54 protein-coding genes (1 of these 54 running past the window's edge) are annotated in these 57,671 nt (G+C 52.1%); 25 read left to right on the forward strand and 29 right to left on the reverse strand.

From position 1 onward, the window contains the following. Positions 1 to 163: 163 nt before the first annotated feature. From N0B36_RS15975 to N0B36_RS16005, 7 genes are all read right to left on the reverse strand, one after another. Positions 164 to 922 (reverse strand): amino acid ABC transporter ATP-binding protein, encoded by a 759-nt coding sequence (locus tag N0B36_RS15975; protein WP_016154732.1) that lies wholly within the window; start codon positions 920 to 922, stop codon positions 164 to 166. Positions 923 to 929: 7 nt separating this feature from the next. After that, entirely contained in the window at positions 930 to 2,033 is a 1,104-nt protein-coding gene (locus N0B36_RS15980; protein WP_259688672.1) for an amino acid ABC transporter permease, read from the reverse strand. A gap of 9 nt (positions 2,034 to 2,042) precedes the next feature. Continuing rightward, positions 2,043 to 3,224, reverse strand: coding sequence for an amino acid ABC transporter permease (locus N0B36_RS15985; RefSeq protein WP_200047092.1), 1,182 nt, complete (start codon positions 3,222 to 3,224; stop codon positions 2,043 to 2,045). 69 nt (positions 3,225 to 3,293) lie between these two features. Continuing rightward, positions 3,294 to 4,319: an amino acid ABC transporter substrate-binding protein gene (locus tag N0B36_RS15990; protein WP_003025295.1), complete on the reverse strand. Its 1,026-nt coding sequence runs from the start codon at positions 4,317 to 4,319 to the stop codon at positions 3,294 to 3,296. A gap of 460 nt (positions 4,320 to 4,779) precedes the next feature. Further along, complete coding sequence (locus N0B36_RS15995; protein WP_003025292.1) at positions 4,780 to 5,001, reverse strand: lipoprotein; 222 nt, start codon at positions 4,999 to 5,001, stop codon at positions 4,780 to 4,782. Positions 5,002 to 5,273: 272 nt separating this feature from the next. Continuing rightward, a complete protein-coding gene (locus N0B36_RS16000) occupies positions 5,274 to 8,387 on the reverse strand; it encodes an efflux RND transporter permease subunit (RefSeq protein ID WP_016157598.1) in 3,114 nt (1,037 codons plus the stop codon). Positions 8,388 to 8,398: 11 nt separating this feature from the next. Further along, a complete protein-coding gene (locus tag N0B36_RS16005; RefSeq protein ID WP_103767055.1) occupies positions 8,399 to 9,562 on the reverse strand; it encodes an efflux RND transporter periplasmic adaptor subunit in 1,164 nt (387 codons plus the stop codon). A gap of 413 nt (positions 9,563 to 9,975) precedes the next feature. On the opposite strand from N0B36_RS16005, the gene envR reads away from it, so the two are divergent. Next, complete coding sequence (gene envR / locus N0B36_RS16010) at positions 9,976 to 10,632, forward strand: acrEF/envCD operon transcriptional regulator (protein WP_047359095.1); 657 nt, start codon at positions 9,976 to 9,978, stop codon at positions 10,630 to 10,632. Between the two features lie 46 nt (positions 10,633 to 10,678). Here the strand turns inward: envR and N0B36_RS16015 are convergent, their stop codons facing one another. From N0B36_RS16015 to N0B36_RS16075, 13 genes are all read right to left on the reverse strand, one after another. Beyond that, positions 10,679 to 10,843, reverse strand: a complete 165-nt coding sequence (locus tag N0B36_RS16015) for a DUF2556 family protein (RefSeq protein WP_141875717.1) — start codon at positions 10,841 to 10,843, stop codon at positions 10,679 to 10,681. An 82-nt stretch (positions 10,844 to 10,925) separates the two neighbouring features. Then, entirely contained in the window at positions 10,926 to 11,810 is an 885-nt protein-coding gene (gene yhdJ, locus N0B36_RS16020; RefSeq protein WP_047499792.1) for an adenine-specific DNA-methyltransferase, read from the reverse strand. Positions 11,811 to 11,898: 88 nt separating this feature from the next. Next, on the reverse strand, positions 11,899 to 12,195 hold the full coding sequence (gene fis, locus N0B36_RS16025; RefSeq protein WP_000462905.1) for a DNA-binding transcriptional regulator Fis: 297 nt from the start codon (positions 12,193 to 12,195) through the stop codon (positions 11,899 to 11,901). A gap of 25 nt (positions 12,196 to 12,220) precedes the next feature. Next, positions 12,221 to 13,186: a tRNA dihydrouridine synthase DusB gene (gene dusB / locus N0B36_RS16030; protein ID WP_003025224.1), complete on the reverse strand. Its 966-nt coding sequence runs from the start codon at positions 13,184 to 13,186 to the stop codon at positions 12,221 to 12,223. Between the two features lie 298 nt (positions 13,187 to 13,484). Beyond that, positions 13,485 to 14,261 carry a carbonic anhydrase gene (locus N0B36_RS16035; RefSeq protein WP_049283193.1) on the reverse strand — a complete coding sequence of 259 codons (777 nt, stop codon included), beginning with the start codon at positions 14,259 to 14,261 and terminating at the stop codon, positions 13,485 to 13,487. A gap of 128 nt (positions 14,262 to 14,389) precedes the next feature. After that, entirely contained in the window at positions 14,390 to 15,271 is an 882-nt protein-coding gene (prmA, locus tag N0B36_RS16040) for a 50S ribosomal protein L11 methyltransferase (protein ID WP_047499780.1), read from the reverse strand. Between the two features lie 12 nt (positions 15,272 to 15,283). Further along, complete coding sequence (gene panF, locus N0B36_RS16045; protein WP_016157593.1) at positions 15,284 to 16,735, reverse strand: sodium/pantothenate symporter; 1,452 nt, start codon at positions 16,733 to 16,735, stop codon at positions 15,284 to 15,286. Further along, on the reverse strand, positions 16,725 to 16,967 hold the full coding sequence (locus tag N0B36_RS16050) for a YhdT family protein (RefSeq protein WP_016154721.1): 243 nt from the start codon (positions 16,965 to 16,967) through the stop codon (positions 16,725 to 16,727). Before N0B36_RS16050 ends, panF begins: the two co-directional genes overlap by 11 nt. A 107-nt stretch (positions 16,968 to 17,074) precedes the next feature. Further along, positions 17,075 to 18,424 carry an acetyl-CoA carboxylase biotin carboxylase subunit gene (accC, locus tag N0B36_RS16055; protein ID WP_003828838.1) on the reverse strand — a complete coding sequence of 450 codons (1,350 nt, stop codon included), beginning with the start codon at positions 18,422 to 18,424 and terminating at the stop codon, positions 17,075 to 17,077. Between the two features lie 10 nt (positions 18,425 to 18,434). After that, entirely contained in the window at positions 18,435 to 18,905 is a 471-nt protein-coding gene (gene accB, locus N0B36_RS16060) for an acetyl-CoA carboxylase biotin carboxyl carrier protein (protein ID WP_003025210.1), read from the reverse strand. A 392-nt stretch (positions 18,906 to 19,297) separates the two neighbouring features. After that, complete coding sequence (gene msrQ, locus N0B36_RS16065; protein WP_016157592.1) at positions 19,298 to 19,897, reverse strand: protein-methionine-sulfoxide reductase heme-binding subunit MsrQ; 600 nt, start codon at positions 19,895 to 19,897, stop codon at positions 19,298 to 19,300. Further along, complete coding sequence (gene msrP / locus N0B36_RS16070; RefSeq protein WP_016157591.1) at positions 19,898 to 20,902, reverse strand: protein-methionine-sulfoxide reductase catalytic subunit MsrP; 1,005 nt, start codon at positions 20,900 to 20,902, stop codon at positions 19,898 to 19,900. Between the two features lie 119 nt (positions 20,903 to 21,021). Beyond that, positions 21,022 to 21,996 carry an MDR family oxidoreductase gene (locus N0B36_RS16075; RefSeq protein ID WP_016154718.1) on the reverse strand — a complete coding sequence of 325 codons (975 nt, stop codon included), beginning with the start codon at positions 21,994 to 21,996 and terminating at the stop codon, positions 21,022 to 21,024. A gap of 225 nt (positions 21,997 to 22,221) precedes the next feature. On the opposite strand from N0B36_RS16075, the gene csrD reads away from it, so the two are divergent. The 8 genes from csrD (at position 22,222) to tldD (ending at position 34,656) form a co-directional block, all read left to right on the forward strand. After that, entirely contained in the window at positions 22,222 to 24,162 is a 1,941-nt protein-coding gene (gene csrD / locus N0B36_RS16080; protein ID WP_016154717.1) for an RNase E specificity factor CsrD, read from the forward strand. A 306-nt stretch (positions 24,163 to 24,468) separates the two neighbouring features. Further along, the gene (mreB, locus tag N0B36_RS16085) at positions 24,469 to 25,512 is read left to right on the forward strand and encodes a rod shape-determining protein MreB (protein WP_000913396.1); all 1,044 of its coding nucleotides are present in this window, start codon (positions 24,469 to 24,471) and stop codon (positions 25,510 to 25,512) included. Between the two features lie 64 nt (positions 25,513 to 25,576). Next, the gene (mreC, locus tag N0B36_RS16090; protein ID WP_047499766.1) at positions 25,577 to 26,599 is read left to right on the forward strand and encodes a rod shape-determining protein MreC; all 1,023 of its coding nucleotides are present in this window, start codon (positions 25,577 to 25,579) and stop codon (positions 26,597 to 26,599) included. After that, positions 26,600 to 27,088 carry a rod shape-determining protein MreD gene (gene mreD, locus N0B36_RS16095; protein WP_047499764.1) on the forward strand — a complete coding sequence of 163 codons (489 nt, stop codon included), beginning with the start codon at positions 26,600 to 26,602 and terminating at the stop codon, positions 27,086 to 27,088. Between the two features lie 7 nt (positions 27,089 to 27,095). Next, entirely contained in the window at positions 27,096 to 27,689 is a 594-nt protein-coding gene (locus N0B36_RS16100; protein ID WP_016157589.1) for a nucleoside triphosphate pyrophosphatase, read from the forward strand. Next, complete coding sequence (gene rng, locus N0B36_RS16105) at positions 27,679 to 29,148, forward strand: ribonuclease G (RefSeq protein WP_003828822.1); 1,470 nt, start codon at positions 27,679 to 27,681, stop codon at positions 29,146 to 29,148. Before N0B36_RS16100 ends, rng begins: the two co-directional genes overlap by 11 nt. 114 nt (positions 29,149 to 29,262) lie before the next feature. Further along, positions 29,263 to 33,063, forward strand: coding sequence for an AsmA2 domain-containing protein YhdP (gene yhdP / locus N0B36_RS16110; protein ID WP_259688631.1), 3,801 nt, complete (start codon positions 29,263 to 29,265; stop codon positions 33,061 to 33,063). A gap of 147 nt (positions 33,064 to 33,210) precedes the next feature. Next, a complete protein-coding gene (gene tldD / locus N0B36_RS16115; RefSeq protein ID WP_016154713.1) occupies positions 33,211 to 34,656 on the forward strand; it encodes a metalloprotease TldD in 1,446 nt (481 codons plus the stop codon). 94 nt (positions 34,657 to 34,750) lie between these two features. Here tldD and aaeR read toward each other — a convergent pair whose 3' ends face one another. Then, the gene (gene aaeR / locus N0B36_RS16120; protein ID WP_016157586.1) at positions 34,751 to 35,680 is read right to left on the reverse strand and encodes an HTH-type transcriptional activator AaeR; all 930 of its coding nucleotides are present in this window, start codon (positions 35,678 to 35,680) and stop codon (positions 34,751 to 34,753) included. Between the two features lie 184 nt (positions 35,681 to 35,864). On the opposite strand from aaeR, the gene aaeX reads away from it, so the two are divergent. The 4 genes from aaeX to N0B36_RS16140 all read left to right on the forward strand — a co-directional run bounded on the left by aaeX (position 35,865) and on the right by N0B36_RS16140 (position 39,379). Beyond that, positions 35,865 to 36,068, forward strand: a complete 204-nt coding sequence (aaeX, locus tag N0B36_RS16125; protein ID WP_003025177.1) for a p-hydroxybenzoic acid efflux pump operon protein AaeX — start codon at positions 35,865 to 35,867, stop codon at positions 36,066 to 36,068. Positions 36,069 to 36,075: 7 nt separating this feature from the next. Further along, positions 36,076 to 37,008, forward strand: coding sequence for a p-hydroxybenzoic acid efflux pump subunit AaeA (aaeA, locus tag N0B36_RS16130; protein WP_016154711.1), 933 nt, complete (start codon positions 36,076 to 36,078; stop codon positions 37,006 to 37,008). A 5-nt stretch (positions 37,009 to 37,013) separates the two neighbouring features. After that, positions 37,014 to 38,981, forward strand: a complete 1,968-nt coding sequence (gene aaeB / locus N0B36_RS16135; protein WP_259688632.1) for a p-hydroxybenzoic acid efflux pump subunit AaeB — start codon at positions 37,014 to 37,016, stop codon at positions 38,979 to 38,981. Between the two features lie 119 nt (positions 38,982 to 39,100). Beyond that, positions 39,101 to 39,379, forward strand: coding sequence for a barnase inhibitor (locus tag N0B36_RS16140; protein ID WP_016154709.1), 279 nt, complete (start codon positions 39,101 to 39,103; stop codon positions 39,377 to 39,379). Positions 39,380 to 39,435: 56 nt separating this feature from the next. On the opposite strand, the gene yhcN is transcribed toward N0B36_RS16140, so the two are convergent. Together yhcN and argR are read right to left on the reverse strand one after the other, a co-directional pair. After that, entirely contained in the window at positions 39,436 to 39,702 is a 267-nt protein-coding gene (gene yhcN, locus N0B36_RS16145; RefSeq protein WP_003025165.1) for a peroxide/acid stress response protein YhcN, read from the reverse strand. Between the two features lie 376 nt (positions 39,703 to 40,078). After that, the gene (argR, locus tag N0B36_RS16150) at positions 40,079 to 40,549 is read right to left on the reverse strand and encodes a transcriptional regulator ArgR (protein WP_003025162.1); all 471 of its coding nucleotides are present in this window, start codon (positions 40,547 to 40,549) and stop codon (positions 40,079 to 40,081) included. A gap of 436 nt (positions 40,550 to 40,985) precedes the next feature. On the opposite strand from argR, the gene mdh reads away from it, so the two are divergent. Next, positions 40,986 to 41,921 (forward strand): malate dehydrogenase, encoded by a 936-nt coding sequence (gene mdh / locus N0B36_RS16155; RefSeq protein WP_259688633.1) that lies wholly within the window; start codon positions 40,986 to 40,988, stop codon positions 41,919 to 41,921. A 120-nt stretch (positions 41,922 to 42,041) separates the two neighbouring features. Here the strand turns inward: mdh and degS are convergent, their stop codons facing one another. From degS to zapG, 3 genes are all read right to left on the reverse strand, one after another. After that, positions 42,042 to 43,109, reverse strand: a complete 1,068-nt coding sequence (gene degS, locus N0B36_RS16160; RefSeq protein ID WP_003025154.1) for an outer membrane-stress sensor serine endopeptidase DegS — start codon at positions 43,107 to 43,109, stop codon at positions 42,042 to 42,044. Between the two features lie 89 nt (positions 43,110 to 43,198). Beyond that, positions 43,199 to 44,566 (reverse strand): serine endoprotease DegQ, encoded by a 1,368-nt coding sequence (gene degQ, locus N0B36_RS16165; RefSeq protein WP_016154708.1) that lies wholly within the window; start codon positions 44,564 to 44,566, stop codon positions 43,199 to 43,201. A gap of 168 nt (positions 44,567 to 44,734) precedes the next feature. Continuing rightward, positions 44,735 to 45,133 (reverse strand): Z-ring associated protein ZapG, encoded by a 399-nt coding sequence (gene zapG / locus N0B36_RS16170; protein WP_003025147.1) that lies wholly within the window; start codon positions 45,131 to 45,133, stop codon positions 44,735 to 44,737. A 192-nt stretch (positions 45,134 to 45,325) separates the two neighbouring features. Between zapG and zapE the strand changes: the two genes are divergently transcribed. The 5 genes from zapE (at position 45,326) to sspB (ending at position 48,972) form a co-directional block, all read left to right on the forward strand. Beyond that, a complete protein-coding gene (gene zapE, locus N0B36_RS16175) occupies positions 45,326 to 46,453 on the forward strand; it encodes a cell division protein ZapE (protein ID WP_259688634.1) in 1,128 nt (375 codons plus the stop codon). 218 nt (positions 46,454 to 46,671) lie between these two features. Further along, positions 46,672 to 47,100, forward strand: a complete 429-nt coding sequence (rplM, locus tag N0B36_RS16180; RefSeq protein WP_003025141.1) for a 50S ribosomal protein L13 — start codon at positions 46,672 to 46,674, stop codon at positions 47,098 to 47,100. A gap of 15 nt (positions 47,101 to 47,115) precedes the next feature. Next, complete coding sequence (rpsI, locus tag N0B36_RS16185; protein ID WP_003025138.1) at positions 47,116 to 47,508, forward strand: 30S ribosomal protein S9; 393 nt, start codon at positions 47,116 to 47,118, stop codon at positions 47,506 to 47,508. A 316-nt stretch (positions 47,509 to 47,824) separates the two neighbouring features. Then, positions 47,825 to 48,463: a stringent starvation protein SspA gene (gene sspA, locus N0B36_RS16190; RefSeq protein WP_003025132.1), complete on the forward strand. Its 639-nt coding sequence runs from the start codon at positions 47,825 to 47,827 to the stop codon at positions 48,461 to 48,463. Positions 48,464 to 48,468: 5 nt separating this feature from the next. Next, positions 48,469 to 48,972: a ClpXP protease specificity-enhancing factor gene (gene sspB, locus N0B36_RS16195; protein WP_016154706.1), complete on the forward strand. Its 504-nt coding sequence runs from the start codon at positions 48,469 to 48,471 to the stop codon at positions 48,970 to 48,972. A gap of 43 nt (positions 48,973 to 49,015) precedes the next feature. Here sspB and dcuC read toward each other — a convergent pair whose 3' ends face one another. Beyond that, positions 49,016 to 50,383, reverse strand: a complete 1,368-nt coding sequence (dcuC, locus tag N0B36_RS16200; RefSeq protein WP_153689973.1) for an anaerobic C4-dicarboxylate transporter DcuC — start codon at positions 50,381 to 50,383, stop codon at positions 49,016 to 49,018. Between the two features lie 359 nt (positions 50,384 to 50,742). Between dcuC and nanR the strand changes: the two genes are divergently transcribed. From nanR to nanQ, 6 genes are all read left to right on the forward strand, one after another. Further along, entirely contained in the window at positions 50,743 to 51,534 is a 792-nt protein-coding gene (gene nanR / locus N0B36_RS16205) for a transcriptional regulator NanR (protein ID WP_016154704.1), read from the forward strand. 134 nt (positions 51,535 to 51,668) lie between these two features. Next, on the forward strand, positions 51,669 to 52,562 hold the full coding sequence (nanA, locus tag N0B36_RS16210) for an N-acetylneuraminate lyase (RefSeq protein WP_016154703.1): 894 nt from the start codon (positions 51,669 to 51,671) through the stop codon (positions 52,560 to 52,562). 116 nt (positions 52,563 to 52,678) lie between these two features. Next, positions 52,679 to 54,169, forward strand: coding sequence for a sialic acid transporter NanT (gene nanT / locus N0B36_RS16215; protein WP_016154702.1), 1,491 nt, complete (start codon positions 52,679 to 52,681; stop codon positions 54,167 to 54,169). Positions 54,170 to 54,216: 47 nt separating this feature from the next. Further along, positions 54,217 to 54,906 (forward strand): N-acetylmannosamine-6-phosphate 2-epimerase, encoded by a 690-nt coding sequence (locus N0B36_RS16220; RefSeq protein ID WP_259688635.1) that lies wholly within the window; start codon positions 54,217 to 54,219, stop codon positions 54,904 to 54,906. Then, on the forward strand, positions 54,903 to 55,772 hold the full coding sequence (gene nanK / locus N0B36_RS16225) for an N-acetylmannosamine kinase (protein WP_259688636.1): 870 nt from the start codon (positions 54,903 to 54,905) through the stop codon (positions 55,770 to 55,772). Before N0B36_RS16220 ends, nanK begins: the two co-directional genes overlap by 4 nt. Positions 55,773 to 55,774: 2 nt before the next feature. Beyond that, positions 55,775 to 56,242 (forward strand): N-acetylneuraminate anomerase, encoded by a 468-nt coding sequence (gene nanQ / locus N0B36_RS16230; RefSeq protein ID WP_259688637.1) that lies wholly within the window; start codon positions 55,775 to 55,777, stop codon positions 56,240 to 56,242. A gap of 60 nt (positions 56,243 to 56,302) precedes the next feature. Here the strand turns inward: nanQ and N0B36_RS16235 are convergent, their stop codons facing one another. After that, positions 56,303 to 57,583, reverse strand: a complete 1,281-nt coding sequence (locus N0B36_RS16235) for a cytosine deaminase (protein ID WP_016157577.1) — start codon at positions 57,581 to 57,583, stop codon at positions 56,303 to 56,305. After that, positions 57,573 to 57,671 carry the final stretch of a cytosine permease gene (codB, locus tag N0B36_RS16240; protein ID WP_047358527.1) on the reverse strand. It continues 1,152 nt past the right edge of the window, so the window shows 99 of its 1,251 coding nt (coding positions 1,153-1,251); its start codon lies off the right edge, out of view; its stop codon occupies positions 57,573 to 57,575. Before codB ends, N0B36_RS16235 begins: the two co-directional genes overlap by 11 nt.

Below are 57,671 nucleotides of genomic sequence, written 5' to 3' on the forward strand. Positions count from 1 at the left end.
TGCCGAACTCAGAAGTGAAACGCCGTAGCGCCGATGGTAGTGTGGGGTCTCCCCATGCGAGAGTAGGGAACTGCCAGACATCAAATAAAAACAAAAGGCCCAGTCGAAAGACCGGGCCTTTTGTTTTATCTGTTAAACGCCGGGCTGTATCCGGCGCATGACTTTAATGAATAACCTGCGACAAAAACGCACGAGTGCGTTCAGATTTGGGGTGAGCAAAAAACTCATCCGGTGCTGCCTGTTCAACAATCTCGCCAAGATCCATAAAGATCACCCGGTCGGCCACTGTACGGGCAAAGCCCATTTCATGGGTAACACACAGCATGGTCATGCCTGATTGTGCCAGACCTATCATGGTATCAAGCACTTCTTTTACCATTTCAGGATCCAACGCTGATGTGGGTTCATCGAATAACATGATTTTGGGTTTCATGCACAGTGAGCGTGCAATGGCTACGCGCTGTTGCTGCCCACCAGAGATTTGCCCAGGATATTTATGCGCATGTTCAGCAATGCGAACTCGCTCAAGGTAGTGCATTGCCAGAGCTTCAGCCTCTTTTTTTGGCATCTTTTGCACCCAGATCGGTGCCAGCGTGCAGTTTTGCAGGACCGTCAAATGAGGAAAGAGATTAAAGTGCTGAAAAACCATGCCAACTTCTTGTCTGACGCGCTCAATATTGCGGATATCTTCATTGAGTTCGATCCCATCCACCACAATACGTCCTTGCTGATGCTCTTCAAGATGGTTGATACAGCGGATAGTTGTCGATTTACCCGAACCGGAAGGTCCGCATAATACGATGCGTTCTCCCTGCTTTACCTTCAGGTTGATGTTTTTCAGGACGTGAAACTGTCCGTACCATTTGTTGACGTTTTCCAGCGTAATCATCGCGTCGGTAGACGGCATTAATAATTGGCTCATAAATTCCTCAGTGCGGTGTACGCCCGGTGTTAAAACGTTTTTCCAGATGTTGGCTGTAACGCGACATGCTAAAACAGAAGATCCAGTAAATCAGTGCAGCGAAAACATATCCTTCCGTCGACATACCCAACCATGCAGGGTCCACAGTTGCCTGCTGCACGCTACTGAAGAGATCAAACAGGCCGATGATGATGACCAGACTGGTATCCTTAAACAGGGCGATAATCGTGTTAACCAGACCCGGAATAACCAGCTTGAGGGCTTGCGGAAGAATGACCAGCCCTTGCGTTTTCCAGTAGCCTAACGCCAGTGATTCAGCGGCTTCATACTGACCTTTTGGTAGGGCCTGTAACCCTCCGCGAACCACTTCTGCGACATAGGCCGACTGGAAAAGAATCACGCCGACCAGCGCCCGGATAAGTTTGTCGATACTGGTCCCTTCGGACATAAACAGAGGAAGCATGACCGAGGACATAAAAAGGACGGTAATCAACGGCACACCGCGCCAGAACTCAATGAAAATGACGGATAAAATCCGCACGACTGGCATATGAGACCGACGTCCAAGCGCCAGTAAAATACCCCACGGAAGCGCGCCCGCAATCCCCACGGATGCAATGATAAGCGTCAGTGTTAATCCGCCCCACTGTCGGGTTTCTACGCGCTCCAGTCCGAAAAAACCACCGTACATCAACCACCAGACCACCACGGGATAAACGACGGCCCAGACGGTGATATAGCGGCCACGGTGAGGAATAGATTTCCAGAACATAGGGACGATAGAGGCCAGGCCAATGATCAGGGCCAGATTTACGCGCCAGCGCTGATCGTGGGGATAAAGTCCATACATGAATTGCCCAAATCGTTCATGAATGAACACCCAGCAAGCCCCTGCTTTGGTGCAGTCTGCGCGGGTTGAACCGACCCAGTTGGCCTGAAAGAATGCCCAGTTCAGCAGTGGCGGAAGAAATGACCAAATCAGCCAAACGCACAGCAGCGTGAGCAGGCTATTTGACCAACTGGAGAACAGGTTTTTACGCACCCAGAGTAGACTGCGGTTTGCCGGGTTACTGTTCTGACGCGAGGGGTGAGACAGCAGTGCTTTTGTCATCATGGCTCCTTAGCGCTCAATCAGTGCAATACGGCGATTATAAATATTCATCAGCAGAGAAATGCTCAGGCTGATGATCAGGTACACCGACATCGTGATAGCAATAGTTTCAATGGCTTGCCCTGTTTGATTGAGTACCGTGCCGGCAAACAGTGAAACCATATCCGGGTAGCCAATAGCGGCCGCAAGTGAGGAGTTTTTGACGATATTCAGATACTGGCTGGTTAATGGGGGAATGATGACGCGCAGCGCCTGTGGGATGATCACCTGGCGCAGTGTCACCGGATTTGGCAGACCCAGCGAGCGTGCTGCTTCATGTTGGCCATAAGGAACGGCCTGTATTCCCGCTCGAATAATTTCTGCTATAAACGCCGAGGTATACACTGAAAGCGCCAGCGTCAGGGCAGCCAGTTCGGGAATAAGCACCATACCGCCACGGAAGTTAAAACCGCGAAGGGCGGGGATATCCCAGTGAAGCGCTGCGCCAAACAGCCACTGTGAGATCATCGGTAAAAGCACGATCAGCGCCAGAGTCGTGGGCCAGGTCCGGCGTAGCTGACCGGTTTTAGTCTGGTGCATTCTGTTGTAGCGAAATAGCCCGATAGCGACGACGATTGTGATAATTACAGCGCAGCAAAAGGCAAAAAATCCTTCTCCTATTTGCGGTGCCGGAATATAGAGTCCCCGGTTACTCAGAAACATCAAGTCCAGCGCGTTAACGGCCTGACGTGGGCCGGGCAGGTTACGTAATACGGCGAAATACCAAAAGAAGATCTGCAGCAGCGGCGGTATATTGCGGAACGTTTCGATGTAGATCGTCGAGAGCTTTCGTAATAACCAGTTATCTGACAGGCGTGCCAGTCCGAGAAAGAAACCGAGAATTGATGCGAAAACAATGCACAGTGCAGAAACTAATAGCGTATTGAGCAGGCCAACGATAAAGACACGGCCATACGTATCGCCTTGCTCGTAATCGATCAGATGCTGGACAATACCAAATCCGGCGCTGCGATCGAGAAAAGAGAATCCCGAGGTAATACCGCTATTATTCAGGTTATTTATCGTGTTATGGATGAGATAGACCGCAATGCTGATGACTGCAATGACGGCAAGTATTTGAAATAACCAGGCGCGGACCGCAGGGTTAGAAAAGGATAACGATCCTTTTACGATTGAGCGGCGATGGAACATAAGAAAACCTCGGTAACTATGGCTCTGGACTGAGCGCCGCAGTCGCGGCGCCCGTTACATCACTACGCATTAGCGCACCGGTGGCGCATATTGAATGCCACCGTTATTCCAGAGGTTGTTCTGTCCACGTTTGATCTTCAGTGGGCTTTCCGATCCCACGTTACGCTCAAAGATCTCCGAGTAGTTACCTACCTGCTTGATAATGTTGTAAGCCCATTTGTTATCAAGCTTCAGATCCTTGCCATAATCCCCTTCTTTGCCTAACAGGTGTGCCATATCCGGCGTTGCAGGATTAGCCGCTTTTTCATCGACGTTTTTCGAGTTAACGCCCATTTCTTCCGCATTCAGCATGGCGAACAGCGTCCAGCGAACAATGGAGAACCACTCATCGTCTCCACGACGTACAACAGGTCCCAGCGGTTCTTTAGAAATAACTTCTGGCAGGACAATCCACTCCGCAGGATTACTCAGCTTGATTCGCAGGGCGTACAACTGAGACTGGTCGGAAGCCAGCGTGTCGCAGCGTCCAGATTCCAGAGCTTTAGCTGATTCATCCGAGCGGTCAAAGGTGACAGGGGTGTACTTCATGTTGTTGGCTTTAAAGTAGTCAGCCACGTTCAGTTCGGTATCTGTTCCTGCCTGGATACAAACCGTTGCGCCATCCAGCTCTTTAGCACTCTTAAGACCCGCTTTATTGTGGGTAAGAAAACCAATGCCGTCGTAATACGTTACGCCAGTGAAAGACATTCCCATTCCTGCGTCACGAGAGGAGGTCCAGGTGGTATTACGAGAGAGCATGTCGACTTCACCTGATTGTAGTGCGGTAAAGCGTTCCTTGGCGGTGAGCGGGGTATATTTTACTTTGCTATCATCGCCAAATACGGCGGAGGCAACGCCACGACATACGTCGACATCAATACCTGAGAACTTACCGCTTGCATCGGCATAAGAAAAGCCAGGCAACCCGTCACTGATCCCACACTGCACAAAACCTTTTTTCTTTACGGCATCAAGAGTTGCGCCGGCATGTGCCTGATTTGCAACCGCAAGCAGCACGCCGGCCGCTGCCAGGCTGGCTATTATCATCTTTTTCATAGAGCATCCTGTGTGGAGGAATTATTGTTATGGAAACGTTCTGAAAACGTCTTTTACCTGTCTGTGGCTATGGCCATACTCTTTTAAGCAAAGGTAGTGCCAGGTTTTTGCGCACGATTATTCGACGCAATATCCAGAGTGTAGACAGGAAAAAATAAATGCAGCGCCCTGAAGTGGTGCAAAATTGAAACGTAAGCCACATTTCGGCGCAAAAAATTTAAAAATCAAACCGGACGCGTGATAACGATTTCGTACGTTAATATTGATGACGTGAGAATAATGAAAAGAAAGCGCGCTGTTACGAAGAACTGAAAAAATGCTAATTTCAAATCGTGGATATGTGAGGAAAATCTATAATAATTTTATTATACGTTGAGTGCTATATACCAACGTTTTGTCTTATATGAAGATTTAATTCTTATTGCAAAAAGCGCGGTACCCACCGCGCTTTTAAGAAGATTTATTTGGTCAGGGCGACTATCCCAAGCGTCAGCCCGGCAACGGCTGCTGCGCCACCGGCGATGGCACCGGCTGTTTCCCAGTTATCCTGCGTGGTGCCTTTCATACAGGTATTGGTATGAACCAGGCGCCCCTGATCGTCGTATACAGGTACGCAAGGAGAATCGTGTGCACAGCCGGCCAGGAATGCGGTAAGCAATGCAACGGATATTAATCTTTTCATGGTGTTACCTCAAAAATAAGCGTTTCGCTAATTGAGCAAAGACAAACGCTAAGCCATCTGCGAACTCGGCGATTATTTTACCACTTCTTAAAAAAATACTGACATGAGGAATAATCTCAATTCATGTGGATTGTAAAAATAATGGATAAAAAGAAAGGTGATTCGCGATTTTTTCAGGAAGGGTTTATTAGAAATAAATGGCTATCTTATTAATAAATAAAGAGGGGCATCTTAGGTGAAAAAGGCGTCCGAAGACGCCTTTATTTTACAAATTAAACGTTGCGCCGACTAAAACGCCGTCTGACGACAACGAAGAAGACGGGGACGAAGAAGATTGCCAACAATGTCGCGGTCAGCATGCCTCCCATTACGCCTGTACCGACCGCATTCTGTGCCCCGCTACCCGCTCCGTGGCTGATAACCAGAGGCATAACCCCCAGAATAAACGCCAGGGACGTCATCAGGATTGGACGAAGACGCATGCGTGACGCCTCCAGTGTGGCTTCAATCAACCCCTTGCCTTCTTTATCCATCAGATCTTTGGCAAACTCCACGATAAGGATAGCGTTTTTGGCGGAAAGACCGATGGTAGTCAGCAGACCTACCTGGAAGTAAACATCATTATTCAGACCACGTATGGACGCCGCCAGAAGCGCACCGACCACGCCGAGCGGTACAACCAACATGACTGAAAATGGAATAGACCAGCTCTCATACAATGCGGCGAGACACAGGAAGACGACGATTAACGAAATAGCGTATAACGCAGGTGCCTGATTGCCGGAGAGCCGTTCCTGATATGACATTCCCGTCCAGTCATAGCCGATACCGGTTGGCAGCTGTGCTGCCAGGTTTTCCATGAGCGCCATGGCTTCACCGGTGCTTCGACCCGGCGCGGCCTCTCCCAGTATTTCCATTGATGGCATACCGTTGTAACGCTCCAGGCGGGGTGAACCATAAATCCAATGCGACGAACTGAACGCAGAGAATGGCACCATTTCACCATTCCCACTACGTACGTAGAGATTGTTGATGTCGTTGGGTAACATACGGAACGGCGCGTCAGCCTGAACGTATACCTTTTTCACTCGGCCATGATCGATAAAATCGTTCACATAGGTGCCGCCAAGGGCCGTGGAAATCGTTTGGTTTATATCCGACAGACTTACGCCTAACGCCTGGGCTTTTTCCTGATCAATATCCAGCTTAAATTGCGGGGTATCTTCCAGACCGTTAGGGCGCACGCGCACCAGCAAATCTGGATGTTCTCTCACCATACCCAGCAACTGGTTCCGGGCTTTCGTCAGTTCTGTATGACCGAGGTTAGCCTGATCAATTAACTGAAAATCAAAGCCGGTCGCGGTACCCAGTTCAAGAATGGCAGGCATGTTGAACGGGAACACCAGTCCATCTTTAATCTGGCTGAACGCCCTGGTCGCACGTTCGACGATAGCCGTCACGCCGTTTTCATCGCCCGAACGCTCTTCCCATGGTTTGAGGCTAATAAAGACGATACCGGAGTTCTGTCCCTGGCCGCTAAAGCTGAAGCCATTAACGGTGAACACCGATTTTACGTTCGCTTTTTCCTGGTTCAGGTAGTAATTCTGAATCTGATCCAGCACCTGCTGTGTGCGCGTCTGTGTCGCACCAGCAGGAAGTTGCACCATTGTCATAAAGACCCCCTGATCCTCTTCGGGCAAGAAGGAGGTAGGGAGGCGTAAAAACAGAACAGCCATTCCGCCGACGATAAGAACATATAGCAACAAGTAGCGTCCGGTTTTGCGCAGAATACCGCTGATACTATTGCTGTAATGCCCGACGCTTTTATCGAACAGGGCGTTAAACCATCCGAAAAAACCGCCTTTCTTTTCAACATGTCCGGCGGAAACGGGTTTTAGCAGCGTTGCGCAAAGCGCTGGCGTAAGAATGAGGGCGACCAGAACAGAAAGCGCCATCGCTGAAACAATGGTCAGAGAGAACTGGCGGTAAATGGCGCCGGTCGAGCCGCCAAAGAACGCCATGGGGATAAATACCGCCGAGAGCACCATCGCGATCCCGACCAGTGCGCCCTGGATCTGGACCATGGATTTCTGCGTCGCCTCTTTGGGCGGCAGTTTCTCTTCCGCCATGACGCGTTCGACGTTTTCTACTACCACGATGGCGTCATCGACCAGCAGGCCGATGGCCAGCACCATTCCGAACATCGTTAGCGTGTTGATGGAGAATCCGAATGCTGCGAGGATCGCGAATGTTCCCAACAGCACGACAGGCACTGCGATAGTTGGAATCAGCGTGGCGCGCAGATTTTGCAGGAACAGGTACATCACCAGGAAGACGAGGATGATGGCTTCAAACAGCGTTTTCACCACCTCGTTAATCGAGATTTTTACAAATGGTGTAGTGTCATAGGGGTAAACCACTTGCAAACCTTGCGGGAAGAAAGGTTGTAACTCAGCCAGCTTTGCTTTGACGCCTGCAGCAGTATCCAGCGCGTTTGCACCGGTCGCCAGCTTAATGCCCAGACCTGTTGCGGGCTGACCATTAATTTTCGTCACCATGTTATAGTTTTCGCCGCCGAGTTCGATGCGGGCTACATCTCTGAGGTGAACCATTGAGCCATCCTGGCCCACCTTCAGCGTTATGCGGCCAAACTCTTCCGGCGTTTTCAGGCGTGTCTGAGCAATAATGGAGGCATTAAGTTGTTGACCCTGGACGGATGGCGCGCCTCCCAGTTGGCCTGCGGCAATTTGATTATTTTGCGTTCTCAGTTGATTGATAACGTCCAGCGGAGTCAACTGATATTTGTTCATTGCGTTGCTGTCGAGCCAGATGCGCATTGCGTACTGTGCACCAAACATCTGGACATCGCCGACACCGGCTGTTCGGCTTATTGCGTCTTTAACGTTAGACGCCACATAGTCGGAAATATCATCCTGCGTCAGATTGTTATTATCGGAGACAAAACCCGCCACCATCAGGAAACCGCTGCTGGATTTCTCGACGCTGATTCCCTGCTGCTGTACTTCCTGAGGCAGTAAGGGCATCGCTAACTGTAATTTGTTTTGCACCTGGACCTGTGCGATATCCGGGTCAGTACCCGACTCGAAAGTCAGAGTAATGGTGACGCTCCCGGAGGAATCGCTGGTGGAGGACATATACATCAGGTTATCGATACCGTTCATATTCTGTTCGATAACCTGCGTAACCGTGTCTTGTACTGTCTGCGCATCCGCACCTGGGTAGGTGGCAGAAATAGCGACCGCAGGAGGTGCAATGGTCGGATACTGTGCAACGGGCAGTTGCATGATTGCCAGAGCCCCTGCCATCATCAGAATGATGGCCAGAACCCAGGCAAAAATAGGGCGATTGATAAAAAAGTTAGCCATGTCCGGTTACCTTATTGCGCAGTTTTTGCGGCTGGAGTTTCGGTATCGGTGGTTGCTTTAACCTTTACGCCGGGACGCGCTTTCTGCAATCCGCTGACGATAACCTTATCGCCAGGCTGTAAGCCCTCGCTGATTAACCACTTATCACCTATCGCCTGTGTAGCAACGACGGTGCGAGCCTCGACCTGACTCTTGTCATTGACAACCATCACCGTTGCATCGCCGCGTGGCGTACGCGTTACCCCTTGTTGGGGAACGAGAATGGCATTCGGCTGGACGCCTTCATCAATACGAGCACGCACAAACATGCCCGGCAGCAGCGTGTGCTGTGGGTTAGGGAATACGGCCCTGAGGGTGATGGATCCGGTACTTTCATCAACGGTGACATCAGAGAACTGCAACGCACCTTTCAGCGGGTACGACTGACCATTTTCCATCACCAGTTCGACGGTACTGCTGGCGCTGTCTTTATGCAGGCTCCCTTGCTCAACGGACTGTTTGAGGCGCATAAAGTCATTACTGGACTGTGTTACGTCGACGTAAATAGGATCAAGTTGTTGCACGGTAGCAAGCTCAGTTGCCTGGCCATTCGTGACTAATGCGCCTTCGGTGACGTTAGATTTACCGATACGTCCGCTAATGGGCGATGTCACTTTGGTGTAGGCCAGGTTGATACGAGCGCTTTCGACCGCCGCTTTTGCCGCGATAACGGAGGCATTGGCCTGGCGAGCATCAGCAATGGCCTGATCGTACTCTTGCTGGCTGATGTACTTAGTGCCAACCAGCGGGACATAACGTTTTACCGTTAAATGTGCGATAGCTGCTGCCGCTTCACTCTTTGCCAGTTCGCCTTTGGCGCTGTCGTAGTCGGCCTGGTAAGTCGCGGGATCGATCTGATAAAGCGACTGACCGGCTTCAACATCGCTTCCCTCGGTGAAATTCCGTTTAAGTACAATCCCGCTGACCTGAGGACGGACTTCAGCAATACGAAATGCTGTTGTGCGCCCTGGTAATTCGGTCGTCACGGCTAAAGGCGCCTTTTCGACGACATGGACAGTCACCTGCGGCTCTGCGGGGTGAGCTTGTGTTTCTCCCTGATCGTTACAACCGGCGAGTAATACAGCGGACATGATGATGAATGAGGGCAGGAGTGAAAACCTGGCATTTTTCGTCATTTCTATTCCTTAAAAAACCGAACGCTCGTTATTAACCGGGTAACGCAGAGGCGATAACGCGCACAAGTGAAAATAATGGTTGGCTATCCTACAAATTATTAGCTTGCGATGTAAGCAATACTTATTTATGGGCGCGATACACGGCACGTAAAAACAAAAAAGGATTAATCTTCGGTTGTTTCATTATGGTTTTAATAGTAATGCTATGATGCGCATAAACACATATTGAAATAAGTATTTGGTTGGTGAATATATTGGTGGTTGTTATTTGTTTTGTTTATTCGTGTGCAATGTCCATAATTAACTGTTTTAGAACTCGTCTAAATAAACGCTAAGTGATACATTTGTTCCGTTTAGCAAATATTAGATAAGAAAGTTAATCATTCTCTACCTTACCTCAGACAGTCGAAACCATGGCCAGAAAAACGAAAGCTGATGCCCTCAAAACACGACAGCACCTGATAGAAACAGCGATTATGCAGTTTGCCGTGCGTGGTGTTAGCAATACGACGTTAAACGATATTGCGGATGCCGCCAGCGTGACGCGGGGGGCGCTCTATTGGCATTTTGAAAATAAGACGCAATTGTTCAATGCGCTATGGTTACAACAACCTTCATTACGCGATCTTATTCAGGATAAGCTTATTGGTCGTTGGGGTGATAATCCTTTACAGCGACTGCGTGAAAAGTTTGTGGTGGGATTGCAATATATTGCACAGAATCCTCGCCAGCAGGCATTAATGCAAATTTTATATCATAAATGTGAATTTCATAACGATATGATATCAGAACAGACCATTCGCGATAAAATAGGTCTCAGTCATCAAAGCATTCGTGATTCACTGCAAAAGTGCGTGGATGAAAATCTGATTGCTACCAGTCTGGATTTAGATGTCATCATCATTATCCTGCACGGTAGCTTTAGCGGAATAATAAAAAACTGGTTAATGAATCCAGTGAGTTATGATTTGTATGGGCAAGCGCCAGTATTAGTTGATAACGTATTAAAAATGTTAAGCCCAGACGGCTGTGTAATGCAATTAATGCAGAGTGAAAATCAGCCAGGATAGTTTTAGCCGCCAGGGCCTGACGGCTGTCGATGTATTTTTCGTCGTGCTATTCGAGGTCGACGCAGTTGACCAGCTTGAGGGGGTTCACTGAATTCATATTCCGGCACTTATCGTGCTCCGTTGTCATCAGCTCTATCCACTGAATGAGCAGCGCATCAAAGAGAAAAACGAAGATCGCAAAAACAACCAGCCACCAATACTTGCGAATCATTACCAAACCCTGTGTATTCATGCCCAAGCGTGCAGGGAATATACACGAAATCTGCAAGCTGAAAAGCAGACTTACAATGCCTTTACTTTGCTGAAAGATCGCCGCTCTTTGCTGTTAATCGACTCTTTTTAGACAGATTTTTTGTCTTCCGCTTTTTCACCTTTGCAAGTTCATTCTCTGAAAAATGCGAACCAATGCTCATTCTTCTGAGCCCCATTTTTACGTACTCGGCATTGATTTCAATCCCGACAAACTTGCGACCTAATTCCACGGCAGTGGCACCGGTCGTGAAGCTACCGGCAAACGGATCCAGCACGCTGTCATCTGGACTGGAGGAAGCCAGAATGATGCGTTCAAGGAGGGCTTTGGGTTTTTGAGTGGGGTGATTTTCGTATTCGTCCATCAGATAACGAACGCGTGGAAACTCCCAGACATTGCCTGGTACTTTTTTCTGGTTGTAAGGTTGGGGCGGGTTCTTTCTGTAGTCTATCAGTGCACGTTTAGCGCCCGTTTTGGCTTCAACCAAAATATCATCACGATTAAACGTGTAGTTTTTCTGATCTTTTACCATCATCAGAAGCGGTTCATACATCGAACCAAAGTAATTTTTGGCCTGCACCCCGGAGCTATCGTATGACCACACGATACGGCTCTTGATGGTAAAGAGCTGGCGGCATTTGAGATCGATGTACGGCATGTTCTCCGTACTGTTCATGATGTACATGGTGCCGTGTGATTTGAGAATGCGATGGCACTCGTCAATGCACTCAAACAGCCATGCCAAAAAGGCCTCTTCGTCCCAGGATTCCACCATCCCGTCAAAGTCTTTACCGATGTTATAAGGTGGGTCGGCGAAAATGAGATCGACGCTTTCAGACGGCAGCTTTTTCAGTTCGGTCAGTGCATCACCCAGGATTATCTTTTTAGATTCATCGCCAAAATAGACAGGTTCACATCTTGCGTTCATCGCCAAAGCCTCCCGTGTGACGTTAATAAAAAAGGCGCTTCCCCATGCCGAGTAGCGCCTTTTAAAACAAACATTTCGCTGATTAGTATCAGTTCATGCCGTATTTTTTCAGTTTTTTACGCAGCGTACCACGGTTGATGCCCATCATCAGGGCAGCACGGGTCTGGTTACCGCGGGTGTATTGCATCACCATGTCCAACAGGGGCTGTTCTACTTCAGCCAGTACCAGCTCATAGAGATCGTTAACATCCTGACCATTCAATTGAGCAAAATAGTTCTTCAGTGCCTGTTTAACCGAGTCACGCAGGGGCTTTTGAGTTACCTGATCCTGAGAGTTAACGGTAGAAACGGTCAGTACGTCAGAATTTACGCGTTGTTCGAACATAGTTCTGTCAGCTCTTTATTTCTGTTTACGCAAAATTTTCGAAGTATGCCTCCAACGCCGCCAGCTGTTCGCTGGAATCTTCAATGGCGTTGAATGTGCGCCGAAACTGGTCATCCGGAGCGTGTTCCTGGAGATACCAGGATACGTGTTTACGCGCAATTCGGTACCCTTTTGCCTGACCATAAAAGTCGTGCAGTTCCCGAACGTGCGCACAAAGCAAGCGCTTCACCTCTGCCAGAGGCAGCGGGGGCAGCAGCTCCCCAGTGTCCAGATAATGCTGGATTTCCCGAAAGATCCAGGGTCTTCCCTGAGCTGCACGTCCTATCATCAGGGCATCCGCCCCCGTATAGTCGAGTACAGCTCTGGCTTTATGCGGGTCAGTAATGTCGCCATTCGCGATAATCGGAATGGAAACTTTCTGCTTAACTGCCCGAATACTGTCGTACTCAGCATCTCCATTGAACAAACAGGCGCGGGTGCGTCCATGAATGGTCAGAGCCTGAATGCCACAGTCTTCAGCCAGTTGGGCAATCTCTACGCAGTTACGGTGTTCCGGAGCCCAGCCGGTGCGAATCTTGAGTGTGACAGGAACGTCCACTGCATTGACGACCTCGGTTAGTATTGATTTCACTAGATCCGGGTACTGCAAGAGGGCTGAACCTGCGAGCTTGCGATTCACTTTTTTAGCCGGACACCCCATATTGATATCAATAATCTGGGCGCCGCTTTCCACGTTAATACGTGCGGCATCGGCCATCTCAACAGGGTCGCTACCGGCAATTTGCACCGTGCGAATTCCTGGCTCATCAACGTGCACCATCCGTAAACGAGACTTGTCACTTTCCCAAACCTGCGGGTTAGAAGACATCATCTCGGATACCGTCAATCCTGCTCCCATCTCATAGCACAGCGTCCTGAATGGTCTGTCAGTGATGCCAGCCATAGGTGCTGCGATCAGGCGATTTCTGAGCTGGTATTGTCCGATGCGCATGAGTTAAGAAATGACCATACTGTGACTGCAAGGCGGCGTATATTACGCATTTTTCGCACGAGATGAAAGGCCAAACTTTGACCAATCCACTGAGGTGGATCAATGAATTGCCGTAAATATGAACGCATGAAAATATTTAATCATATAAATCATTGCATTATAAAGATGTGTCGATTTTATATACACATATAATTTTGCGTAACTTCTCATTTTTTCTTCAGCCGCAGAAGGTGCTGGCAAGATATTCTGCTGAATTAATCAGCAAATTGTCTCGCCATTGTGTGATCTCTACCTCATTTTAGTACAGGATCTCGGTATCTCCTGAATGGCTGTCGGTGATCTTGCGCTCATTAACTGGCTGCGGTGGACGATTGTTCGCAGGCCCAACAATGTAGTGAAATTTATCCAGTTGTTCGGCTGAAAGGGCAACAGGCGTTTTCAGGACAGTCCAGCTGACGCCTTCAGTACAGGGAGGTGTAGTTAGCGAACCGCTATAGCGCCAATAGGTTTTATCGTCGGGTAAAAGTTGGTTGATATCGACTGGCGAGAAGATGGGCATACTGTTGTCCTCCATGGTTGGAAATGACTCCCACAGATTTTGAATCGCCTGGTTAGGTTCGCCGACGTCAAACATGACCGCCACGATAGTGATGTCTCCGCTTTGATTTTTGTGGACTAACTGCAACTCCAGCGGATAGGTTTTACCGTTGAAGGTATGTTCGCTCGGGGCGTGAAAATCTAAGTGTTTTAGATAATAAATCTTTCCATCAACTTCAATGGAGTTTGAGGTATAGCTACTCATTGTTGCCCGCAGAGTATGGTTAATGCTTCGAAATCTTGTCGGACCATCGACATATTGCATGCTGAGTGAAGGAAGTCCAAGTTTACGAGTTGTGGCGGTCTGGATATCAATGGGTGATTGATTTATTCCAGTCTGGCATGTTGCATACTCTTTGCTGATTTCTCCCCACTGTGCGGGACCAGATTCTCCGCTATAACCCCATGGCGCGGCCAGCGCGGTCAGTGGCATCAGGCATGCTGTCAGTAATGTTGTGATAAATAGGTTGAAGCGCATACGTTTACTCAACGAAAATCAATATAAAGATTAACAAAATCAATAAATTATTATATCGCTGGAGAACGTCTCAGTATGCTGGTCAATTGTCTGAAAATGGCGTGGTCAGGCAACCACGCCGGAAGGGATTATTTTTTCTGACCGGTAATGCGGCACCACTCTTCTTTCTCGATAACCGGATCGAGCGTAAAGAGTTCGGCATAGGCCTCACAGACGCTTTCCGCCTGGCTGGCAAGAATGCCAGAAAGCCCCAGTAAACCGCCCTCAACGGGCAGTACGCTGATTAACGGTGCCAGTTCACGTAATGGGCCTGCGAGGATGTTTGCGACCACCACGTCGGCTTTCATCGCCTCTGGCTGGTCTTTCGGCAGATAAAGCTCCAGACGCTCAGAAACGCCATTACGCTGGGCGTTATCACGGCTGGCCTGAATTGCTTGCGGATCGATGTCTACGCCGATGGCTTTTGCCGCACCCAGCTTCAGTGCCGCAATGGCAAGAATGCCGGAGCCGCAGCCGAAGTCGATGACGGTTTTGCCGTTAAGATCGAGACCGTCCAGCCATTGCAGGCATAGGGAGGTGGTGGGGTGAGTGCCGGTACCAAACGCCAGACCCGGGTCCAGCATCACGTTGACGGCATTCTCATCCGGGACATCGCGCCAGCTTGGGCAAATCCACAAACGTTCACCAAAGCGCATCGGGTGGAAGTTATCCATCCATTCGCGTTCCCAGTCTTTGTCTTCGAGCTGTTCGATTTTATGCGCGAAGCCTGTACCCAGCAGCGGATGCTGCTCCAGGATGGCAACCACTTCTTTCATGTCGGTTTCTGCATCGAACAAGCCGATAACGTCGGTATCTCCCCACAGGCGAGTCTCGCCCGGCAGAGGCTCAAATACCGGCGTATCATGCGTGTCCTGGAAAGTAATGGAAACGGAGCCCGCTTCCATCAGCGCATCGCTCAACTCTTCAGCGTTGGCACCGGTCGTGTTCAGTTTCAGTTGGATCCATGGCATGGCAAAACTCTTTTATTTATCAGTAGTCAATATGGCGGCTTGCGGGACGGCAGAACCGAAACGGTTGCCGATCAGGAAAGCCAGCAAGCTTATCAGTAACGAGGGCACAATCGGGTGGAAACCCAGGTACTGAATGTTAAATGTAGCGAGTACGGCATAAAGAACGCCGCCGATAATCATCGCGCTCAAAGCGCCCGCCGCGTTTGCCCGCTCCCAGTACAGGCCCAGTACCAGCGGCCACAGGAAGACGGCTTCCAGCCCGCCAAACGCCAGCAGATTAAGCCAGATAATCATTTCTGGTGGTTTCCAGGCAGCCAGTAGCAGTAACGCGCCGAGCAACAGGGTAATCACTGCCGACATGCGCTTCAGCCGGGTTTCGTTTTTCAGCTGTTCCGGACGCAGGTTCAGGTACAGATCCTTAATGATCGTAGCGGAACTTTGCAGCAATTGGGCATTGATCGTCGACATGATCGCGGCCATGGGGGCCGCGAGGAAGATCCCGGCAGCTACCGGCGGCAATACTTTGACCATTAGCGTAGGGATAACCAGATCCGGCACTGTCAGATCAGGGATCACCGCACGCCCCAACGCACCCGCCAGATGCATACCAAACATCAGGATTGCCACTACGATGGTGCCGATGATAATGCCGCGGTGTACAGCTTTGCTGTCTTTATAAGAGATGCAGCGTACTGCTGTATGCGGCAGCCCAATTACGCCAAAGCACACCAGTACCCAGAATGAGGTCATGAACGTGGGTGACAGAATGTCATCCGCGCCTTGCGGCGAGACCAGTTTAGGGTCGATAGTTTGCAGGGTTACCACCGCATTGCTGAGGCCACCGGCAGCATGAACGACGCCGACCAGCAGAACAATAGTACCAATCAGCATCACCATACCCTGCATGGTGTCGTTCAGTACGCTGGCGCGAAAACCGCCGAACGCCGTATACAATGCGATACTGACGCCAAAAATAAGCAAACCGGTTTCGTAAGGTATACCTGCAGCGGTTTCAAGCAAACGTGCGCCGCCAATAAACTGTACGGTCATTGCTCCGACAAACGCGACCAGCAGGCTAAGGCTTGCCAGCCACACAAGCAGGCGACTCTGGTAGCGGGCAAACAGCATATCGTTGAGGGTAACGGCATTATAACGGCGCGCCAGAATCGCGAATTTCTTACCAAGAATCCCCAGAGAAAGCCAAACGGCGGGCAACTGGATCATCGCCAGCAGCACCCATCCCAGCCCGTATTTGTAAGCGGCGCCAGGACCGCCAATAAACGAACTGGCGCTAATGTAGGTTGCCGTTAGCGTCATGGCTAATACGACCCCGCCCATCGAGCGGCTGCCGAGGAAATATTCATTCAGGAAAGTGCCGGTCGATCTCTTACGCATGGCGTAAACGGAAAGACCGAAGACCACCAACAGATAGGCGACCAGCGGCAAAATAACTTCAAGCTGCATCGTCATCCTCCAACGGAATGTCGCGATAGATAAACTTCACCATCGCCCAGCACAGCACGATGAAAACCAGCGGCGTTAGCAGGCAGGCCATTTCGAACCAGTGTGGTAAGCCGGTAAAACCGAGCGTGGAATCTGGTAAGTAAGCGGCCACTAACCATGTGGCAAGATATAAAAGGGTCAGCCACAGCGCCCAGCGCGCCTCTTTATGGGCCTGAACAAAACGAGCGTCCATTTTTTGTCCCTTGTGGATAAAGAAAGCGGGGATTGTACCTTATGGCACGTGCGGGAGGGGAGAAAAACAAAAGGCCGGAATTTCCGGCCTTTTCAGTTAACGCACGCTTACTTTTCCTGAAGTCCGAGTTTTTTCTCCAGATAGTGGATATTGGTTCCACCGTGCTGGAAATGCTCGTCATTCATGATGCGGATCTGCAGATCAACGTTGGTTTTGATACCGTCGATGATCAGTTCCTGCAATGCGTTTTTCATACGGGCGATTGCTACGTCGCGGTTTTCGCCATAGCAGATCAGCTTACCGATCATTGAGTCATAGTACGGAGGTACGGTGTAGCCTGCGTAAATATGAGACTCCCAGCGCACACCAAAGCCACCCGGCGCGTGGAAACGCGTGATTTTACCCGGGCTTGGCAGGAAGGTGTTCGGGTCTTCGGCGTTGATACGGCATTCTACCGCATGGCCTTTAACCACAACTTCATCCTGCTTGATGGACAGCGGTTGTCCCGCAGCGATGCGCAGCTGCTCTTTGATCAGGTCAACGCCGGTGATCATTTCGGTTACCGGGTGTTCAACCTGAATACGGGTGTTCATTTCAATGAAGTAGAACTCGCCGTTTTCGAACAGGAACTCGAAAGTACCTGCCCCGCGATAGCCGATATCAACACACGCTTTGGCGCAACGCTCGCCGATGTAGCGACGCAGTTCCGGAGTAATGCCCGGTGCTGGTGCTTCTTCGACGACTTTCTGGTGACGACGCTGCATGGAGCAGTCACGTTCTGCCAGATAAATCGCGTTACCCTGACCGTCCGCCAGCACCTGAATTTCGATGTGGCGTGGGTTTTCCAGGTACTTCTCCATGTAAACCATGTCGTTGTTGAAAGCCGCTTTCGCTTCCGCTTTGGTCATGGAGATGGATTGTGCCAGTTCGGCATCGCTGCGCACGACGCGCATACCGCGACCGCCGCCGCCGCCGGAGGCTTTGATAATAACTGGATAACCGATGCGCTTCGCATGAGCGCGGTTAGCGTCCATGTCGTCGCCCAGAGGGCCGTCAGAGCCTGGGACTGTCGGTACGCCAGCTTTTTTCATCGCGGTAATTGCGGACACTTTATCGCCCATCAGGCGGATGGTGTCGGCTTTCGGGCCGATGAAGATAAAGCCGGAACGTTCTACCTGTTCAGCAAAGTTGGCATTCTCAGAGAGGAAGCCATAGCCCGGGTGAATTGCCACTGCGCCGGTGATTTCAGCAGCGCTAATGATAGCCGGGATGTTCAGATAGCTTTTTACGGACGGAGCCGGGCCAATACAGACCGTCTCATCCGCCAGCAATACGTGTTTTAAATCGCGATCCGCGCTTGAATGCACAGCGACAGTCTTGATGCCCAGCTCTTTACAGGCACGCAGAATACGCAGGGCGATCTCACCGCGGTTGGCGATAACAATTTTATCCAACATGTTCGCCTCGTTATTCGATGACGACCAGCGGCTCGTCAAATTCTACCGGTTGACCGCTTTCTACCAGAATCGCTTTCACTACGCCGGATTTGTCGGCTTCGATCTGGTTCATCATTTTCATGGCTTCAACGATGCACAGGGTATCGCCCGCATTCACTTTCTGGCCGATTTCGATGAACGCTTTCGCATCTGGGCTCGGGGTGCGGTAGAACGTACCAACCATTGGGGAGCGTACGATGTGACCACTGATTTCCGCTGCTGCCGGAGCTTCCATACTTGGAGAGGCAGTTTGTGCGACAGCGTTAGACAGAGCTGGCTGCTGCATCACTGGTGCAGCATAAGCCTGTTGCATCATTGGAAAACTTGCAGCTGGCGCCGCACGGCTGATGCGTACAGACTCTTCGCCTTCAGAAATTTCCAGTTCGGAGATGCCTGATTCTTCAACCAGCTCGATCAGTTTTTTAATCTTACGAATATCCATGAGTGGGTTCCGTACTCTTTGTTTAGTGAGATTGTGACAAGCGTTTTACCGCCGTCTGTATAGCATTTTTATAACAGTGAGTGACAAGATGCCACGCATCTCAGGCATTGCACTGGGTGCGGTTGCCATTAAGTGAGATTGCCAGACTTGTTAGTCATTGTGCGGCTATCTTCTGCCATTTTCGGGTAAAAGACAAAATATACCTTCAACATGCGAATGTCACCCTTTCAGCGCTCTAAAAACGCTACCGGGGATAGCAAAGTCGCACATTATAACTATTTCGTAGCAATTGGCAGCTAAATACTGGTCTTATCAGGGAAGATAATCAACCGTTAACATGTAAAGAAAATCGGATCGTCCACATTTTGTAACGCACTGCACATAACGTGAAACTACCGCCACCACTGGCGAAACTTCTTGTAACGGCAGGCTAACAACACCACAGCGAGTGCTGCATAAATAATCGGTTGAGGGGAGATAATTTTTACCGACCACAGATAATGTATGGGTGCCAGGATCGCCACAAGATAGACGAAGTTGTGCAAATACTGCCAATTTTTGCCCAGTTTTCGCTGAGCCGACTGGGTGGAGGTTAACGTGAGGGCGAATAATATGCCCCAACTGGCAATGCCCAGCATCAAATAAGGTCGCGTGATTAATTCCCGTCCTAACAGCGCCAGATTATGAATGCCCAGTTCCAGGAGTGCGTAGCTGGTTAAATGCAACGTTGCCCAGGCGAAACACCATAGCCCTAACAGGCGCCGTGTGCGTATCAATAATGGCTGTTTAGCGTAGCGCGCGAGGGGAGAGACCAGCAAGGTCGCCAGCAAGAATTTCAGAGCTGTCCTACCGGTAAAGTGCTGGATATCTTTGACCGGGTCTGCGCTCAGACCACCGTGATTCACCGCCCAAAATAGCCAGACAAACGGTAAAAAGCCGGCAAGGTGCAGGCAAACTTTCAGCCCGGTAATGTGCTTTGCAGTCAGGCGCACTCAAAAATTCTCCTGCAGGTTAAGACCACGGTACAGCGAAGCGACCTCGTCGGCGTAACCGTTAAACAGCAGCGTGGGTTGGCGCTGAACGTCCAGAATACCGCCTGCGCCAATAAAACGCTCAGTGGCCTGGGACCAGCGCGGGTGATCGACATGCGGATTCACGTTGGCATAAAATCCATATTCATTGGGGGCGGCCAGATTCCAGGTTGTCGGGGGGCGTTCGCGGGTTAGTTTAATACTCACGATCGACTTAATGCCTTTAAATCCGTATTTCCACGGCACAATTAAGCGAATGGGCGCGCCATTTTGTGGGGGAAGAGCTTTTCCATAAACCCCCACGGTAAGCAGAGTGAGTGGATGCATAGCTTCATCCAGACGCAGTCCTTCAACATAGGGATACTTCAGCCCGCCGCCAATAAAGCGATCTTTTTGTCCTGGCATCTCATCCGGCGCGTAGATCGTTTCGAAGGCGACATATTTTGCGTTGCTGGTGGGTTCAACCTGCGCCAGCAGTTTATGTAACGGAAAACCAATCCACGGCACGACCATTGACCAGGCTTCCACACAGCGCATCCGGTAAATCCGTTCTTCCAGTGGGAAACGGGCGGTCAGCGCATCGTGATCGAGGGTGAGTGGTTTTGCCACCTCACCACTGATTTTTAACGTCCACGGATCGGTTTTCAGACTGCCAGCATTGGCTGCCGGATCCGCTTTATCGAGACCGAACTCATAGAAGTTGTTGTAGCCAGAAACTTTATCCGCCGGCGTTAAAGGAAGCGAATTTTGCCAGGCGGCGGGTTTACTGAAATCAAGCGGCTTACCCGCGGGCGCGGGCGGGCGGTCATTCCCCTTAAACCAGCTAAGAAGGTCAGCCTGCGCAGAGAGGGGGAAAGACAACGCGGCGGCGCTGATTCCTAATGCTTTCAGTACCTGGCGGCGTTGCATAAAAAAAGCCGACTCGTCAGTGACGTCGGCTTCTGTAAATGGACGTAATTTCTTCATAACAGACTCCCGGCTTACGCGTCATAACTGACAGGGGACGCGTAGTTAATATGGCAGGGAGTCTGTAGATATGCCGCGAAATTTCGTTAATTAAGTGTAAATTTCTGCGCCAGAGCTTGTTACTTCACCTTCACCAGCGTACGACCTTGCACCTGGTTATTGATGATGGCATCGGCAAACTTCGGCGCATCCGCCAGCGTAATCTCCGTGGCGGCCTGAGCATAGAAAGAGTCCGGCAGATCCTTAACCAGACGCGCCCAGGCTTCTGCCCGGCGTGCCGGCGGGGTCATCACCGAGTCCACCCCTTGCAAACGAACGTTACGCAGAATAAATGGCATCACCGTCGTCGGCAGAGCGAAACCGCCAGCCAGGCCGCAGGCGGCAACGCAGCCACCGTAGTTCATCTGTGCCAGGACTTTTGCCAGAACTTTGTCGCCAACGGTATCAACCGCACCAGCCCACAGCTGTTTTTCCAACGGACGAGATTCAGCAAATTCATCGCGGCTAAGGATACGGTTAGCGCCCAGGCTCTTCAGGTAGTCGTGAGTGCTTTCGCGACCCGAAACCGCCGCAACCTGATAACCCAGCTTATGCAGTAACGCCACGGCCGTGCTACCCACGCCGCCGCTGGCGCCAGTGACGACAATCTCACCGTCTTGCGGGCGAATACCTGCATCTTCAAGCGCCATGACGCACAGCATGGCGGTAAAGCCAGCGGTACCGATGACCATGGCTTTACGTCCGTCCAGCCCTTGTGGCAGCGCAACCAGCCAGTCGCCTTTCACGCGTGCGCGTTCGGCCAGTCCACCCCAATGATTTTCACCCACGCCCCAGCCGGTCAGTAAAACTTCCTGACCTGCATGAAAACGGGGATCTTCGCTTGTGCGCACGGTACCGGCGAAATCGATACCAGGAATCATCGGAAAATTACGAATGATTTTACCCTTGCCGGTGATAGCCAGGGCGTCTTTATAGTTCAGGCTTGACCAGTGGACATCCACCGTCACATCGCCTTCCGGTAGCTGATTTTCGTCGAGGGGTTGAACGGATGCGAGGGTTTTTCCGTCCTGCTGTTCTAAGATCAAAGCCTGCATAACCTGTCCTCAATTCGTATAGTGGATTGGAAAATTATTAATGAAGACTATACTCGCTAATCAAAACATGATGCCGATTCCGCGCAATAAATTGCCAGATATACCTAATTTGGTAGTATGCCCACACTGTTTGTATAAATGGACGGATTTTGCGTTCAGTTTTGCATTTTCGCGCCGCTTTATCACTTTCATGCCTGTTTCATAACTGTCGGAGTTAACACAAGGATGCGATTAACGACGAAATTTTCAGCTTTTGTGACGCTGCTTACAGGGTTAACGATCTTCGTAACTCTGATCGGTTGCTCGCTGAGTTTCTATAACGCGATTCAATATAAGTTCACCACCCGTGTTCAGGCGGTGGCGACAGCGATTGATACGCACCTTGTCTCCCGCGATGTCGTTGCGCTAACCCCGCAAATCGATGAACTGATGGTTTCGGTTGATATCGTGCGCGTCGAACTGCTTCAGGGCGAACACGTGGTGTATGACCACTCCCGAACCAGCAGCTACCGCCCGGCGGGGACGAACAATCTGTATCGTGATGTCACCGTCCCGTTGGTCAAACACCCGGGCATGTCGCTGCGTCTGGTTTATCAGGATCCCATGGGCAACTATTTCCATTCGCTGATGACTACCGCGCCGCTCACGTTGGCGATTGCTTTCATTATACTGATGCTCTTTTTGTCTGTGCGTTGGCTTCAGCGTCAGCTTTCAGGTCAAGAGTTGCTGGAGATTCGTTCAACGCGCATTCTTAACGGCGAACGTGGACCGAACGTGCGGGGGACGGTCTATGAATGGCCTGCGCGTACCAGTAGCGCGCTCGATATGCTGCTGACCGAAATTCAAAGTGCCCGCGAGCAACGTAGCCGACTGGATACGCTGATTCGTTCCTATGTGGCGCAGGATACAAAAACCGGGCTAAGCAACCGCCTGTTTTTTGATAACCAACTGGCAACGCTGCTGGAAGATCAGGAAAAAGTGGGATCGCATGGCGTCGTGATGATGGTACGCCTGCCGGACTTTACACTGCTGCGCGATAGCTGGGGAATTACCCTTGCGGAAGAACAAATTTCAACGCTAATCAATTTGTTGTCGACTTTTATGACGCGCTATCCGGGCGCGTTGCTGGCGCGCTACCACCGTAGCGATTTTGCCATCCTGTTGCCACACCGCACGCTGAAAGAGGCGGAAAGTATTGCCGGGCAATTATTAAAAGCGGTAGATGCGCTTCCGGCTAATAAAATGATCGACCGTGCCGATATGGTTCATATTGGCATTTGTGTTTGCCGCAGCGGTCAGTCGACGGAACAAGTGATGGATCACGCCGAAGCCGCCACGCGCAACTCGGTATTGCAGGGTGGGAACAGTTGGTCGGTCTATGATGACTCACTACCGGAAAAAGGTCGGGGTAACGTACGCTGGCGAACGCTGATCGAACAAATGCTCAGCCGGGGTGGACCCAGAATTTATCAAAAGCCTGCGGTAACCCGTGAAGGACGGGTGCACCACCGGGAGCTGATGTGCCGTATTTTTGATGGCAGCGAAGAGGTTATTTCGGCGGAATATATGCCGATGGTCCTGCAGTTTGGCCTGGCTGAAGAATATGACCGTCTGCAAATCAGCCGTCTGATCTTACTGTTGGGCTACTGGCCGCAGGAAAACCTGGCGATGCAGACAACGGTTGAATCGCTAATTCGCCCACGTTTTCAGCGCTGGCTACGTGATACGCTGATGCAGTGCGAAAAATCATTACGCAAACGCATAATTATTGAACTTGCTGAGGCAGATGTCTGTCAACACATCAGCCGGTTACAGCCCGTCATCAGATTGATGAATGCGCTGGGTGTGCGAATTGCCGTTACGCAGGCGGGTTTAACGCTGGTGAGCACCAGTTGGATCAAAGAGCTTAACGTTGAGTTATTGAAGCTGCATCCAAGCCTGGTGAGGAATATTGATAAGCGAACCGAAAACCAGCTCCTGGTGCAAAGCCTGGTGGAGGCTTGTTCTGGAACACCAACGCAGGTTTACGCCACGGGCGTTCGTTCGCGTAGCGAGTGGCATACGCTGACGGAACGCGGAGTTGCGGGTGGGCAAGGGGATTTTTTTGCTGCATCACAGCCACTTGACACTAACGTGAAAAAATATTCGCAAAGATACTCGGTTTAACCTGCCGTTTAATTCGTTTTCACGTAGAATAACGCGCGCTGTGCCTTCTGGGGGTGTGCTTGTCTGCTCGCCAGGTTGTAACAGCAAACATGCAGGTGAATGACCTTTGACAGGTTGCAAACAAAAGCGAGGAGTGCTGCTGATTTATTCAGCCCTGATGGACTCAGGCCGATTTTGTAACAAAGGAAACGAACTGCACTAATTTTCACCGTAGCAGATGATTTTTGCGCCTTGTCGCTGCTGCGTGTGGTTGGTAAAGTAAGCGGATTTTGTTTTCCGCCCCAGCTTTCAGGATTATCCCTTAGTATGTTGAAAAAATTTCGTGGCATGTTTTCCAATGACCTGTCCATTGACCTGGGTACCGCGAATACCCTTATTTATGTAAAAGGACAAGGCATCGTATTGAATGAGCCTTCTGTTGTGGCCATTCGTCAGGATCGTGCCGGCTCGCCAAAAAGCGTAGCCGCAGTGGGCCATGACGCGAAGCAGATGCTGGGTCGTACACCGGGCAATATCGCCGCCATTCGCCCAATGAAAGACGGCGTTATCGCTGACTTCTTCGTGACTGAAAAAATGCTCCAGCACTTTATCAAACAAGTGCACAGCAATAGCTTCATGCGCCCAAGCCCGCGCGTACTGGTATGTGTACCGGTTGGAGCAACTCAGGTTGAACGCCGCGCGATCCGTGAATCCGCTCAGGGCGCAGGCGCCCGTGAAGTATTCCTGATCGAAGAGCCGATGGCGGCTGCGATCGGGGCGGGTCTGCCAGTTTCTGAAGCAACCGGTTCTATGGTTGTGGATATCGGTGGTGGTACAACTGAAGTTGCCGTTATCTCCCTGAACGGCGTGGTTTACTCCTCTTCTGTACGTATTGGCGGTGACCGCTTCGACGAAGCCATCATTAATTATGTTCGTCGTAACTACGGTTCTCTGATCGGTGAAGCCACCGCAGAACGTATTAAACACGAAATCGGTTCCGCTTATCCGGGCGACGAAGTGCGCGAGATCGAAGTTCGCGGCCGTAACCTGGCAGAAGGTGTTCCACGCGGCTTTACCCTGAACTCCAACGAGATTCTGGAAGCCCTGCAGGAACCGCTGACCGGTATCGTGAGCGCGGTGATGGTTGCACTGGAACAGTGTCCGCCAGAACTGGCGTCTGACATCTCCGAACGCGGCATGGTACTGACCGGTGGCGGTGCTCTGCTGCGTAACCTTGACCGTCTGTTAATGGAAGAAACCGGTATTCCAGTTGTTGTTGCTGAAGATCCGCTGACCTGCGTGGCGCGCGGTGGCGGCAAGGCGCTGGAAATGATCGATATGCACGGCGGCGACCTGTTCAGCGAAGAGTAATCGGATGCAGGTAGGGTAGCCCGCGGGTTGCCCTTCCGCTCTGATACGAGAATACGCATAGACTATGAAGCCAATTTTTAGCCGTGGCCCGTCGCTACAGATTCGCCTTATTCTGGCGGTGCTGGTGGCGCTCGGCGTTATTATTGCCGACAGCCGCCTGGGTACGTTTAGTCAAATCCGAACGTACATGGATACCGCCGTCAGTCCTTTCTACTTTATCTCAAATGGTCCTCGTGAATTACTCGACGGCGTTTCGCAAACGCTGGCTTCGCGTGACCAACTCGAACTTGAAAATCGGGCGTTGCGTCAGGAACTGCTGCTGAAAAACAGCGAGCTGCTGATGCTGGGGCAATATAAACAGGAGAACGCGCGTTTGCGTGAGCTGCTGGGATCGCCGCTGCGTCAGGACGAACAAAAGATGGTGACGCAGGTCATCTCGACGGTTAATGACCCTTACAGCGATCAGGTGGTGATCGACAAAGGGAGCGTTAACGGGGTCTACGAAGGTCAGCCGGTTATTAGCGACAAAGGCGTTGTGGGTCAGGTCGTAGCGGTGGCTAAACTGACCAGCCGCGTGCTGCTGATTTGCGATGCGACGCATGCTCTGCCCATTCAGGTACTGCGTAACGATATCCGCGTGATCGCTGCCGGTAACGGCTGCACCGACGATCTTCAGCTCGAACACCTGCCGGCCAACACCGACATTCGCGTTGGCGATGTGCTGGTTACCTCGGGTCTGGGGGGACGTTTCCCTGAAGGCTATCCGGTTGGTGTTGTTTCTTCCGTTAAGCTGGACACTCAGCGCGCTTATACCGTGATTCAGGCACGCCCGACCGCAGGTCTGCAGCGTCTGCGTTATCTGCTGCTGTTGTGGGGCGCCGATCGTAACGGCGCAAATCCGATGACGCCAGAGGAAGTGCACCGCGTTGCCAATGAACGTCTGATGCAAATGATGCCGCAAGTTCTGCCTGCACCAGATGCCATGGGGCCGCCTGCGCCAGTGCCAGCTCCCGCAACAGGCGTGACTCCAGCGCCTGCGGACACCACGCCGCCACAACCTGCTCCGCGTAAGCCGGGAGGACAGTAAGTGGCAAGCTATCGTAGCCAGGGACGTTGGGTGATTTGGCTCTCGTTCCTTATTGCACTGTTGCTGCAAATCATGCCCTGGCCGGACGATATTCTGGTTTTCCGGCCAAACTGGGTACTGCTCATCTTGTTGTACTGGATCCTGGCGCTGCCGCATCGCGTAAATGTGGGCACGGGGTTTGTGGTGGGTGCCATACTGGATCTCATCAGCGGCTCCACGCTTGGCGTGCGCGCATTGTCGATGAGTATCATTGCTTATCTGGTCGCGCTGAAATTCCAGCTATTCCGTAACCTCGCGCTCTGGCAACAGGCGCTGGTGGTCATGTTGTTATCACTGGTCGTGGATATTATTGTTTTCTGGGCCGAGTTTTTAGTGATCAATGTCTCTTTCAGACCCGAAGTGTTCTGGAGTAGTGTAGTGAATGGTGTGCTTTGGCCATGGCTATTCTTACTGATGCGTAAAGTCCGTCAGCAGTTTGCGGTGCAATAAGGTTGATATGAATACTCTGTATCTTGCTTCAGGTTCTCCACGTCGTCAGGAGCTGCTCGCTCAGCTTGGTGTTACCTTTGAACGGCTGGTGCCTGGGATTGAAGAACAGCGACACCCGCAGGAGAGCGCACAGCAGTATGTTTCGCGTCTGGCACGCGAAAAAGCGCAGGCTGGCGTGGCGCTGGCGCAGCGTGATTTGCCTGTATTGGGTGCAGATACCATTGTTATCCTTAATGGCGAAGTGCTGGAAAAACCACACGACGCCGCCCATGCCGCAGTAATGCTGCGCAAACTGTCGGGCAAAACGCATCAGGTCATGACCGCCGTGGCATTGGCCGACCGCCGGCACAGTCTGGACTGTCTGGTGGTGACGGAAGTGACGTTCAGAGCACTAACCGATGAGGACATCGCGGGCTATGTTGCCAGCGGTGAACCAATGGATAAAGCAGGTGCATACGGTATTCAAGGGTTGGGTGGCTGTTTTGTCAGGAAGATCAATGGCAGCTATCACGCCGTAGTCGGCTTACCGCTGGTAGAAACGTATGAGTTGCTGACCAATTTTAACGCACTGCGTGAGAAAAGGGATAAACATGACGGCTGAATTGTTGGTAAACGTAACGCCATCGGAAACTCGGGTGGCTTACATTGATGGCGGTATTCTGCAGGAAATTCATATTGAACGTGAGGCGCGACGCGGAATCGTAGGCAATATCTACAAAGGTCGTGTAAGTCGTGTACTTCCGGGTATGCAGGCGGCTTTTGTAGATATTGGACTGGATAAAGCCGCATTTCTTCACGCTTCAGACATCATGCCGCACACCGAATGCGTGGCGGGTGAAGAACAAAAACAGTTCACCGTGCGCGACATTTCTGAACTGGTTCGCCAGGGCCAGGATCTGATGGTGCAGGTGGTAAAAGATCCGTTGGGTACGAAGGGCGCACGCCTGACGACGGACATCACGCTTCCTTCCCGTTACCTCGTCTTTATGCCGGGTGCTTCGCACGTTGGCGTTTCCCAACGTATCGAAAGCGAAACCGAACGCGAACGCCTGAAAAAAGTGGTGGCGGATTACTGCGATGAACAGGGCGGATTCATCATTCGCACAGCGGCGGAAGGCGTCTGCGAGGAGGATCTGGCCTCGGATGCTGCCTACCTGAAGCGCGTCTGGACTAAAGTCATGGAGCGTAAAAAACGCCCGCAAACGCGCTACCAGATGTACGGTGAACTGGCGCTGGCGCAGCGCGTGTTGCGTGATTTTGCTGATGCCCAGCTTGACCGGATCCGCGTTGACTCTCGTCTGACTTATGAAGCGTTGCTGGAGTTCACAGCGGAATATATCCCCGAAATGACCAGCAAGCTGGAACATTACAGCGGGCGCCAGCCCATTTTTGATCTCTTTGACGTTGAGAATGAAATCCAGCGCGCGCTGGAACGCAAGGTTGAACTGAAATCCGGCGGCTATCTGATCATCGATCAAACTGAAGCAATGACCACCGTCGATATCAATACCGGAGCGTTTGTTGGGCATCGTAATCTCGACGACACTATCTTTAATACTAATATTGAAGCAACGCAGGCCATTGCTCGTCAGCTGCGTCTGCGTAACCTCGGCGGCATTATCATTATCGATTTTATCGACATGAATAATGAAGACCACCGTCGACGGGTACTGCACTCTCTGGAACAGGCGCTGAGCAAGGATCGCGTAAAAACCAGCATCAACGGTTTTTCACAGTTGGGCCTGGTGGAGATGACGCGCAAACGCACGCGTGAAAGCGTGGAGCATGTGTTGTGCAACGAGTGTCCGACCTGTCATGGGCGCGGTACGGTGAAAACCGTGGAAACTGTATGCTATGAAATCATGCGCGAAATCGTGCGGGTACACCATGCATATGACTCCGATCGTTTCCTGGTTTATGCATCTCCGGCAGTGGCTGAAACCCTGAAGGGTGAAGAGTCACATGCGTTGGCAGAAGTGGAAATCTTTGTCGGCAAACAGGTTAAAGTACAAGTCGAACCGCTGTATAACCAGGAGCAGTTCGACGTTGTCATGATGTAATCTGGCCTGGTAAACGCCCAATGGCGATACCTTGCAGGCCGGAGAAGGCGTTCACGCCGCCATCCGGCAAGACGGTTTTGTGAGTCACATTTTTTGGTAGACAAGGAGAGGCGCGTGAGGCGATTGCCGGGGATATTACTGCTCACTGGAGCCGCATTCGTTGTCATCGCAGCGCTGCTGGTCAGTGGGCTGCGCCTTGCGCTGCCTCATCTTGATAGCTGGCGTCCGGCCATCCTTGGCAAGATTGAATCCGCCACCGGTCTGCCCGTCTCCGCCAGCCAACTTTCCGCTAGCTGGCAAAATTTCGGCCCTACTCTTGAAGCGCGTGATATCCATGCGCAGCTTAAAGATGGCGGTGAATTTTCGGTAAAGCGCGTTACATTAGCGCTGGATGTCTGGCAAAGCTTGCTGCACATGCGCTGGCAGTTTCGCGATCTCACCTTCTGGCAGTTGCAGCTGCGTACCAACACCCCCATCCAGCGCAGCGAAAGCGGTGATGGAATTGAAGCCGGCCACCTGAGCGATCTCTTCCTGCGTCAGTTTGATCATTTCGATCTACGCGACAGCCAGATTAGCTTTTTAACCCTCTCAGGCCAGCGTGCAGAACTGGCGATCCCACAGCTTACCTGGCTTAACGGTAAAAACCGACATCGCGCTGAAGGCCAGGTCAGTCTCTCCAGTTTGACTGGGCAGCACGGTGTTATGCAGGTGCGAATGGATCTGCGTGATGACAACGGGCTGTTGAATAACGGTCGGGTCTGGTTGCAGGCCGACGATATTGACGTCAAGCCGTGGCTGGGTAAATGGATGCAGGATAATGTCGCGTTGCAAACCGCGCGTTTTAGCCTGGAAGCATGGATGACGATCAGAAAAGGTGTCGTTTCCGGCGGCGATGTCTGGCTGAAAAAAGGTGGGGCAAGTTGGCTGGGAGAGAGTCGTACGCACACGCTCTCCGTCGATAACCTGACGGCGCACATCAGCCGCGAGCAGTCGGGCTGGCAATTCTCCATTCCCGATACCCGTATCACGATGGATGATAAACCCTGGCCAAGCGGGGCGTTAGCGCTGGCCTGGATCCCTGAACAGGAAGTCGGCGGCGAGAATAACAAACGCAGCGACGAGCTACGCATCCGCGCCAGCAATCTGGAGCTGGCCGGGTTAGAAGGGCTGCGTCCGATGGCGGCCAAGTTATCGCCTGCGCTGGGTGATATCTGGCGGGCCACGCAGCCGAGCGGCAAAATAGATGTGCTGGCGCTGGATATCCCGTTACAGGCAACAGAAAAAACCCGCTTCCAGTCCTCGTGGACCAATCTGGCCTGGAAACAGTGGAAGCTGCTGCCAGGGGCAGAGCATTTCTCCGGTACGCTTGCGGGCAGCGTTGAAAACGGGGCGCTCACTGCTTCCATGAAGCAAGCTAAAATGCCGTATGAAACCGTCTTTCGCGCACCGCTGGAGATAGAGGACGGCGTAGCGACGCTAAGCTGGCTGAAGAATGATAAAGGTTTCCAGTTAGATGGGCGCAACATTGATGTTAAAGCGAAAGCGGTACGCGCACGCGGTGGTTTTCGCTATCTGCAACCCGCCAATGATGAGCCATGGTTGGGCATTCTGGCAGGTATCAGCACCGACGATGGCTCTCAGGCCTGGCGTTACTTCCCGGAAAACCTGATGGGCAAAGAGCTGGTTGATTACCTCAGCGGCGCTATTCAGGGCGGCGAAGCGGATAACGCCACGTTGGTGTATGGCGGCGACCCGCATCTGTTCCCGTATCTACACAATGAAGGGCAGTTCCAGGTACTGGTGCCGCTTCGCAATGCGAAGTTTGCTTTCCAGCCCGACTGGCCCGCGCTGACTGACCTTAATATTGAACTGAACTTCATTAACGACGGTCTGTGGATGAAGACCGATAGCGTTAATCTGGGCGGTGTGAAGGCCAGTAATCTGACGGCTAACATCCCCGACTATGCAAAAGAAAAACTGCTGATTGATGCCGACATCAACGGGCCGGGCAAGGCGGTCGGACCTTATTTTGATAAGACGCCATTGAAGGATTCACTCGGCGCTACGCTTGAGCAGTTGCAGATTGACGGCGATGTGAATGCTCGCTTACATCTTGATATTCCGTTAGACGGCTCGCTGGTTACCGCCAAAGGTGACGTCAACCTGCGTAATAACAGCCTGTTTATTAAACCGCTCGACAGCACGCTGAAGAATTTGAATGGTAAATTCAGCTTTATCAACGGTGATCTGAAGAGTGAGCCGATGACCGCGAACTGGTTTAATCAGCCGCTGAACGTCGACTTTTCCACGACCGAAGGGGCGAAAGCCTATCAGGTAGCCGTGAATCTGCAAGGTGACTGGCAGCCAAGCCGCATGGGGATTTTACCGGCGCAGGTCAACGACGCGTTGAACGGCAGCATAGCGTGGAATGGCAAGGTAGGAATCGATCTTCCGTATCATGCTGGGCCGACCTACAACGTTGAGTTAAAGGGCGACCTCAAGAATGTAAGTAGTCACTTACCTTCTCCGCTGAATAAGGCGGCCGGTGAGGCGTTGCCGGTGAACGTTAAGGCCAACGGCAATCTGCGCAGCTTTGATCTGACCGGCAACGCTGGCAGCAAGAATCATTTTAATAGCCGCTGGCTGCTGAATCAGAAACTGACGCTTGACCGCGCAATCTGGGCGTCGGAAAGCCGCACCGTGCCAGCGTTACCCGATCAACAAGGCATAGAGCTTAATCTTCCCCCTATGGATGGCGCGCAATGGCTGGCGTTATTCCAGAAAGGCGCTGTGGATAACGTGGGCAGCAACGCTAACTTCCCGCAGCGCATCACGGTGCGTACGCCATCGTTATCCCTGGGCGGTCAACAGTGGAATAATTTGAGTATCGTTTCTGAGCCTGCGAGCAATGGCTCCACCGTGCAGGCGCAGGGCCGTGAAATTAACGCCACGCTGGCTATGCGCAATAATGCGCCGTGGCTGGCCAATATTAAGTATCTTTATTACAACCCAAGCGCGGCAAAACCGTCACAAAATAGTACGCCAGCCTCGCCGTTCTCAGCCATCGACAACGTCAGCTTCCGTGGCTGGCCGGACCTTCAGCTGCGCTGTGCCGAGTGCTGGATGTGGGGACAGAAATACGGGCGCATTGACGCCGATGTAGCGATTAAAGGCGACACGCTCACCTTGAGTAACGGTCTGTTGGATACGGGTTTTGCCAGACTGACCACCGACGGCGTGTGGGTGAATGCGCCGGGCAAGGAGCGAACGTCGCTGAAGGGTAAACTGAGCGGCAATAAAATTGACTCCGCAGCCGGTTTCTTTGGCGTATCAACGCCGATTCGCAATTCTTCATTCAACGTGGAGTATGATCTGCATTGGCGTAATCCGCCGTGGGATCCTGATGTAGCCTCGCTGAATGGTATTTTGCGTACCCGGCTGGGCAAAGGCGAACTTACCGAACTCAGTACCGGACATGCGGGGCAACTGTTACGTCTGCTAAGCTTCGATGCGTTACTGCGTAAACTGCGCTTTGATTTTAGCGACACCTTCAGCGAAGGCTTCTATTTCGACTCGATTCGCAGCACGGCGTGGATCAAAGATGGCGTGATGCATACCGACGACACGCTGGTGGACGGTCTGGAAGCCGACATTGCGATGAAAGGTTCAGTGAACCTGGTACGCCGGGATCTGGACATGGAAGCCATCGTCGCACCAGAAATTTCTGCCACCGTAGGGGTTGCCGCCGCGTTTGCCGTCAACCCGATTGTTGGTGCGGCGGTGTTTGCCGCCAGTAAGGTGCTGGGGCCGCTGTGGAGCAAAGTCTCAATTCTGCGCTATCGCATCACCGGTCCGGTCGATAAGCCGCAAATTAACGAAGTTCTGCGTCAGCCGCGCAAAGAAAGCCAGCAATGATTTGACGGGGGCGAGTAATTGCCCCAATCTCAGTACATAGTATTGCCGGATGGCGCAGCGCTTATCCGGCCTACAGCAGCCTAACAACGTAGGCCGGATAAGGCGTTTTTTCCGCTATCCGGCAGAATTAAATGAGTAATCAAAACGATGAGTCTGAACCTGGTAAGTGAACAATTGCTAGCGGCAAATGGCCTGAAACATCAGGATCTGTTTGCCATCCTGGGCCAACTGGCCGAACGCCGTCTTGATTACGGCGATCTCTATTTTCAGTCGAGCTATCACGAATCCTGGGTTTTAGAAGACCGCATCATTAAAGATGGTTCTTACAATATCGATCAGGGCGTTGGCGTGCGCGCCATCAGCGGCGAGAAAACAGGGTTTGCCTATGCAGACCAGATTAGCCTGTTGGCGCTGGAACAAAGCGCTCATGCCGCGCGTACTATCGTGCGTGACAACGGTGACGGCAAAGTAAAAACGCTGGGGGCCGTGGAGCATCAGGCGCTTTACACCTCGGTTGATCCGTTGCAGAGCATGAGCCGTGAAGAAAAACTCGATATCCTGCGGCGCGTAGACAACGTGGCCCGTGCCGCCGACAAACGCGTCCAGGAAGTGACCGCCAGCCTGACCGGTGTTTATGAACTGATCCTGGTGGCCGCGACTGACGGTACGCTGGCCGCTGACGTCCGCCCGCTGGTACGTTTGTCCGTAAGCGTACAGGTCGAAGAGGACGGTAAGCGTGAGCGCGGCGCCAGCGGTGGCGGCGGTCGTTTTGGCTATGACTATTTCCTTGGCGACCTTGATGGTGAAGTCCGTGCCGACGCGTGGGCGAAAGAGGCCGTACGCATGGCGTTAGTCAATCTGTCCGCGGTAGCAGCGCCTGCTGGTACGCTGCCGGTGGTACTCGGCGCTGGCTGGCCTGGTGTTCTGCTGCATGAAGCGGTCGGTCATGGTCTGGAAGGTGATTTTAACCGCCGTGGCACCTCGGTATTCAGCGGTCACATGGGTGAACTGGTGGCGTCAGAACTGTGTACCGTTGTGGATGATGGCACAATGGCGGACCGTCGTGGTTCCGTGGCTATCGATGACGAAGGGACACCGGGTCAGTACAACGTGCTGATCGAAAACGGCATTCTGAAAGGCTACATGCAGGACAAACTGAATGCGCGCCTGATGGGCGTAGCGCCAACGGGTAACGGTCGCCGTGAATCTTACGCGCACCTGCCGATGCCGCGTATGACCAACACCTATATGCTGCCGGGGAAATCCACGCCGCAGGAAATCATCGAATCCGTTGAATACGGTATTTATGCGCCTAACTTTGGCGGCGGTCAGGTGGATATCACCTCCGGGAAATTTGTATTCTCGACGTCCGAAGCGTATCTGATTGAAAACGGTAAAGTGACCAAACCGGTGAAAGGCGCAACGCTGATTGGCTCCGGTATCGAAGCGATGCAGCAGATTTCGATGGTGGGTAACGACCTGAAACTGGATAACGGGGTTGGCGTTTGCGGCAAAGAAGGACAGAGCTTGCCGGTGGGCGTGGGCCAGCCGACGCTGAAGGTGGATAACTTGACCGTAGGTGGTACCGCGTAACGACCCGGTCGCCGGATAGCACTCAGCGTATCCGGCCTGGAATGTGCATTGGCACTGAGTGTAGGCCCGGTAAGCAAAGCGCTACCGGGCTTTTTTATTTCTCTTTGCCCCGGCCGTACATCCCCTGAAACAGCTGCGCCACATCGACAAAATAATCCGTCAGATAGTTAATCACCACCTGGACCTTGAGCGGTAGTTTGTCTTTTTCGGTATACAGCGCATAGACCGGACGTGGATCCGACTGGTAGCGGGGCAGCAGGATCTCCACTTCACCACGATTGATCTCATTGATCACCCACATCAGCGGCACATAGGCAATGCCCGCGCCTGCGGCCAGCCAGCGCACCAGCGTCATCGGATCGTTAGTCACGAAGCGCCCCTCCGGGATCAGGCGGGTAGAGATCCCCTCCGGAGCGATAAGTTCGAATTCATTATCCGGGCGCACGCTGTATTCCAGCCACGAGTGGTTGCTGAGATCGGCGGGTTTTTCCGGCACGCCAAACTGCGCGAGATAGCTTTTAGCGGCGCAGACCACCATCGGCATGGTTCCCAGGCGACGTGAAAACAGGCTGGAGTCCTGCAACGCGCCGACGCGAATAACCACGTCCAGACCGTCGGCGATTAAATCCGGTGCCGGGATGCCTGTTACCAGATTTACCGTCAATCCTGGATACTCTTTCAGCATCGTTGCGGTCAACCCGGCGAGGACATTTTGTGCCATGGTTGAAGAACAGCCAATGCGCAAGGTGCCGATGGGCGTGTTGTTAAAGGCATAAAGCTGTTCGTGAACATCCTGTGCTTCGTGCAGCATCCGGCGGCAACCCTGATAATAAATTTTACCGGCTTCGGTTAGCCCAATGCTGCGTGTGCTGCGGTTTAGCAGCTTGACCTGTAGCTCATCTTCCAGTTTAGAGACCGTCTGGCTTATCGATGAAACGCTCATTTGTAGCTGTCTTGCGGCGGCGGTGAAGGAGCCCAGTTCGACAACTTTGGCAAACACCGACATACGTTTTAATCGTTCCATTGTTCACTCTGACTTAAAAGTGATTTAGATCACATAATATAGATAACAGCATAACAGTTACGTTAATATATTATTATTCAAATAACAGCTATGTCGCTCTCGCCTGGCTCATCCTTGCCCTTCTCTGCGGTGACATACGCTAGAAAATCTATCACCTGCACTCTCTTAAGCTACCAAGGTCAACATGAGTCTGTTTCCCGTTATCGTGGTGTTTGGTCTGTCCTTCCCACCGATTTTTTTCGAATTACTTTTGTCACTGGCGATTTTCTGGCTGGTGCGCCGGGTACTGGTTCCAACTGGCATCTATGATTTTGTCTGGCACCCGGCTCTGTTTAACACCGCGCTGTATTGCTGCCTGTTCTATTTAATAACGCGCCTGTTCGTTTGAGGTTGAAGTGAAAACACTAACAAGAAAACTCTCCCGTACGGCCACGACTCTCGTACTGGTCATTCTGGCCTTCATCGCCATTTTCCGCGCATGGGTGTTCTACACCGAGTCGCCGTGGACGCGTGATGCACGCTTCAGCGCCGATGTTGTGGCAATAGCCCCGGATGTCGCCGGGCTTATCACTAACGTCAACGTTCATGATAATCAACTGGTGAAGAAAGACCAGGTTCTGTTTACCATCGATCAGCCGCGCTATAAAAAAGCGCTCGAAGAAGCGGAAGCAGACGTCGCCTACTATCAGGTGTTATCACAGGAAAAACGCCAGGAGGCCAGCCGTCGTAACCGGCTGGGCGTGCAGGCTATGTCTCGTGAAGAGATCGACCAGTCAAACAATGTCCTGCAAACCGTATTACACCAGCTTGCGAAAGCGCAGGCGACCCGCGACCTGGCGAAATTAGATCTGGAACGTACCGTCATTCGCGCGCCAGCAGATGGCTGGGTGACTAACCTGAACGTCTACAGCGGCGAATTTATTACTCGCGGCTCTACGGCGGTGGCATTGGTCAAACAGCATTCTTTTTATGTGCTGGCCTATATGGAAGAAACCAAGCTGGAAGGCGTCCGCCCTGGGTATCGCGCAGAGATCACCCCGCTGGGCAGTAATCATGTGCTGAAGGGCACCGTTGATAGCGTGGCGGCTGGTGTAACGAATGCCAGCAGCACGCGGGACGCAAAGGGTATGGCGACCATTGATTCCAATCTTGAATGGGTGCGTCTGGCGCAGCGTGTACCGGTGCGAATTCGTCTTGATGAGCAGCAGGGAACCCTGTGGCCTGCGGGGACTACGGCTACCGTCGTCATTACCGGCAAGCAGGATCGCGATGCAAGCCGGGAATCCTTCTTCCGTAAAATGGCGCACCGCCTGCGCGAGTTTGGCTAATCGTGATGGGCATTTTCTCTATTGCCAACCAGCATATCCGCTTTGCGGTAAAACTGGCGTGCGCGATTGTACTGGCGCTGTTCGTTGGCTTTCACTTCCAACTTGAGACCCCGCGCTGGGCAGTGCTGACCGCCGCCATTGTGGCGGCTGGCCCGGCCTTTGCCGCTGGCGGAGAGCCCTATTCTGGTGCTATACGCTATCGCGGCATGCTGCGTATTGTTGGGACATTTATCGGCTGTATTGCTGCACTGATCATTATCATCAGCATGATCCGCGCCCCGTTATTGATGATCCTGGTGTGTTGTATCTGGGCCGGTTTTTGTACCTGGATCTCGTCGCTTGTGAAGATCGAAAACTCCTATGCCTGGGGACTTTCGGGCTATACGGCGCTGATCATCGTCATTACCATCCAGGCTGAACCGCTGCTGACGCCGCAATTTGCGCTCGAACGCTGTAGTGAAATAGTGATGGGGATTGTCTGTGCTATTGTGGCCGATCTGCTCTTTTCGCCCCGTTCGGTGAAACAGGAGATTGATGTCGAACTGGATAGCCTGCTGGTGGCGCAGTATCAGCTTATGCAGCTGTGCATTAAGCATGGTGACAGTGAAGAAGTGGACAAAGCCTGGGGCGATTTAGTCCGGCGTACGGCGGCGCTGGAAGGCATGCGAAGTAACCTGAATATGGAGTCCTCACGTTGGGGGCGGGCTAACCGCAGGCTCAAAGCATTGAACACGCTGTCACTCACGCTCATCACGCAGTCCTGCGAAACCTATCTTATTCAGAACACTCGACCCGAACTGATCACTGATACCTTCCGCGAGTTGTTCAATATGCCGGTTGAAACGGTGCAGGATGTTCATAAACAGTTGAAGCGGATGCGGCGGGTGATTGTCTGGACCGGCGAACGCGAAACGCCGATCACGATATATAGTTGGGCAGGCGCCGCTACGCGCTACCTGTTGCTCAAACGCGGTGTACTGAGTAATACCAAAATTAGCGCCACGGAAGAAGAGATCCTGCAAGGTGAGCCAGTGGTGAAGGTGGAGTCTGCCGAGCGCCATCATGCGATGGTCAACTTCTGGCGCACCACGCTTTCTTGTGTGCTGGGAACTTTATTCTGGCTGTGGACCGGATGGACCTCCGGCAGCGGCGCAATGGTGATGATTGCGGTTGTCACTTCGCTGGCAATGCGTTTGCCCAACCCGCGCATGGTGGCGATAGACTTTATTTACGGTACGTTGGCGGCGTTACCGCTCGGGGCGCTCTATTTCCTGGTGATTATCCCCAATACGCAACAAAGCATGTTGTTACTGTGCATGAGCCTGGCGGTGCTGGGGTTCTTTCTGGGTATAGAGGTACAGAAACGACGGCTGGGATCAATGGGGGCGCTGGCCAGCACTATTAATATCATCGTGCTGGATAACCCGATGACCTTCCACTTTAGCCAGTTCCTTGACAGTGCGCTGGGGCAGATTGTTGGCTGCGTGCTGGCATTTATCGTCATTCTGTTGGTGCGCGATAACTCTCGTGACAGAACGGGTCGCGTGTTGCTCAACCAGTTTGTTTCGGCGGCGGTTTCAGCGATGACCACCAACGTGGTACGTCGTAAAGAAAACCATCTCCCGGCGCTTTATCAGCAGCTGTTTTTGCTGATGAACAAATTTCCCGGCGACCTGGCGAAGTTTCGCCTGGCGCTGACGATGATCATTGCGCATCAGCGCCTGCGCGATGCGCCGATACCGGTAAACGAGGATCTATCCACGTTCCATCGCCAGCTTCGTCGCACTGCGGATCACGTGATTTCCGCAGGAAACGACGACAAGCGCCGACGCTACTTTAGCCAGCTGCTGGAAGAGCTTGAGATTTATCAGGAGAAATTAATCATCTGGCAAGCGCCACCGCAGGTGACCGAGCCGGTAAAACGACTTAGCGGGATGCTGCACAAATACCAGCATGCGCTGACCAGTAATTAAGAGTTGGAAACCGACGCTAAAGGTGTCGGTTTTTTTATGGCTATACTTACCTGAAAATGCAGGAGGTTCCTGCATATTGATGGTCTGTAGAGTGACTGGCGTCGGGATGGTGGCTATAGATGAACATCTATACATTTGATTTTGACGAGATAGAAGACCAGGGGGATTTCTACCGTGAGTTTACGCGCGCGTTCGGTCTCGCCCGGGAAAAGGTGGTTGATTTAGATTCTCTGTGGGAGGTGGTTATCGGGGACGTTTTACCGCTGCCGCTGGAGATTGAATTTGTTCATTTGCCGGACAAGCTACGCAGGCGATACGGCGCGCTGATTTTACTGTTCGATGAAGCGGAAGAAGAGCTGGAAGGACAGCTGCGCTTTAACGTTCGTCACTCAATGTAAGGCATAAAAAAGCCCCCGGCAGGCGGGGGCAAGTCGTCGGACTAGACGACGAGGGTTTATTTGTAGAGTTCTGCAGTCGCGTGCCAGTGAGCGCCTTCACGGAGTTCAGTGACGCGATAGCTGCTGGCACCCGCTTTTTCAGCTTTAGCGGCGATGGCCTGACGCATGTCCATTGGTGAGCTACCGATCTGAGATACGGAGATGCTGCCCATGGATTGCAGGTTCTGTGCTTCTTGTGAGTTCACCTGAGTCACTGCGGCGCTTGCACCGAAAGAGAGAACAGAAAGAAGGCTTAAGGTTGCAATAGTTGTTTTGATTTTCATGATATTTACCTCGTCGAATTCTTTTATTGGGGTCTGCGTTTCGTGACCCTCATCACAAAATCAAGTATACACTAATCACTCGATAAATTAATACCACGCTAATTGTTTCTATGGGGATTAAGTATTAAGAAAAATATTTTTTATAACCAAACAGAATTAAAAATAGGGTTTTAAACATCAATTTTATAATAAATTCAATTAAATCATTGAGATATGAATTTTTGCAAAATGTGCGTTTTTAACTCTTCATATTCGCTATGTGAATGACTTTTGACGGTTAAACGCACCATTTGTTAAATCAATGACAGTGGATAATAGAGGGAGGAGGGTGGATACAGAGGTTTTTCCCCCGCCGCGAGGCGACGGGGAGGAAGTATTACAGCTCTTGTTCAAACAGTTCCAGAATGGCTTCGTACAAATCTTTTACCGTAAAACCCTTAGCTGGGGTGGTGAAGATGGTATCGTCACCGGCAATTGTACCCAGAATACCTTCCGCTTTACCTAATGAGTCCAGCAGACGTGCAATCAACTGAGCAGCACCAGGGCTGGTATGAATAACCACAACTGCATCGTTGTAATCGATATCCAATACCAGATTTTTCAGTGGACTGGATGTTGTAGGTACCCCTAACTCTGCCGGCAGGCAGTACACCATTTCCATTTTCGCATTGCGGGTACGCACGGCGCCGAACTTGGTCAGCATGCGAGAAACCTTGGACTGATTGATATTATCAAAGCCCTGATCCTGCAACGCGAGGACGATTTCGCCCTGAGAGCTGAACTTTTCTTCTTTAAGTAGCGCTTTAAACGCCTTTACTAATTCTTCTTGTTTTGCCGAGCTTCGCATAAGTCACCCGTAATATGGCGGTAGAAACAACATTATTGTGCATACAGATGAATTTTTATGCAAACAGTCTGCCTTGTTCAAGGCTGAAATAATGTTATGAAAGAGCGGAATTTTATCAAATTTCGTTATCAAGAAACATGCCTGTGTCACGGCTCGCAAATAAGGTTAAAAGTAAATTAAATGTTATCAAATTGATGTTGTTTTGAGAGGTGGGTAGGGTATATTGTCAGCACCTGTTGGAAAGTTGCTCTACTGTGCGGGTGGTTTTGAATTACGTAACTTAGGTTTTATTTTACGTAAGTTAAATGCATAAAAGCCAAATTTGCGTGACTACGCATTCTTGACGCGTGGTTGTTGTATTCGTTGGATTTGTGAATTAAGGTCGCCGCCGCGGAGCAATAGACACTTTGCTTATCAATATAATAAGGAGTTTAGGATGAAAGTTGCAGTCCTCGGCGCTGCTGGTGGTATCGGTCAGGCGCTAGCATTACTGTTAAAAACCCAACTGCCTTCAGGTTCAGAACTCTCCCTGTACGACATCGCTCCAGTAACGCCTGGCGTGGCCGTTGATTTGAGCCATATCCCTACTGCTGTGAAAATCAAAGGCTTCAGCGGCGAAGACGCTACCCCTGCACTGGAAGGTGCTGATGTGGTACTGATCTCTGCGGGTGTCGCACGTAAACCGGGTATGGATCGTTCCGACCTGTTCAACGTTAACGCCGGTATCGTGAAGAACCTGGTGCAGCAGGTTGCTAAAACCTGCCCGAAAGCATGTATCGGTATCATCACCAACCCGGTGAACACGACCGTTGCTATCGCTGCAGAAGTGCTGAAAAAAGCAGGCGTATACGATAAGAACAAACTGTTTGGCGTGACCACGCTGGACATCATCCGCTCCAACACCTTTGTTGCGGAACTGAAAGGCAAGCAGCCTGGTGACGTTGAAGTCCCGGTTATTGGCGGCCACTCTGGCGTGACCATTCTCCCGCTGCTGTCACAAATCCCTGGCGTGAGCTTCAGTGAGCAAGAAGCGGCTGACCTGACCAAACGTATCCAGAATGCGGGTACTGAAGTTGTGGAAGCTAAAGCCGGTGGCGGATCTGCAACCCTGTCTATGGGTCAGGCTGCAGCACGTTTCGGCCTGTCACTGGTTCGCGCGCTGAGCGGCGAAAAAGGCGTGGTTGAATGTGCTTACGTTGAAGGCGACGGCCAGTATGCTCGCTTCTTCTCTCAGCCGCTGCTGTTGGGTAAAAACGGCGTAGAAGAACGCCAGTCTATCGGCAAGCTGAGCGCATTTGAGCAGAGCTCGCTGGAAGGTATGCTGGATACGCTGAAGAAAGATATCACCCTGGGTGAAGAGTTCGTTAAATAACGCCTTTATGTAGGCAGGATGGCGGTGTTTAACGCTTTATCCGTCCTACAAATATCGCGAATTTGACGCATAAAAAAACCGGAGCTATCTCCGGTTTTTTTACATCATTTCGTTTGTGATTTAGTTTGTAGCCGGGTATTCCTGAATCGTTACCTGCAGCGTCAACTGCTTGTCATCACGCATCACGACAACAGAGATAACAGAACCTGGGCGAATCTCTGCCACCTGGTCCATGGTCTCCAGCGCAGATACCGCCGGTTTGTTATTGACCGAAATAATCAGATCGTTAACCTGAATTCCTGCCTGCGCAGCCGGACCGTCTGGAGCCACTTCGTTAACCACAATCCCCTGAATTTGATCCATCCCGCCGCCCTGGGCGTGCAGTGGCGCAATTTCGCGACCGCTGATGCCGATGTAGCCACGAATCACGCGCCCGTCACGAATCAGCTTATCCATGATTTTGGTTGCCAACTGAAACGGAATAGCAAAGCCGATCCCTTCCGGGGTTTCGCCATCGTTGCTCTTATCAAATGACAGCGTGTTAATACCCATTAACTCGCCCAGCGAGTTGACCAGCGCGCCGCCGGAGTTGCCGTGGTTGATGGAGGCATCCGTTTGCAGGAAGTTTTGCCGTCCAGTCGGGTTCAGGCCAATACGACCGGTGGCGCTGATAATCCCCTGAGTGATGGTTTGCCCAAGGTTGTACGGGTTACCAATGGCGAGGACGACATCGCCGATGTGCGGCACGCGTTTGTTATTAATTGGAATTGTCGGCAGTCCGCCAGTCGCGTTGATTTTCAGCACCGCAAGATCGGTTAATGTATCAGAACCCACTAGCAGCGCTTCGAATACACGCCCATCCTGCAACGCGACGATGATTTGGTCGGCATCATTAATGACGTGCTTATTGGTAATGATATAGCCGCGCTGATCCATGATAACGCCTGAGCCGAGTGTGCGGATCTCAAGCTGGTTATGCGCTGTGCTGTTCATACTACGGTTATAAACGTTAACGACGGCAGGCGCTGCACGGCGAACCGCCGGGTTATAGCTGGCGGGCGTTTCATCTGCACTGTCGAACTGTGGCGCGGTAAGCGTATTTATTTTTCGCAGAGAGGGCATCGCGGCCAGCAGAATAGCGCCGACGATTAAACCAATCGCGACCGAACGTAAAAGCTTCACAAACATGATGGCGGCGTCATTAATAAAGGGAACGGCAGCAGCATATCACGAGTTTACCGGACATCACACGGGGGGCTGATGTCCGGTTGCATGCGTTAACGCAGGAGCAGGTAAATACTCTCGTTACCGCGCACTACCTGCAGAGCAATGATCGACGGTTTCGTTTCCAGCACTTTACGCATTTCGGCGATCGAGTTTACACGATCGCGGTTAACGCCAATGATAACGTCATCTTTATGCAGACCGGCCTGCGCGGCTGGGCTACTTTTTTCAACGTTATCAATTTTGATGCCTTTGGTGCCGTCTTTAAGCTGACCGTCACTGAGCGTAGCCCCTTGCAACGCAGGAGCAATCATCTCCGCGCTGGCGGACGATGATGTACTGGTATCCAGGGTTACTTCAACCTCCAGCGGTTTACCGTTACGCAGCAGGCCCAGTTTGACTTTGGTCCCTGGTTCGGTTGTCGCTATGCGTGAACGCAGTTCGGCGAAGCTGTTGAGCGGTTTGCCGTTGAGGCTGGTAATGACGTCACCAGACTTCACACCTGCTTTTGCGGAGCCAGAGTTAGGCAGAACCTCGCTGACAAACGCGCCGCGCTGCACGTCCAGTTTGAACGCTTTGGCGATATCGGCGGTCATTTCGGTGCCTTTAATTCCCAGCAGACCACGTTTGATTTCACCAAACTGCATCAGTTGCTGCGCCAGCGTGCGTGCCATATTGCTCGGGATCGCAAAACCAATACCGATGCTACCGCCGCCGGGGGCCAGAATCGCGGTGTTAATGCCAATCAGCTCACCATTGAGGTTTAGCAACGCGCCGCCGGAGTTACCCCGGTTGATGGAGGCGTCGGTCTGAATAAAGTTTTCCAGACCTTCCAGGTTCAACCCGCTGCGACCCAAAGCCGATACGATGCCGGAGGTGGCCGTTTGCCCCAAACCAAACGGGTTACCCACGGCCACCGCGAAATCACCGACGCGGAGTTTGTCGGAGTCGGCAATGGCAATTTGCGTCAGGTTGCTGGGGTGTTGAATTTGCAGCAGAGCGATATCGCTCTGGTCGTCGCTGCCGATAAGCTTAGCGTCGAACTCACGGCCATCGTTAAGCTGGACGCTGATTTTTTGCGCCTGGTTGATGACGTGATTATTGGTCAGGACGTAGCCTTTGGCGGCATCAATGATGACCCCGGAACCCAGCCCTTCAAAAGGTTGTGCAGGTTGATCGGGAAGTTCATCACCAAAAAACTTTTTGAACTCTTCCGGGACTTTCTGCCCCTGAGCGGCGGTGCCTTCGACCCTTACGCTCACCACGGCAGGTAACACTTTCTCCAGCATCGGGGCGAGGCTGGGGAGCGCAGCCTGACCGGGAACCTGGCCGGGAATCGACGCTGCGGCTGGGAATGGCGCCGAGAGAGTTAACCCGACACTTAACGCTAATGCACTCAACAGCTGGGTGTGTTTTTTCATGGATCCTGCTCTCGTACCTTGAGTAAACGGAAGATGATTCAAAACAGTTTGATGTTATTGAATTTTCGGTTTGGTCACAATGAGGCTAACGACTAAATAATAGCTGGGACAGGAAGAGAAGCGGAGGGCGCAATTGCTGCGCCCAATAAATTTCTTAACGATGTGCAGTTAGTCGCGCTTTGCGCCACTACGCAGCAGGCCAGATGCGCCTTCAGAATAGTCACGCGGCATCTGAACCGGCGCCTGATCGTTACCCGCTTCGGACTCTGCCAGACGATTACGGAACGGATTATTTTCCGGTGACATACCCGGCAGCAGGTTGCTGGAGCTTTTCGCCATATGCTGGTAGATCTGACGATAATCGTCCGCCATGTTATCCAGCAGTTCAGCGCTGCGGGCAAAGTGGCTCACCAGCTCTTCGCGGTACTCTTCCAGCTCAGCTTTATTTTTTTCCAGTTCGTACTGCAATGCCTGCTGTTGGCGTAATTTACGATTACCAAAACGCATGGCTACAGCACCAATAATGATACCGACGACTAACCCAATTAGCGCATATTCCCAGGTCATGAACATCTCCCGTTGTCTTGTGTTTCCGTAGGGTGTTGGCTTTAGGCTCCATGCCTGCGCCTGATTATGCCACTATAACCGCTAATCCCGTAGAAGTGGAATCCCGTGTTTATATCACGTAATGTAGAACGGCCTTTTTTTCGTCAACCGTGAGCGACGGCACATCGATTCTCAAGGAATAACAATAACATCATGCAAAGCCTTTCCCCGACATCGCGTTACCAGCAAGCCCTCAAAGACGGCAGTCATCAGCCCGACAACGTACAACAAGAAGCAGTGAATCGACTGGAAACAATTTTCCAGGCGCTTTCGACGCCAGCACGTCCTGCGCCGCAGGAGAGCGGACTGATGGCGCGTTTTGGCAAATTGCTGGGAAAGCGTGAGTCACCGACCAACGCGCCAGTGCGTGGTCTGTATATGTGGGGCGGAGTCGGGCGAGGAAAAACGTGGCTGATGGATCTGTTCTTCCATAGCCTGCCGGGCGGGCGTAAACAGCGTTTGCACTTTCACCGTTTTATGCTGCGCGTCCATGAAGAGCTTACGGCCCTGCAGGGGCATAGCGATCCGCTGGAAATCATTGCCGACCGCTTTAAGGCTGAAACGGACGTGCTGTGCTTTGACGAATTTTTTGTTTCTGACATCACCGACGCCATGCTGCTCGGCGGTCTGATGAAGGCGCTGTTTGCCCGTGGTATTACGCTGGTGGCAACCTCCAATATTCCGCCTGATGAGCTGTATCGCAACGGTTTGCAACGCACGCGTTTTCTTCCTGCCATTGATGCCATCAAACAGCATTGTGACATCATGAATGTCGATGCTGGCGTCGATTATCGTCTGCGCACCTTAACGCAGGCGCATTTGTGGTTGTCGCCACTGAATGAGGAAACCCGCCAGCAGATGGACAAGCTCTGGCTGGCATTAGCGGGAACGAAAAGTGAACATGCGCCGACGTTGGAGATCAATCATCGTCCGATGCAGACGCTGGCCGTCGAAAACCAAACGCTGGCGGTGTCGTTCACCACGCTCTGTGTCGATGCGCGTAGTCAGCATGACTACATTGCGCTATCGCGTCTGTTTCATACGGTGCTGTTGTCTGATGTGCCGGTCATGACGACGCTGATGGAGAGCGAAGCGCGGCGTTTTATCGCACTGGTGGATGAGTTCTACGAACGCCACGTTAAGCTGGTGGTCAGTGCGGCCTCACCACTTTATGAAATTTATCAGGGCGAGCGTCTGAAGTTTGAATTTCAGCGTTGTTTGTCGCGTTTGCAGGAGATGCAAAGCGAAGAGTATCTGAAGCGGGAACATTTAGCCGGTTAAACCTGCTGCAAATCACATAAAGGGGTCGATCTTTGACCCTGACTTCTCTATAATCTTGCGACCCCACGTTACGAGAGAGTTTTTTTCCCAAAACTTTCTATGCGCCGGCATAGGCTATTCGAAGGGGTAGGTTTGCTGGACAATGTCGTGTGAACCTCAACTGACAAAACGTTTGGGTGTTCACCAACGTGTAACTTATTTATTTGGGTAAGCTTTTAATGAAAACTTTTACAGCTAAACCAGAAACCGTAAAACGCGACTGGTATGTTGTTGACGCGACCGGTAAAACTCTGGGCCGTCTGGCTTCCGAACTGGCTCTGCGCCTGCGCGGTAAGCACAAAGCGGAATATACTCCGCACGTAGATACCGGTGATTACATCATCGTTCTGAACGCTGACAAAGTTGCTGTAACTGGCAACAAGCGTACTGACAAAGTGTACTATCACCACACCGGTCACATCGGCGGTATCAAACAAGCGACCTTTGAAGAGATGATTGCTCGCCGTCCTGAGCGTGTGCTTGAAATCGCGGTTAAAGGCATGCTGCCAAAAGGCCCGCTGGGTCGTGCTATGTTCCGTAAACTGAAAGTTTACGCTGGCAACGAGCACAACCACGCGGCACAGCAACCGCAAGTTCTTGACATCTAATCGGGATTATAGGCAATGGCTGAAAATCAATACTACGGCACTGGTCGCCGCAAAAGTTCCGCAGCTCGCGTTTTCATCAAACCGGGCAGTGGTAAAATCGTAATCAACCAACGTTCTCTGGAACAGTACTTCGGTCGTGAAACTGCCCGCATGGTAGTTCGTCAGCCGCTGGAACTGGTCGACATGGTTGAGAAACTGGATCTGTACATCACTGTTAAAGGTGGTGGTATCTCTGGTCAGGCTGGTGCGATCCGTCACGGTATCACCCGCGCTCTGATGGAGTACGACGAATCCCTGCGTGGCGAACTGCGTAAAGCTGGCTTCGTTACCCGTGATGCTCGTCAGGTTGAACGTAAGAAAGTCGGTCTGCGTAAAGCACGTCGTCGTCCTCAGTTCTCCAAACGTTAATTGTACTCTGCTTCGGCAGACGACAATTTGCGAAAAAACCCGCTTCGGCGGGTTTTTTTATCGTTACTGCTCTCCGTATAACCACGGTAATCCGCTGATTGCCACCTCTTTTTCCCCATTTCAAGAATCGACTCACCACAAAGGTCACAAAATCTGGTAAACTATCATCCAATTTTCTGCCCAAATGTCCGGTATCGTTCATTTTTTGTTTGTATTTTGAACAGTAATGGCTTTCCCGAATATGGGTGACATCACTTCTGGCTGGCCACTTAGTGGCTGGTAGCAGTAAAAATTCTGAATATACCTGGAGGTTTTCATGGCTGTCGCTGCCAACAAACGTTCGGTAATGACGCTGTTTTCTGGTCCTACTGACATCTATAGCCATCAGGTCCGCATTGTGCTGGCTGAGAAAGGTGTTAGTTTCGAGATTGAGCATGTGGAGAAGGACAATCCACCGCAGGATCTGATCGACCTCAACCCGAATCAGAGCGTACCGACACTGGTGGATCGTGAGCTGACCCTGTGGGAATCTCGCATCATTATGGAATACCTGGATGAGCGCTTCCCGCATCCGCCGCTGATGCCGGTTTACCCGGTTGCGCGTGGTGAAAGCCGCCTGTACATGCAGCGTATTGAAAAAGACTGGTACACGCTGATGAACGTCATCGTGAACGGTTCTGCTTCTGAAGCCGAAGTCGCGCGTAAGCGTCTGCGCGAAGAACTGCTGGCAATTGCACCAGTATTTGGCCAGAAACCTTACTTCCTGAGCGATGAGTTCAGCCTGGTAGACTGCTACCTGGCGCCGCTGCTGTGGCGTTTACCGCAGCTGGGCATTGAATTCAACGGTGCAGGTTCGAAAGAACTGAAAGGGTACATGACTCGCGTCTTTGAACGTGATTCTTTCCTGGCTTCTCTGACTGAGCCTGAACGTGAAATGCGTCTGGGCCGGGGTTAACCTGTATGGATTTGCCACAGCTAACACCACGCCGTCCGTATCTGCTGCGCGCATTCTATGAGTGGTTGTTAGACAACCAGCTTACGCCGCACCTGGTGGTGGATGTGACGCTTCAGGACGTGCAGGTTCCTATGGAATATGCGCGTGATGGGCAAATTGTTCTGAATATCGCACCGCGTGCGGTGGGTAACCTGGAACTGGCTAACGATGAAGTGCGCTTTAACGCGCGCTTCGGTGGTGTGCCGCGTCAGGTTTCTGTACCGCTGGCGGCAGTTCTGGCAATTTATGCTCGTGAAAATGGCGCCGGTACTATGTTCGAGCCGGAAGCCGCCTACGACGAAGATGTCGCCAGCTTAAATGATGACGACAACGACGCACCTGGTTTTGAGAGTGAAACGGTCATGTCGGTCATTGATGGCGATAAGCCTGACAATGGCGACGACAACGATCCGGATGACACTCCGCCGCCGCCACGCGGTGGGCGTCCAGCGCTACGCGTAGTGAAATAAAAAACAGGCCCTTTGGGGCCTGTTCTGTTTTCTGCCTTCGGGATCAGTAAAACAGCGTGATGGTGGCTATCATATTGACCACAAATCCCACCGCCATCGGAATGGCCGTACGTTTTACCACCTCAAAGGGCGATACGCCCGCAATACCTGATGTCACCACAATGACCGCTGTAATGGGGGATACCGCCCGGGCCAGCGTAGTAGCAAAATGCATCGGCATAATCATCACTACCGCAGGAATATGTAGTCCGGCGGCAATATCTGGAATCAGGCTGGCAAAAGACATAAACGGGGCGTTACCTGACCCCATGACAATCGCACAGGCGGCAATGACCACGGCCATGATGATCATCACGCCGATACCGCCAAGGCCGGAATGCTCTGCACCTTTTATTACGGCGTCGACAGTCCCGATAGTCGTCAACCCTTTCGCAAAGATCTCACCGGCGACCACCAGCGTGACAACGTTGGCAAACTGGGTTCCCATGCCGTCAAAGAAGGCCTGCACGTCATCCATCGTTTCGCGCAGATTATGTTTATGCAGGAACTCGACAAACATCGTCAGCGTCATGCTCATCAGCATGACCACCACCAGATTCAGCTCTGTTTTCATTAACCCCATATGTGCCAGGGCAAGCGAGCCCAACATCAGAAGCAACGGCATGACGGGTAGAATGGCGTAATAGAGAGGTGGCACGTTTTCCAGCGTCTTTTGTTCAGCGAATCCGTAGCTTTCCGGGAATGCTTTTTTATCAAACTGCCGCTGAACGAAAAAATGTGCAATAGCGACGGCGACGATAACACACGATGCGACGGGTAACTGATAGTGAAAGAAGTAGGTAGCGATTTTCATGCCCGCCACCTGCGCGGCAAAAATAGAGTTGGTTTCCAGAATGCCCCATTCAATTGACATTGAAGTGGCAATGACCGCCACCGCGGATAAACGGCTCACGCCAAGACTGACCAGCGTCGGGAACAGCGTCACCATCAGCAGCATGCCTAACCCGGAAGCGCTGGTGATGAACTGCGCCATGATCTGACCAATCACATAGGTGGCGGCAAGAACAACATAGGGTGAGCGGATTAGCTTAAGCGGGCGGCTTAACAGGCTAACCATCGCTCTGCTGGCCCCCATCCTGTCCATATAACGGGCATAACCACCTACTGCCATGATTGATAACCCTAGTCCGGCCGCCCGATTGGAAAGCATACGCAGAATTTCGTTGTAAATATCGACCAGTAGATAGCCGCTGCTCTTGTCGTTAGCGACCAGCGCGCCGTAGCCTAGCCAGACGCCGCAGATCATCAGGAAGATCCCCGCGGCTGCCAGCACTACCTGCGGTTTGTAGTTTTTGAGGATCAGGTAACCCATCGTTAATAAAACGATGACAGAGATAATGATGCCGAACATTGTTTCACTCCATGCCAGAGAAGAAGATAAATCCGGTAATAACGCTGTTGTCCAAACGGATGTTATATTTTTTCGGGCGATTTTTATGGAGTGAATATCTTATTTTTAATTCGATGTTTAAATTATTTATCGTTATAAAATAGATGGTTATGATAATTTATCACGTTCATATTCATAAATTTCACGAAGCGAATATGATTGTTTTCAATTAAAGATAAGCTGAATGTTTTAGCGTAACAAAATATCCGGATGCGTTAGACCACCAATAAGCCCGACAGTCTGATTGACCATCATTTCACCCTGCTTTCGATCCTGTGTTAGGATAAACCCGCTGTTATTTGTCACCACGACTTAGCTGAATGGGCCCTATGAACGCATTTGATTCGCAAGCTGAAGACTCTCCATCCACCATTGGCCGTAGCTTACGCAACCGCCCGCTGGCGCGTAAAAAGCTGTCTGAAATGGTTGAAGAAGAACTGGAGCAGATGATTCGTCGTCGGGAATTTGGCGAGGGCGAACAGTTGCCGTCTGAGCGGGAGCTGATGGCCTTCTTTAACGTGGGCCGTCCTTCTGTACGAGAAGCGCTGGCAGCGTTAAAACGCAAAGGTCTGGTGCAAATCAACAATGGCGAGCGCGCCCGCGTTTCGCGTCCTTCAGCTGATACCATTATCAGCGAGCTGTCCGGTATGGCGAAAGATTTCCTCGCGCATCCCGGCGGCATTGCCCACTTCGAACAGTTGCGACTGTTCTTTGAATCCAGCCTGGTACGATACGCCGCAGAACATGCGACGGATGAGCAAATCGACAGACTGGCGAAAGCACTGGAGATCAACAGCCAGTCGCTCGATGACAATACGCTGTTCATTCGCTCGGACGTTGATTTTCACCGCATACTGGCGGAGATCCCGGGCAATCCCATCTTTATGGCTATCCATGTTGCGCTGTTAGACTGGCTGATTGCCGCCCGTCCGACCGTAGCCGACCAAGAGTTGTATGAGCACAATAACGTGAGTTATCAGCAGCATATCGCTATTGTCGACGCGATTCGTCAGCGCGACCCTGAGGAAGCTGACCGCGCACTGCAAGAACATCTCAACAGCGTTTCCGCTACCTGGCACGCCTTCAGCAAAAGTAAAAAATTGCGTAAGTAATCGCGATCCTGACGATCGTTTAGTGAGGCAGATCGCACTATAAGCGTTCTGTATTGTATTGCTGCTTATTTGATCTGGTATAACAGGTATAAAGGTATGCAGTCAGATAACACTAATCATCATCAGAGGTAGCTATGGCAAGAGATTTAAAAGGCGTAATGCCAGCGTTGTTAACCCCATTCGATAGCCAACAGCGACTGGACATTGAGAGCCTGCGCCGCCTGGTGCGTTTCAACATTGGGCAAGGGATCGACGGGCTCTATGTCGGTGGGTCTACGGGTGAGGCCTTTGTCCAAAACCGCGCTGAGAGAGAGCAGGTACTGGAAATTGTTGCCGAAGAAGCGAAAGGCAAGGTGACGCTGATCGCTCACGTTGGCACAGTGAGTACCGAAGAGAGCCAACAGCTGGCGAGTGCCGCGCATCGCTACGGCTTTGATGCGGTTTCAGCCGTCACACCGTTTTACTATCCGTTCAGCTTTGAAGAGCACTGCGATCACTACCGTGCAATTATTGATTCCGCTGATGGCTTGCCGATGGTGGTCTATAACATCCCGGCGCTGAGCGGCGTAAAACTGACGCTGGATCAGATCAACACGCTGGTGACGTTGCCGGGCGTTGGCGCGCTGAAGCAAACCTCAGGCGATCTCTATCAGATGGAACAGATCCGCCGCGCTCACCCCGATCTGGTGCTTTATAACGGCTATGACGAGATCTTCGCTTCTGGTCTGCTGGCGGGCGCTGATGGCGGTATCGGTAGCACTTACAACATTATGGGATGGCGTTATCAGGGAATTGTGAAAGCGCTCAAAGAAGGCGACATCCGGACGGCGCAAAAGCTGCAAACCGAGTGCAATAAGGTTATCGATCTGCTCATTAAGGTTGGCGTGTTCCGCGGCCTGAAGACGGTATTGCACTATATGGACGTGGTTTCTGTTCCGCTGTGCCGTAAACCATTTGCCCCGGTAGATGAACAATATCTGCCGGAACTGAAAGCGCTGGCCCAGCAATTAATGCTGGAACGCGACTGATCGGACGCCGGATAGCACAATGCTTATCCGGCCTGCAAAAACAAGACTCGTAGGCCGGATAAGGCGAATCCGCCATCCGGCACCACAACGAAAATAAAGATCGTCGGGAGAGTAAAATGAGTACTTCTACCCAGAGCATCCCGTGGTATCGCCATCTCAATCGGGCACAATGGCGGGCATTTTCTGCCGCCTGGCTGGGATATTTGCTTGATGGTTTTGATTTTGTATTAATCGCCCTTGTGCTGACGGAAGTACAAGGCGAATTCGGACTGACGACGGTGCAGGCGGCCAGTCTGATCTCGGCCGCTTTTATCTCCCGCTGGTTTGGCGGGTTAATGCTGGGCGCGATGGGCGATCGTTATGGACGCCGCCTGGCGATGGTCACCAGTATCATTCTGTTCTCTGTGGGGACGCTGGCCTGCGGCTTCGCGCCGGGCTACACCACCATGTTTATCGCCCGCCTGGTTATCGGTATGGGGATGGCTGGTGAGTACGGCTCCAGCGCAACTTATGTTATTGAAAGCTGGCCCAGGCACCTGCGAAACAAAGCCAGCGGCTTCCTGATTTCCGGCTTCTCTGTAGGCGCAGTGATCGCCGCGCAGGTCTACAGCCTGGTGGTCCCGGTCTGGGGATGGCGCGCGCTGTTCTTCATCGGCATTTTGCCGATTATCTTCGCCCTCTGGCTGCGTAAAAATATTCCGGAAGCGGAAGACTGGAAAGAGAAACACGAAGGCAAAGCGCCGGTACGCACGATGGTGGACATTCTCTACCGGGGCGAACATCGGGTTATCAATATTGTGATGACTCTCGCCGCCGCAACCGCGCTGTGGTTCTGCTTTGCAGGCAACCTGCAAAATGCGGCTATCGTGGCGGTCCTTGGCCTGATATGCGCGTTTATCTTCATTAGTTTTATGGTGCAAAGCAGCGGGAAACGCTGGCCGACGGGCGTCATGCTGATGGTGGTTGTGCTGTTTGCCTTCCTTTACTCGTGGCCGATTCAGGCGCTGCTGCCAACCTATCTGAAAACCGAACTGCTGTATGACCCTTCCACTGTCGCCAGGGTACTCTTCTTTAGCGGCTTTGGCGCGGCGGTCGGTTGTTGCGTCGGTGGTTTTCTTGGCGACTGGCTGGGCACGCGTAAGGCCTATGTCTGCAGTCTGCTGGCTTCGCAGTTGCTCATTATTCCAGTGTTTGCGATTGGCGGCTCAAACGTCTGGGTACTGGGTTTACTGCTGTTTTTCCAGCAAATGCTCGGTCAGGGGATCTCCGGGATCTTACCAAAACTGATTGGCGGCTATTTCGATACCGACCAGCGTGCGGCGGGTCTGGGCTTCACCTACAACGTGGGTGCACTGGGCGGGGCGTTGGCACCGATCATCGGTGCGCTGATTGCCCAACGACTGGATCTGGGCACCGCGTTGGGATCGCTCTCTTTCGGCCTGACATTTGTGGTGATCCTGCTGATTGGTCTCGATATGCCGTCTCGCGTACAGCGCTGGCTGCGGCCTGAAGCATTGCGTACGCATGATGCCATTGATGGCAAACCGTTTAGCGGGGCCGTGCCGTTTGGCGGCGACAAAAGCACCATGGTGAAATCCAAAAGTTAATCCGTTTGCCCGGTCCTGCGCCGGGCAATAGTCATAAGGGAATAAGCATGTCGTTACTTGAACAACTGGATATCAAGATTGCCGCGAACGGCGGGCTGATTGTCTCCTGCCAGCCTGTTCCTGACAGCCCGTTAGATAAACCGGAAATTGTTGCGGCGATGGCGCTGGCCGCAGAACAGGCTGGCGCGGTGGCGTTACGCATTGAAGGGGTGGAAAACCTGAAAGCGACCAGGGCGGTAGTTTCGGTGCCGATTATCGGCATTCTCAAACGTGACCTTGATGACTCTCCGGTCCGCATCACCGCATATCTGGAGGATGTTGATGCGTTAGCGCAGGCAGGCGCTGACATCATCGCCATCGACGGTACCGATCGCGTACGTCCGGTACCTGTAGAAACCTTACTGGCGCGTATTCATCATCACCAACGCCTTGCGATGGCTGACTGTTCGTCCATGGCGGATGGCATGGCCTGCCAGAAACTCGGTGCCGAAATCATTGGCACTACCCTTTCTGGTTATACCACGGCAGAAACGCCCGAAGAACCGGATCTGGCTCTGGTGAAGTCTTTAAGCGACGCGGGTTGTCGGGTGATTGCTGAAGGACGTTACAACACGCCAGCGCAGGCCGCTGAGGCGATGCGTCATGGCGCATGGGCGGTGACAGTCGGCTCAGCCATTACCCGGCTGGAGCACATTTGCCAGTGGTACAACACAGCGCTTAAAAAGGCGGTGCTATGACCACGCTGTCGATTGATATTGGCGGCACCAAACTGGCTGTCGCACTGGTAGACAGCAGCCTGCAAATCCAAGAGCGTCATGAATTGCCGACGCCCGCCAGCAAAACACCGGATGCTCTGCGTGCCGCGTTACAAGCACTGGTTGTGCCGCTACAGGGGCAGGCAACGCGGGTGGCGATCGCCTCAACGGGGATTATCCGCGACGGTTCTCTATTGGCGCTGAACCCGCACAACCTCGGCGGGCTGCTGCATTTTCCTCTGGTGCAAACGCTAGAAGATCTCACCGCTTTGCCGACGCTGGCAGTCAATGACGCGCAGGCCGCGGCGTGGGCTGAGTATCATGCGCTTGGCGGCGAGTACCGCGATATGGTGTTTATCACCGTCTCCACTGGTGTAGGCGGCGGGGTGGTAAGTGATGGGAAGCTGCTGACCGGGATTGGCGGTCTGGCCGGGCATCTGGGACATACGCTGGCTGATCCGCATGGGCCGGTGTGCGGTTGCGGGCGTGTGGGTTGTGTCGAGGCGATCGCTTCCGGTCGTGGGATCGCGGCGGCTGCCGAAGGCGCGCTTGCTGGATGCGACGCCAAAACCATTTTTAGCCGCGCCGGGCAGGGTGATGAGCTGGCCAGTCGGTTGATCCATCGTTCGGCACGTACTTTGGCAAGGCTTGTCGCCGATGTGAAGGCCACGATCGATTGCCAGATTGTGGTGATTGGCGGCAGCGTGGGGCTGGCAGAAGGGTATCTGGCGCTGGTGGAGAACTATCTGGCACAAGAGCCTTCGGCTTACCACGTAGAGTTACGGGCGGCGCATTACCGTAATGACGCTGGATTACTGGGGGCCGCGCTGTTGGCCCAGGGAGATTGATTATGATGTCAGCTGAGTTGCGTTCATTGCCTTCTGCCGGATTACATCCGGTTTTGCAGCAGGCGTTAACGCTGGCTGTTGCGGCGAATCCGCAGGAGAAAACGCCAGGGCGCTACGAGTTGCAGGGCGATAATATTTTTATGAATGTTATGCAATTTGCAACGCAGAGCCCGGAGCAAAAGAAAGCGGAACTGCACAGGGAGTACATTGATATTCAAGTACTGTTATCCGGTGAAGAACGCATTCTGTTCGGGATGACTGATTCTGCTCGTCAGTGTGAAGAGATGCACGTTGAGGATGATTATCAGCTGTGTAGTCTGATTGCCGATGAGCAGGCGATGGTACTAAAGCCGGGAAGATTTGTGATTTTTATGCCGGGCGAGCCGCATAAGCCGGGCTGTGTGGTACAGGCTCCGATGGACATCAAAAAGGTGGTGATCAAGGTGCGCGCCAGTTTATTACACACCTGACGATGAGAGTGACGGTGTCGGATGGCAAGGCTTGCGCCATCCGACACCGGATATTACAACCTAGCGCTTAAACGTCACCGCTTCCGGCTGCGTCAGATGCAGCGTCGTTTGGCTCGGCACAGTCTCGGCAATAATTCGCCCGTGACGAATGGAATAACGTGCAGGCGTCTGGCGACGAACCGCGTCAAACCCATTCTCTGCCGGTAAAATCACCAGGTTCGCGGAATTCCCCACGCTCAGACCGTAGTCCTGCAGGTGCAGGGTTTTCGCGCTGTGGGTGGTGATCAGATTCAGGCCATCGTTAATTTGTCCGTATCCCATCAGCTGACACACATGTAACCCCATGTGCAGTACCTGCAGCATATTCGCGGTGCCTAGCGGATACCACGGATCGAAGACGTCATCATGGCCGAAGCAGACGTTGATCTCCGCCTCCAGCATCTCTTTGACGCGTGTAACGCCGCGGCGTTTAGGATACGTGTCAAAGCGCCCTTGCAGGTGAATATTCACCAGTGGATTCGCGACAAAGTTAATGCCGGACATTTTCAACAGGCGGAAAAGACGGGAAGCATACGCGCCGTTATAGGAGTGCATTGCCGTAGTATGGCTGGCGGTCACGCGCTCGCCCATATTGTCGCGATGGGCCAGCGCCGCGACGGTTTCAACAAAGCGTGATTGCTCATCGTCAATTTCGTCACAGTGCACGTCGATAAGTCTGTCGTATTTTTGCGCGAGGGCGAAAATTTTGTGCAACGACTCCACGCCATATTCACGCGTAAATTCAAAGTGGGGGATCGCACCAATGACGTCGGCACCCAAACGCACGGCTTCCTCTAATAACGCTTCACCGTTGGGATAAGAAAGAATGCCCTCTTGCGGGAACGCGACAATCTGTAGCTCTACCCACGGAGCGACTTCTTGCTTCACCTCCAGCATGGCTTTCAGCGCCGTCAGCGTAGGGTCGGAAACGTCAACGTGAGTGCGGACATACTGGATGCCGTTGGCCATCTGCCACTTAAGAGTCTGCATGGCGCGCGCTTTGACGTCATCGTGAGTGAGCATTGCCTTACGTTCGGCCCAGCGCTCAATGCCTTCAAATAACGTACCAGACTGGTTCCAGCTCGGCTCCCCCGCGGTTTGCGTGGTATCCAGGTGGATATGTGGCTCTACGAACGGTGGGATTGCCAGGCCACCTTCGGCATCAAGCACTTCACCCTGTGGCAATGTAGCGGCATCCTGAGCCTCAATTCGGCTGAAGCGCCCGTTTTCAACCGTGAGCTGCCACAATCCTTCGCGTCCCTGTAAACGCGCCTGACGAATGGTGATGTTATTATTCTGCATGGCTGACCTCTGGTGATTTAGCAAGGCTGCGATTGAAAAGTGGGTTCAACAGGATATAGCTGAATACGCCGCCGAGTACGGCGTTGAC

It is taken from the genome of Citrobacter sp. XY323 (assembly GCF_025106035.1).
Classification (GTDB): Bacteria; Pseudomonadota; Gammaproteobacteria; order Enterobacterales; family Enterobacteriaceae; genus Citrobacter; species Citrobacter braakii.

Coding starts and splice junctions, on each gene's coding strand:
- N0B36_RS15975 (WP_016154732.1), bottom strand. CDS start 922: ATGAGCCAATTATTAATGCCGTCTACCGACGCGATGATTACGCTGGAA.
- N0B36_RS15980 (WP_259688672.1), bottom strand. CDS start 2,033: ATGACAAAAGCACTGCTGTCTCACCCCTCGCGTCAGAACAGTAACCCG.
- N0B36_RS15985 (WP_200047092.1), bottom strand. CDS start 3,224: ATGTTCCATCGCCGCTCAATCGTAAAAGGATCGTTATCCTTTTCTAAC.
- N0B36_RS15990 (WP_003025295.1), bottom strand. CDS start 4,319: ATGAAAAAGATGATAATAGCCAGCCTGGCAGCGGCCGGCGTGCTGCTT.
- N0B36_RS15995 (WP_003025292.1), bottom strand. CDS start 5,001: ATGAAAAGATTAATATCCGTTGCATTGCTTACCGCATTCCTGGCCGGC.
- N0B36_RS16000 (WP_016157598.1), bottom strand. CDS start 8,387: ATGGCTAACTTTTTTATCAATCGCCCTATTTTTGCCTGGGTTCTGGCC.
- N0B36_RS16005 (WP_103767055.1), bottom strand. CDS start 9,562: ATGACGAAAAATGCCAGGTTTTCACTCCTGCCCTCATTCATCATCATG.
- envR (WP_047359095.1), top strand. CDS start 9,976: ATGGCCAGAAAAACGAAAGCTGATGCCCTCAAAACACGACAGCACCTG.
- N0B36_RS16015 (WP_141875717.1), bottom strand. CDS start 10,843: ATGATTCGCAAGTATTGGTGGCTGGTTGTTTTTGCGATCTTCGTTTTT.
- yhdJ (WP_047499792.1), bottom strand. CDS start 11,810: ATGAACGCAAGATGTGAACCTGTCTATTTTGGCGATGAATCTAAAAAG.
- fis (WP_000462905.1), bottom strand. CDS start 12,195: ATGTTCGAACAACGCGTAAATTCTGACGTACTGACCGTTTCTACCGTT.
- dusB (WP_003025224.1), bottom strand. CDS start 13,186: ATGCGCATCGGACAATACCAGCTCAGAAATCGCCTGATCGCAGCACCT.
- N0B36_RS16035 (WP_049283193.1), bottom strand. CDS start 14,261: ATGCGCTTCAACCTATTTATCACAACATTACTGACAGCATGCCTGATG.
- prmA (WP_047499780.1), bottom strand. CDS start 15,271: ATGCCATGGATCCAACTGAAACTGAACACGACCGGTGCCAACGCTGAA.
- panF (WP_016157593.1), bottom strand. CDS start 16,735: ATGCAGCTTGAAGTTATTTTGCCGCTGGTCGCCTATCTGTTGGTGGTC.
- N0B36_RS16050 (WP_016154721.1), bottom strand. CDS start 16,967: ATGGACGCTCGTTTTGTTCAGGCCCATAAAGAGGCGCGCTGGGCGCTG.
- accC (WP_003828838.1), bottom strand. CDS start 18,424: ATGTTGGATAAAATTGTTATCGCCAACCGCGGTGAGATCGCCCTGCGT.
- accB (WP_003025210.1), bottom strand. CDS start 18,905: ATGGATATTCGTAAGATTAAAAAACTGATCGAGCTGGTTGAAGAATCA.
- msrP (WP_016157591.1), bottom strand. CDS start 20,902: ATGAAGAAATTACGTCCATTTACAGAAGCCGACGTCACTGACGAGTCG.
- N0B36_RS16075 (WP_016154718.1), bottom strand. CDS start 21,996: ATGCAGGCTTTGATCTTAGAACAGCAGGACGGAAAAACCCTCGCATCC.
- csrD (WP_016154717.1), top strand. CDS start 22,222: ATGCGATTAACGACGAAATTTTCAGCTTTTGTGACGCTGCTTACAGGG.
- mreB (WP_000913396.1), top strand. CDS start 24,469: ATGTTGAAAAAATTTCGTGGCATGTTTTCCAATGACCTGTCCATTGAC.
- mreC (WP_047499766.1), top strand. CDS start 25,577: ATGAAGCCAATTTTTAGCCGTGGCCCGTCGCTACAGATTCGCCTTATT.
- N0B36_RS16100 (WP_016157589.1), top strand. CDS start 27,096: ATGAATACTCTGTATCTTGCTTCAGGTTCTCCACGTCGTCAGGAGCTG.
- rng (WP_003828822.1), top strand. CDS start 27,679: ATGACGGCTGAATTGTTGGTAAACGTAACGCCATCGGAAACTCGGGTG.
- tldD (WP_016154713.1), top strand. CDS start 33,211: ATGAGTCTGAACCTGGTAAGTGAACAATTGCTAGCGGCAAATGGCCTG.
- aaeR (WP_016157586.1), bottom strand. CDS start 35,680: ATGGAACGATTAAAACGTATGTCGGTGTTTGCCAAAGTTGTCGAACTG.
- aaeX (WP_003025177.1), top strand. CDS start 35,865: ATGAGTCTGTTTCCCGTTATCGTGGTGTTTGGTCTGTCCTTCCCACCG.
- aaeB (WP_259688632.1), top strand. CDS start 37,014: ATGGGCATTTTCTCTATTGCCAACCAGCATATCCGCTTTGCGGTAAAA.
- N0B36_RS16140 (WP_016154709.1), top strand. CDS start 39,101: ATGAACATCTATACATTTGATTTTGACGAGATAGAAGACCAGGGGGAT.
- yhcN (WP_003025165.1), bottom strand. CDS start 39,702: ATGAAAATCAAAACAACTATTGCAACCTTAAGCCTTCTTTCTGTTCTC.
- argR (WP_003025162.1), bottom strand. CDS start 40,549: ATGCGAAGCTCGGCAAAACAAGAAGAATTAGTAAAGGCGTTTAAAGCG.
- mdh (WP_259688633.1), top strand. CDS start 40,986: ATGAAAGTTGCAGTCCTCGGCGCTGCTGGTGGTATCGGTCAGGCGCTA.
- degS (WP_003025154.1), bottom strand. CDS start 43,109: ATGTTTGTGAAGCTTTTACGTTCGGTCGCGATTGGTTTAATCGTCGGC.
- degQ (WP_016154708.1), bottom strand. CDS start 44,566: ATGAAAAAACACACCCAGCTGTTGAGTGCATTAGCGTTAAGTGTCGGG.
- zapG (WP_003025147.1), bottom strand. CDS start 45,133: ATGACCTGGGAATATGCGCTAATTGGGTTAGTCGTCGGTATCATTATT.
- zapE (WP_259688634.1), top strand. CDS start 45,326: ATGCAAAGCCTTTCCCCGACATCGCGTTACCAGCAAGCCCTCAAAGAC.
- rplM (WP_003025141.1), top strand. CDS start 46,672: ATGAAAACTTTTACAGCTAAACCAGAAACCGTAAAACGCGACTGGTAT.
- rpsI (WP_003025138.1), top strand. CDS start 47,116: ATGGCTGAAAATCAATACTACGGCACTGGTCGCCGCAAAAGTTCCGCA.
- sspA (WP_003025132.1), top strand. CDS start 47,825: ATGGCTGTCGCTGCCAACAAACGTTCGGTAATGACGCTGTTTTCTGGT.
- sspB (WP_016154706.1), top strand. CDS start 48,469: ATGGATTTGCCACAGCTAACACCACGCCGTCCGTATCTGCTGCGCGCA.
- dcuC (WP_153689973.1), bottom strand. CDS start 50,383: ATGTTCGGCATCATTATCTCTGTCATCGTTTTATTAACGATGGGTTAC.
- nanR (WP_016154704.1), top strand. CDS start 50,743: ATGGGCCCTATGAACGCATTTGATTCGCAAGCTGAAGACTCTCCATCC.
- nanA (WP_016154703.1), top strand. CDS start 51,669: ATGGCAAGAGATTTAAAAGGCGTAATGCCAGCGTTGTTAACCCCATTC.
- nanT (WP_016154702.1), top strand. CDS start 52,679: ATGAGTACTTCTACCCAGAGCATCCCGTGGTATCGCCATCTCAATCGG.
- N0B36_RS16220 (WP_259688635.1), top strand. CDS start 54,217: ATGTCGTTACTTGAACAACTGGATATCAAGATTGCCGCGAACGGCGGG.
- nanK (WP_259688636.1), top strand. CDS start 54,903: ATGACCACGCTGTCGATTGATATTGGCGGCACCAAACTGGCTGTCGCA.
- nanQ (WP_259688637.1), top strand. CDS start 55,775: ATGATGTCAGCTGAGTTGCGTTCATTGCCTTCTGCCGGATTACATCCG.
- N0B36_RS16235 (WP_016157577.1), bottom strand. CDS start 57,583: ATGCAGAATAATAACATCACCATTCGTCAGGCGCGTTTACAGGGACGC.